This is a genomic window from Variovorax sp. Varisp85 (genome assembly GCF_047304045.1).
In the GTDB taxonomy this organism is placed as follows: domain Bacteria; phylum Pseudomonadota; class Gammaproteobacteria; order Burkholderiales; family Burkholderiaceae_C; genus Variovorax.
Window position 1 is genome coordinate 1 of the sequence record NZ_JBGLYN010000013.1, and the last position, 55,154, is coordinate 55,154.

Below are 55,154 nucleotides of genomic sequence, written 5' to 3' on the forward strand. Positions count from 1 at the left end.
CCCTCGGTCACCCAGGCATCGTCGCAGGGCGCGATGGCGGGAATCTTCGCCCAGCAATCGATGCTGGCTTGAGGGCACCCGATCGACTCGCACGCAATCTCATCAGTCGTCGTGGACGGGGTTTTGCGGACCTTTCCCTAGCCGGCCCTGGCGGCTTGTCCTCCTGCTCAAGTGCTGCGACGTCCTCAAGAGTCAAGAAATCTCTGCGCGTCCAAGGCAGCCATGCAACCGCTTCCCGCACTGGTGACCGCTTGCCGATAGATGTGGTCCTGAACGTCCCCTGCGGCGAACACCCCGGGAACATTGGTCATGGTGGCATACCCATCCAGGCCCGACCGCGTCTTGATGTAGCCATCCGCCATCGTCAGTTGGCCTTCGAAGAGGATCGTATTAGGTTGATGCCCGATCGCAATGAAGCAGCCCTTCACTTCCACCAGCTCGCTGAAGGCCCCAGCCCGATCTTGAAGCCGTACGCCCGTGACGCCTTCGTCGTCACCCAGCACCTGTTCGACCAAGCAGTTCAACTTCAGTTCGATCTTGCCCTCTTCGATTTTCTTGTGCAGCCGGTCCAGGAGGATCGGCTCGGCCCGGAACTTCTCGCGCCTGTGAATCAGGGTGACCTTCCTGGCGATGTTCGACAGGTAGAGGGCTTCTTCCACCGCGCTGTTTCCACCGCCCACAACGCAGACATCCTGATCCACGTAGAAGAATCCGTCGCAGGTCGCGCATCCTGAAACGCCGCGGCCACGAAACGTTTCTTCCGAGGGAAGTCCCAAGTACTTGGCTGACGCGCCGGTGGCAATGATCAGGGCGTCGCAAGAGTAGGAGCCGCTATCCCCCGTGAGGACAAACGGCCGACTTTGCAGATTCACCTCACGGATGTGGTCGACTATCACGCGCGTATCGAAGCGCTCTGCGTGCTGCAAAAATCGCTCCATCAGTTGAGGCCCCATCACGCCCTGGACATCGGCCGGCCAGTTTTCCACGTCCGTGGTCGTCGTCAGTTGGCCACCCTGCACGTTGCCGGTGATGAGCACGGGGGCAAGATTCGCTCGCGCCGCGTAAATGGCGGCGGTGTAACCGGCAGGGCCTGAACCCAGGATGATCAGTTTGGAGTGATTGAGCATGAGGAAGTCACGAATGGAAGTTGCGCGAAGGTCATCGGCCCGGGCCTATTCCCAAAGTCCCTTGGGCATGGGCAGTCCCTGCAGGATTTCGCTGGTCAGCTGCTGCTCGACGGGGATGCCCTTTTCGTTGCACCACCAGAGGAGCTGACGCGTGTGCTGGCCGCTGTGCCAGACCGAGCGCTCGAGAAAGGAATGCATGGAATGCACGCCATAGAACATCTTCAGAGGTTGTGTGCAGCTTCGGTCTTCGAGGGCGTCCCACCACTGGGCCACCCGCTTCTTCTTGTCGTCCGCATAGGCGAGGATGCCGGGGAGGTCGATGTCTGGCGGTGCATCCACGTTGGCGACGATCGTCCAGTCTTCCAGGCCATTGATCACGACCTGTAAATAGGCGTCGGGCACCTGGAAGATGTGATACGCCACATCGCGAACCGTGCGCTCACGCGGGGGCGCCGGCCGTTCCTCCAGCATCGCGGCAGGAATCTTCGAGATCGCATGCGTGGCGATCTCCATGATCTTCTTCCAGCGCTCCACGAGCACTTCGGGAGGCAGGACGTCCACGACGTTTTCGACACCCACGAACTTGGCAACGTCGTCCAGCGACTGCGCGAAGGTGTACTCCCGGTCACGCACCACCACCGGAATGGACCGGATCCCCAATGACGCCAGAAACTTCATGGCGCCAGGGTCGGTGGCGATGTTGACAGATTCGAAGGGAACGCCCTTGCTGGTCAGAAACTCCTTGACCCTGACGCAACTAGAGCATCCGGTGGTCCAGTAGACGGTGATCGATTCCATGGCAGGCCTGCTTGAGTGATGAAGACTTCACTCTATGGATCGCACGGCCGCGGCGCTATTCAATGTGCAGACAGGGCCTTCGTTCAAGTCGATGGCGCGTCCGGAACGGGACGGATGCCGACCCACCTCCGGTCCTCCAAAGCCTCGCGGATCAAGTTGTCCAATACGTCGTAGACGGCGGTCGCCGCTGCTCCGAGCGGAAGGTGCTCGGAGGTGCACAGCACCACGTTCCTGGAAATGTCCAGTGCGTTGATGACCAGCGGACGGTCGGTCAGGCTCTTGAGCTGCTTCTGCAGGGCGGATGCGGGCAGGATCGTGTGCGCGTTGCCGGTTTCCACTGCGTCGACCAAAGTCCGAAGAGAGTCGACTTCCGCAAGCGGCTCGATAGCGAGGCCATGCGCGGTCAGCCCGGCTTGCACGATCCGTCTCATTCCCGTCTGGCGGCTCGAAAGAAACAGCGGCAACCTCGCCACCTCGGCGATCGACATGCCTCGCTCGCGTGGCTCGACACCCGAATCGGCGGGGGACACGAGATAAATCATCTCGTTGAACAAGGGCTGCTCCACGATGCCAGGCGAAGGCTCGAACTGGTAGGTGACGGTCATGTCAAGCCTTCCCTGCAGGACCATCTCTTTCAGCAGGTAGCTCATGCCCTCGGCCAAGTGGAGCCTGACCTGCGGCAGCCGTGTCCGCGCAGCCACCAGGAGGTCGATGGCAAGGAGGTCCTGCACGACCACCGGCAAGCCCAGCGAAGCGGGCCCGCTCACTTCGGACGCGGACCGTTCGACGTCCTGCGTGGCACGTTCCACCTGCCGCAGGATGGCGACCGCGTGCTTGTAGAGCGTCTTACCGGCCTCTGTGGGAGTCACCCCCGTCGAACGGCGGATCAACAGCTTCTGATGAAGGCGCGTTTCCAGGCCAGAGATCTGCAGGCTCAGGGCCGACTGGGCCACATTGAGTTCCACCGACGCCCGCGACATGCTGCGCTGCTCGACGATCTTGACGAAATACTTCAGCTGGCGAAGGTCCATATAACGCTCATTGGCTCGGCAAAGCCGGCATGCCATCTTCGGTTGCGATGCCCGGATACTCCGATTGAATAGCGGACCTCCTGGCGATCGGGATACTTCTCTCGATACCCACCACTACAAGGCTCCTGCCATGAGACAAACTCCCGTGATTCGCCGACGCACGCTCCTGGGTGCTGCAACTGCAGCCGTCGGATTGTGCGTGCTGCCCGCCTTCTCGCAAAGCGCGAAGCCTTTGCGCCTCGTGGTCCCGTATCCGCCGGGTGGCGCCGTCGACGCCACTGCCAGGCTACTGTCCGAGAAGTTGCCCGCGACGCTGCAGGGCCGGGCGGTGATTGTGGACAACCGTCCGGGTGCCGGCGGCAACATTGCTGCCGCGCTGGTTGCGCGCTCGGATGCAGACGGCAGCAGCGTGCTGGTCACCTCGAACAACCACACCATCAACCTTGCCCTGTACCAGAAGCCGGGATATGCCCTCGAGGAGTTCGTGCCGATCGCGCAGCTCGGCGTGACGGGATTCGTGATCGTTGCGCATCCTTCGACAAATTTCAAAACATTGCGCGATCTACTGGACGCGGCGCGCGCCAAGCCGAACTCGATCTCGTTCGGCACGGGCGGCAGTGGCCATCCCGCGCATCTCGCGACCGAGATGCTGAAGGAACGCGCCAAGGTTTCCATGCAGCACGTTCCATACAAAGGCTCCGGGCCACTCACGGCCGATCTGCTGGGTGGTCAACTGCCGGTGGGGGTAATTTCTGTGGTGGCGGCCCAACCTTTCGTCGCCTCGGGGCAACTCATCGGCCTGGGGGTGACAACCAAGGAACGCTGGCCCGATCTACCGAAGGTCCCGACCGTCGAAGAATCTGGATTTCCGGGCTACGAGTACAGCGGCTGGATTGGGTTGCTCGGTAGAGTGGGAATGCCGGAAGCCGACGTCGCGGCTCTCGAAAAGCAGCTGCTCGCGATCGTTGCGACCGAAGAAGCGCGCTCAAGGCTGCACAAGCAGGGCATCGTCGTTGCACCGAAGGGCCGCACGGAGTTCAAGGCGGCGATTGCCCATGACGCCACCGTGAACCGCGAACTCGTCAAAGCTGCCGGCGTGCGCGTGGATTGACCGGGCTGGATGTAGCTCCTCCACCTACGAAGCAGGCGCGGTGAACAGTGCCTCGATCTCCCGCGCCGCCGCGGCCACGGCCACCTGCAAGCTCTTCAAGTGACCGGGAGATGAGTACCGTGTGCACGTGCCCGACAACGAGAGTGCTCCCAGCAATCTGTCGCGCGTGTCGAAGACGGGCGATGCAACCGCCGCGAGTTCCGGATCTCGCTCTCCCAGGCTCGTCTGCACCAGGTCGGGAGAACCGACGGGCCTGCCGGTTTCGAACTGGCGCATGACGCGACCACTTGCGCCTCGTTCCGTCGACAGGGTGTCGCCGACCCTCAGAAGGTGGCTGACAGCCTGATTCCCAAAGGCGACTGCAACGCACAAGCGCAGATCGCCATGGGGCACGAAGAAACTAGCGGTCTCTCCGGTGTCCTCTGCGAGGCGGTTCAAGGTTGACTGGACCACGGCCGCGATGCCTTGCGTCGCGTTACCCGTGCGCTCGAGCACTGCTATCGCCGGCCCCAGTCGATAGCGCTCGGTTCCGTCCTTCAACACGAAAGAGTACTGCGCCAGCGAGCGCAACAGGCGGGACGCGGTGGCTTTGTCCAGACCTGTCGCACGGGCCACCTCGCTGAGCTTCTGGCCCTCGTCATAGCGCAACGCCATCAGCAGCCGAAGCCCTCGCTCCAGCGCGTTGACGCGCAGCGCGGATGTCCCTGCCGCGGAGTCTTCTTTTGACATAAAGCCCTTTCAACGCTAAAGTTGTTTCATACAACGATCATAGAGGATCATCAGATGAAACACAATAGTGAAGACATCGATTCCAGACTGCCGCTGGCTGGGCTGAAAGTCCTGGACTTCGGCCACACGGTCATGGCGCCCACATGCGGCCTGATCCTGGCGGATCTCGGAGCGGAGGTCGTACGCATCGAGCGTGTGGAAGGCGATCCGACGCGCAGCCTCACGGGCTTCGGGTCGGGGTTCTTCGGCTATCTCAACCGCAACAAGCAAAGCGTTGCGATCGATCTGAAGAATCCTCTGTCCCGTCCGGTGCTCGCGCGCGCCTTCGAATGGGCCGACGTGGTGATCGAGAACTTCGGTCCCGATGTGATGGATCGGCTGGGGTATGGCTATGCCGAGGCGAACCGCATCAATTCCCGGATCATCTATTGCTCGCTTAAGGGCTTTCTGCCGGGCCCCTATCAGGCGCGCCCTGCTCTCGATGAAGTCGTACAGATGATGGGTGGGCTGGCCTACATGACGGGTCCGGTCGGCCAACCGATCCGGGCGGGTGCGTCCATTGTCGACATGACAGGCGGCATGTTCGGCGTGATTGGAATCATGGCCGCTCTTCGTGCTCGCGAAGCCACGGGCCAAGGTTCCCGTGTGACCAGTGCCTTGTACGAGACGACTGCCTTCCTGGTGGGTCAGCACATGGCCATGGCGCAGTTCGGCGACACACCAGTCGTGCCGATGCCGGCGAGGACGCAGGCCTGGTGCCTCTACGACCTCTGCCCATGCGCCGACGGCCAGATGTTCATCGGCATCACCAGCGACGCTCAATGGAACCGGTTCTGTGTCGCCTTCGGCCTGCAAGAGCTCCTGGACGACCCGCGCTTGGCGACCAATTCGAGCAGGACCAAGGAGCGGCCTTGGCTCATCCCGCGTCTCAACGAGAAGTTCGCGACGCTCTCAATGGCCGCTGTCGAGGCACTCTGCAAGAAGGCTGAGATTCCCTTCGGGCCCGTGCGCACTCCGCTGGATCTTCTCGAGGACGAGCATTTGCGTGCCAACGGCTCACTGCTGGAGGTGAAGGTTGGCGACCGGCGCGCCAGTTTGCCGGCGATGCCATTCCGAATCGACGACCACTTGCCCAGTGTTCGCCTCCAGCCTCAGGGCGTCGGTGCGCAGACCGCTGAGTATCTGAACACCTGGGGATTGTCGGACGCGGAGTCGCAGCACTTGTTCGATTGCGGTGCCGTTGCCGGACCCCAATAGCAATCCCCGAACTGATCATCCCCCACAAAAACCGTAGGAGACAACCACATGACCGGATTCAATCGTCGTCAACTTCTTGCCGCTTCTTCACTCTTGTGGATCCCGCACCTCGCGTTCGCGAGTGAAGCCTATCCCAGCAAATCCATTCGGCTCACGACGCCAAACTCGGCGGGCTCGGGCGCTGATGGCATGGCACGCCGCCTCGCGGACCAGATGACCAGGGCAGTGAAGCAACCCGTGTTCGTCGAGAACCTTCCCGGGGCAGGCGGGGTACTGGGCACCGAGAACCTGCTGCGCGCACAGCCGGACGGCTACACGATCGGCCTGATCAGCTCGAACTACGTGGTGTTCCCTCACCTGTACAAGAAGTTCGCGTACGACGCGCTGAAAGACATGACGCCGATCGCGGGGGTCGCATCAACGCCGATGGTTCTGATCGCGCGGGCAGATCTGCCAGCGAACAATGTCGGCGAACTGAAGGCGCTGGCGCTGAAGAGCCCCGGAAAGCTGACTTTGGGCTCCTCGGGGAACGGCACCATCCTGCACCTCATGGGGATGTACATGCAGGAGCAGGGGCAGTTCACGCTCACCCATGTGCCGTACAAGGGGGCGGGGCCCGTCATTCCGGACTTGGTCAGTGGAACCGTCGATGTGGCCTTTTTCTCGTACGCCAGTGTCGAGGGGCTCGTCAAACAAGGCAGGCTCAAGGTGCTGGGGGTATCCAGTGCCAAACGCATGCCGAACCTGCCCGAAGCACCCGCGATCGCGGAAAGCTTTCCTGGCTGCGTCCTGGAGGCGTGGTACGCAGTGATCGGACCGAAGGGCATGCCGAAGGAAATCGTGCAGAAGCTCAACGAGACCATCACGGCAATCGTGCAATCGGATTCCTTCAAGGGCCAGATTGCGGCCGAAGGCGCAGTGCCTGCTGCGATGGCACCCGAGGCGCTCATGGCGTTCATGCGGACCGAATTCACCAAGCACGGCTCGCTGGTGTCTCGGTCCGGCGCAGTCATCCAGTAGAGGCCGCAGTCATGACCGCCTGCACTCTTTTCGAAAAACTCTGGGATCAGCATCGCATCGCTGACCTCGAGGCTGGCGAGACATTGGTCCACATCGACCGCCACCTGCTGTACGAGATCACGAGCCCTCAGGCCTTCGATGGCCTCCAGCAGGCCGGCCGGCGGGTGCGCAATCCGGAGCTGACCTTCGGAACGACCGACCATCTGGTATCGACACGGCGCAATCGGGATGACGAAACCGTCGAGGGCGGGGCCGCGCTGATACGAGCGTTCCGCAGCAGTACCCGTGCTCATGGCATACGGCATTTCGATGTGCAGGATGCACAGCAGGGCATCGTCCATGTCATCGCTCCCGAACTGGGCATTGCGTTGCCGGGCATGACCTTGGTTTGCGGTGACAGTCATACCGGTACGGTCGGTGCGCTGGGCTCATGGGCCTGGGGAATCGGCACCTCGTCGGTGGAGCAAGTGCTCGCGACCCAGACCCTTGCCGTGCGCAAGCCGAAAACGATGCGGATTCTGGTCGACGGTCAACTGAGTGCCGGCGTGACGCCCAAAGACCTCATCCTGTACCTGATCGGACAGATCGGAACAGCAGGCGCCACAGGCTATGCGCTCGAGCTCGCGGGGCAAGCGATCACCGATATGCCCATGGAGGGACGATTTACCCTGTGCAACATGGGCGTGGAAGCCGGCGCACGCACCACCATGATCGCTCCGGACGACACGACGTTCAGCTATCTTCACGGACGCGAGTTCGCACCGAAGGGTTCAAGCTTCGATGCAGCGGTACGGGAGTGGCGGCAGCTGGCCTCTGACCCCGGGGCAGTGTTCGACAGGGAACTGCGCTTCCACGCGAGCGCTGCGGCGCCGCAGATCACCTGGGGCACGAGCCCCGAGCAAGTGATGCCGATCGACTCGACAGTGCCGATTCCAGCCCACTTCGATACCGAGGAGCAGCGCGGAGCCGCGCAGCGTGCGATCGAGTACATGGGGCTGCAGCCCGGCGCTTCCTTGCTTGGCCTCAAAGTCGACGCAGTTTTCATCGGCTCTTGCACGAACAGCCGACTGTCAGATCTTTCGGCCGCTGCCGAGATCGTCCGCAGTCACAAGGTAGCGAGCCACGTCAGAGCTTTGGTGGTCCCGGGTTCGATGACGGTCAAGCGCGAGGCCGAAGCGTTGGGCTTGCATCGTGTCTTCCTGGACGCCGGTTTCGAGTGGCGCGAGCCGGGATGTTCGATGTGCGCTGCGGTGAACGACGACGTTGTTCCACCGGGCGCGCGGTGCGTCTCCACCTCGAATCGCAATTTCGAAGGCCGGCAAGGCCCTCGTGCCCGTACCCACCTTGCCAGCCCCGCCGTCGCGGCGGCCGCGGCCATCACCGGCGTCATCACCGACGCTCGACGTCTCTGAGACTGATCATGCAGCCCTTCACTCAATGGCGAGGCATCGCCGCACCGATGCCCAAAGCAAACGTGGACACCGACGCTATCATCGCGGTTCAGCATGTTTACACCCTGAAGAAATCGGGGCTGGGCAACTACTTGTTCCATCGATGGCGGTACGCGCCGGGCGGAGACGAGGTCGGCGACTTCGTGTTGAACCGAGCACCCTTTCGACAGGCGACCGTTCTGGTTGCGCAGTCGAACTTCGGATGTGGGAGCTCACGCGAACATGCGGTCTGGGCACTTGCGGATTTCGGCATTCGATGTGTCATCGCTCCAAGCTTCGCTTCCATCCTCCACGAGAACTGCATCAAGAACGGCATCCTCCCCTTGTCCTTGAAGGAGCAGGAAGTCGAAGACCTCCTGGCCATGCTCGAGAGAGAGGAATGCAAGCTGGTCGACATCGATCTGAAGGCGTGCCAGGTCACCTTTCCGGACGGATCGGTGCATTCATTCACGCTTGACACAGCCCAACGCGATGCCTTGCTCCAAGGGCTTGATCCCATCACCCTCGCTGAGCGCTACGAGGATGACATTTCCGCGTTTCAGCAAAGGGACCGTCAGGTGCGTCCCTGGATCTGGCAAACGGGCAGCTGATTTTTTGGTTGAGAACCTATGCAAATCAAAATCACCGAGGTCGGGCCGCGAGACGGCCTGCAGATCGAGAGGAGCTTCATTCCCACCGCTCGAAAAGTCCAGCTTATCGATGCGCTCTTCCACACAGGCATACGCTCCGTGGAGGCCACCTCCTTCGTATCGCCCACGGCCGTCCCGCAGATGGCGGATGCCGCCGACGTCGTACAGCGGATCAGCAGACCGGAAGGCTCTGTCGTGAGCGTGCTTGCGCCCAATGTTCGAGGTGCACATGATGCGATCCGGGCCGGGGCTGACGAGTTGGTGGCGTTCGTGTCAGCCAGCGCGACGCACAACAGGAAGAACCTGAACCGCAGCATCGCCGATTCGCTGATCAACATCGAAGCGGTCGCCGACGTGGCATTCCAGCATCGCATTCCGGTGCGGGGCGCGATTTCCACTGTCTTCGGTTGCCCCTTCGAAGGCGATGTGGATGCCAGTTCAGTGGTCGGTATCGTCCACGCGCTCAGCCGCATCGGAATCCGCCATGTCACCCTGGCGGACACAACGGGCATGGCGACGCCCGCCGTGGTTCGGGCCGTGTGCGCAAGCGTCCGGAACGCCGTCCCCGAGGCAAGGCTTTCGCTCCATTTCCACAACACCCGGGGTCTCGGTCTCGTGAACGTGGCAGCTGGCCTGGAGCTTGAGATCGAGGAGTACGAATCCTCGGTCGGAGGGGTTGGAGGCTGTCCCTTCGCCCCTGGCGCCACGGGCAATGTGTGCACCGAGGATCTGGTGCACTACCTCCATGAGGAAGGTCACGATACGGGGATCGACCTCGATTCGCTCGTACGGGCGGCATGGCTGCTGGAAGAGACGCTGGGGCGCCCTTTGCCGGGTCAAGTCATGCGCGCGGGAAAGCGCCTGCGGCTCTATGACGCCGAGGCGGCACCTGCCGCCACGGCACGGTGAACTTTGCCCGTTGATCGTCGGCTCAAATCAAACAGTTTGAAGGGGCCTCGGTGCTCCACAAGGAGATACGCAATGGGCGCAGCGGACACGGCCTTGGCTGGAGGACAAGCTGGGCCAGCACAGCAGCGACACCGCGCAGATCAACTTCGACGGCTGCCGCATTCCGCGCGAGAACCTGATCGGCGCGGAGGGCGAGGGCTACAAGATCGCGCTCGGCGCGCTGAAAGGCGGGCGCATCGGCATCGCCGCTCAGAGCGTGGGCATGGCGCGCAGCGCCTTCGACGCCGCACTGGCCTACGCCAAGGAGCGCCAGGCCTTCGGCGGCTCCATCTTCGACCAGCAGGCCGTGGGCTTCCGTTTTGCCGAATGCGCGACGCAGATCGAAGCCGCGCGCCAACTGATCTGGCATGCAGCCAGCCTGCGCGACGCCGGCCTGCCCTGCCTGAAGGAAGCCGCCATGGCCAAGCTGTTCGCGAGCGAGATGGCCGAGCGCGTGTGCAGCGCCGCCATCCAGACGCTGGGCGGCTACGGCTACGTGAACGACTTTCCGCTGGAGCGCATCTACCGCGACGTGCGCGTGTGCCAGATCTACGAAGGCACTTCGGACATCCAGAAGCTGCTGATCCAGCGCGCGCTGGCGTAGGGGCGGTTGACTGCCGAGATCGCTTTGAAATCAGACGTGGCTGCTCGGGGCACTCGGTCGTACCTGCGATTGCTTGGGCGAATCTTCCATGCGTGAGTTTGGAGAAAGCACGATGTTAGAAATTCCGAGGACCATGAAACCCAGTGACGATGCTACGAACCTGGCGAAACTCCTGAGAGCCCCACTAGTTGAAGCGCTCTCCGCAGCCAACGTTGGCGAAGGGTTCCCAATAAAGGTATCACCAAGGTCGCCTCATCAGCTCGAATCCGTCGTACGTATTTGCTGCTTCAACAGGGTTGCATGGACGCTTGAGAGCGCCTTGAAGATCATCGATGATGGAAGGGCGCTTGACTATGACGTCGTTGTCTCTCTAGTCTTCTTGGTCGAAAGCCAGAAGCTGGCGGGGAGCCTGCCAGTGCCAACGGCTGGCATCGAGTCGCAGAATCACTGGGGCAAGGCGCAATGAGGCGGTGAGAATGCACACATGGTCATCTTGCATCATTGCGTCAGTGCGCGGTCGTTCCGGCCGCTTTGGGCACTCGAGGAAATTGGAGTTCCCTACGAACTGGCGATGCTTCCATTTCCACCGCGAGCGCTGGCCCGCTCGTACCTGGACATCAATCCGCTAGGAACCGTACCCGCCTTTTCCGAGGATGGCGTCCGTATGACGGAGTCGGTGGCCATCTGCCAATATCTCGCGGCACGGTTCTCCGCCGGCAGGCTCGACGTCGGTGTGGACGAGCCGGACTACGGCGCTTATCTGAACTTCCTTCATTTCGGAGAAGCGACTCTGACCTTTCCGCAAACGCTCGTGTTGCGGTACGCACATTTCGAGGTGGGTGAACGCCGGCAGCCCCAGGTCGCCGAAGACTACGCCAGATGGTTTGCAGCACGCCTGCGAACCCTGGAGCCTCTGCTTGCGAAACAGGAATACCTTTGCGCCGACCGGTTCACTGCCGCCGATATTTCAGTCGGATATGCGCTCTTGCTCGCCCAGCACCTGGGGTTGAACGAACGATTCACGCCGGCCGTGTCGACCTACTGGAAACGCTTGCAGGCGCGCCCCGCATACCAGGCCGCCATGGCGGCGCAGGCGGCCGCGGCCAGCGCCCAGGGCGTCGCGACAATTCCGTCGCCGGACATCCGGCCCTGAGAACGAACCCTCGCAGCTTCGAAGGCCGTGCCTGTCGACATGGGGCTATGACGGAGCTACCCCGCGCATCAATGACAGCAGGGCTAGTTCGAGATCCTGTTCGAAGTCGTATCGCAGACTCTCCAGACCGGGCTGCTCGATCACTTGTGCCGCAACTTCGGCCGGGTTGCTGAGCGATCATGGCCCGATGATCAGCGGCAAGGCGTGCTTGACGACCGTTTCAAAGGCCTGCGCCGACATGCCGGGCACGCGCGCATGGAAGTCCTGTGCGGTTTGCCCTAGGCCGCCGTGGCGATGGCGTGGGCGACGCCGCGATGGCTGCACCAGGCCATCTTTGCCCGCATCATGAACGGCTGAGCGTCTTGGGGCGGCGGCGTCAGCCTCCAGGCCGAGCGTCATGACGGATTCCGCGCAACCCAACTCTTGCGCCATGGGCCCGGCTAATGTATGATGACCATCATGCGAAAAACACACGTCAACGCCCGAGCCGCCGCCAAGGAGGCATCGCACGAGCGCATTGTGCAGGCTGCTGCACGCGCCATCCGGCGCAGCGGCTACGACGGCACTGGCGTGGCCGACATCATGAAGGAGGCGGGCTTGACGCATGGCGCCTTCTACGCCCACTTCGAGTCCCGCGAGGCCATGTTGGCCGAGGCGGCGGACCGCGCCGGCGCCGAGTCCAACGCCTTCGGGGCCCAAGTCATTGCCGCAGTACCCCCAGAGCAAGCTTTCCAGGCCTTGATACAGGCCTATCTCTCCAAGGAGCACCTCGCCGGCGTCGAGACGGGCTGCCCCGTGTCTGCCCTGGGTTCCGAGATGCCTCGCCAAGCGCCTGAAGTGCGTCGGGCGGCCACACGCCGCATCAAGGAGATGATCGATCTGGTTGCGCGTCAGTCGCCAGACTGGGGGCAGCCAGGTGCCCATGAACACGCGCTGGTGACCGTTGCCACCATGGTGGGCACCTTGATGCTGGCCCGTGCCGTCGACGACACTGCGCTGTCGGACTCCCTGTGCAGTGCCGCATTGAAGCGGCTGGCACCCTCTGAGGCGTGACTGCACCGTCCCTGCTTTTTTTTGACATTACATATGACGAATATCATGCGAAATTCCCCATCAACCGGTGTCGTAGGACGTGTCCGTGAATCTGGCTGCAACAAGGAAATGCAATGAAAGCCTTCATCGTTGATCGCTACGGTAAGAACAAGCCACTGCGGGCCGGCGACGTGCCTGAGCCGGAACTGCGTGCCGACGAGGTGTTGATTCAGGTCCATGCGGCAGCGGTCAACCTCATCGACGCCAAAGTGCGCAACGGCGAGTTCAAGCTCATCCTGCCTTACCGCACACCTTTCATCCTCGGGCACGACGTAGCCGGCGTAGTGATTCGTGTCGGCCCTCGCGTCAGCCAATTCAAGGTGGGCGACGAGGTCTACGCCAGGCCCCGTGACCTTCGCATCGGGACCTTTGCAGAGCTCGTTGCGGCCAATGAAGACACGGTGGCGCTCAAGCCCAGGAACCTCACCATGGAGGAGGCCGCCTCGATCCCCCTGGTCGGTTTGACGGCATGGCAGGCGCTGGTCGAAAAGGCCAAGCTCCGCAAGGGTCAGAAGGTCTTCATCCAGGCGGGCTCCGGCGGCGTCGGAACATTTGCGATCCAGTTGGCCAAGTACCTAGGCGCCACGGTGGCCACCACCACCAGCGCGGGGAACGTCGCGCTGGTAAAGAGCCTGGGTGCCGATGTCATCGTCGACTACAGAAAAGATGCGTTCGAAGAGCAGCTGCGCGACTACGACGTAGTGCTGAACAGTCAGGATGAAAAGACATTGAAAAAGTCCCTAGGCGTGCTCAAGCCTGGTGGCCACGTTGTGTCCATCACCTCGCCGCCCGACCTGCAGTTTGGCAAGGACATCAAGGCCTCGTGGCTGGTGCGACTGGTCTTCAGAGTGCTAAGCGCCAGCGTTCGCAGGCAAGCGCAGCGCCTCAAGCTCAACTACACCTTCGTGTTCATGAGGGGCAGCGGAAGCCAGTTGAAGCAGATCGCGGCGCTCATCGAGTCCGGCACGATCCGCCCGGTGGTCGACAAGGTCTTTCCGTTCGACGCCACCAACGAAGCCCTGGCCTATGTCGAGAGCGGCCGAGCCAAGGGCAAGGTTGTCATCAAGGTTCGTTGAACCGTTCCGTCTGGCCGCCATCGCACGCTTTCACATATGACGATCGTCATATTCCCCACCACCCAACCCTTTGGAGATCCCCATGAAAATCGAAAACGCCGTCGTCCTCGTCACGGGTGCCAACCGCGGCATCGGCCTCGCCTTTGCCCGCGAACTGCTCGCACGCGGCGCCCGCAAGGTCTACGCCACCGCACGTGATCCGGCCACCGTCACGCTGCCTGGCGTCCAGGCCCTGCGGCTCGATGTCACCAAGCCAGACGAGATCGCAGCCGCGGCACAGATTGCCACCGACGTGAACCTGGTGATCAACAACGCCGGCATTGCCGAGCTCGGCGGCTTTCTCGCCGAAGACAGCGAAACGGTGGCCCGCCGCATCTTCGAAACCAATTTCTTCGGTGTACTGAATGTGAGCGGGGCCTTTGCATCCGTGCTCGGGGCCAATGGCGGTGGCGCACTGATCAACGTTTTGTCGGTGGCGTCCTGGGTCAATGGTGGCGAGCTGGCCGCCTACTCGGCGAGCAAGTCGGCGGCATGGTCCTTGACCAATGCGTTGCGCCACGAACTGGCCGGCCAGAAGACCCAGGTGCTGGGCCTGCATATGGCCTATGTCGATACCGATCTCACGCGGGGTTTCGAGTTCCCAAAGAGCAGCGCCGAAGAGATCGTGCAGCGTGCGCTCGACGGGTTGGCCGCGGGCGCCGACGAGGTGTTGGCCGACGCGCTCACCCAGCAGGTCAGGCAGGGCCTGACGGCGCCGCGCCCGGTCTACCTTCCCCAGGCCCAGTGAACCAACGCCCCTTAACCCAACGCCGACAGAAAGTCCGACATGCTCTTCACACCACTCGCCAAGCGCTCTCTGCAATTGCGCAATCGAATCGTGATGGCGCCCATGACGCGTCACCGCGCCGCGAAGCACAACACGCCGAATGCCCTGATGGCCGAGTACTACGGCCAACGTGCCACGGCCGGCCTGATCGTCACCGAAGGCACCTCGCCGTCTCCCAATGGGCTGGGCTACCCCCGCATTCCGGGCCTGTTCGACCAAGCCCATGTGCAGGGCTGGCAGCAGGTGACGCAAGCCGTGCACGCCCAGGGCGGCAAGATCTTCGTGCAGCTCATGCACACCGGCCGGGTGACTCACGTTGACAACCTGCCGGCCGACGCTGAAGTTCTCGGGCCGATGGCAGAAATCTGCCCCGGCGAGATGTTCACCGACACCCAGGGCCTTCAGCCCCATAGTGCGCCTCGCCCCATGAGCACCGAGGACATCGCCCACGCCGTGGCGGAGTACGCCCAGTCGGCCCGGCTGGCCATCGAGGCGGGATTCGACGGTGTCGAACTACACGCAGCCAACGGCTATCTGATCGAGCAGTTTCTGAACGCCAATGTGAACCGGCGCACCGATGCGTATGGAGATGGCATCCACGGACGCAACCGCTTCGCGCTGGAGGTGGTTCGTGCCACCGTGGCCGCCATTGGCGCAGAACGCGTGGGCATTCGTCTATCGCCCTGCGGCGTTTTGAACAGCACCGGCGCCCACCCGGATGTCGAAGCGCAGTACCTGGCCCTTGCCGAGGAACTGTCGCGGCTGGGCATTTTGTACGTCCACCTGTTGGACCATTCCGCCTTGGGCGCACCGCCCGTGCCCGCTGAGTTGAAGCTGCGCCTGCGCGCGGCGTCCACGGGGGTGTTCATCCTGGCCGGCGGCTTCGACCGAGCCAGCGCCGAGCATGCGCTCGAGGCCGGCCACGCGGATCTGATCGCCTTTGCCCGCCCCTTCATCTCGAACCCCGATCTGGTGGCACGCATACAGGCCGATGCACCGCTCAACCCCTTGGACGTGGCGACGTTCTACACGCCCGGCGCCAAGGGCTACACCGACTACCCCATGCTCAACGCATGACCCGAAGACCCACCATGAAACGCCTGTTCAGCGCCTTCACCTTGGGCCTCGCCCTGTCAACGACCCTGCACCCGCTCACGGCGGGAGCGGCAGAGCCCACCGCAGCCGACGCGGCCCAAAGCCAGCCCTCGGTGGATCAGAGGTCCGAGCTGTCCTGGAAGACGGTGCCGACCCAGACCATCACTGCAGGCGGCGTGGACTACACCTACCGCGAGATGGGCCAGCAGCACGGCGGAACACCGGTCGTGTTCCTGGTGCATCTGGCCGCCGTTCTGGACAATTGGGATCCGCGCGTCATAGATGGCATTGCGGCCAAGCACCACGTGATTGCATTCAACAACCGCGGCGTTGGCTCCAGCAGCGGTTCACCGGCAGATTCGATCGAGCAGATGGCCGACGACGCCATCACCTTCATCAAAGCCAAGGGCTTCCAGCAGGTGGACCTGCTGGGCTTCTCGATGGGCGGCATGGTTGCCCAGGAGATCGTGCTCAGGGAGCCGCAACTCGTCCGCAAGATGGTTCTGGCCGGCACCGGCCCGGCGGGCGGCGAAGGCATCAGCTCCGTGGCGGGGGTGACCTTCTACGACATGCTGCGCGGCTTCTTCACGGGCCAGGACGCGAAGCAGTTCCTGTTCTTCACGCGCACGCCCAACGGCATCGAGGCCGGCAAGACCTTCCTGGCACGCCTGCAGGAGCGCACCGAGAACCGTGACAAGGAAATCTCGAACAGCGCCTTCTTCGCTCAACTCGAGGCGCTGCGCGCGTGGGGGAAAAAAGACCCTGCCGATCTTTCGGTGGTCAAGCAGCCGGTGCTGGTGGTCAACGGTGACAACGACCGCATGGTGCCAACGGTCAACACCTACGACCTGGCGCGGCGGCTGCCGAACAGCCAGCTGATCATCTACCCCGATGCCGGGCATGGCGGCGCATTCCAGCTCCATGCCGACTTCGTGCGCAGCACGCTTGAGTTTCTGGCCCGCTAGCAATTGCCGGGACTGGTCCGCCGTGCCAAGGACACCTCCATGAGCCACACCCATCTCACCGTTCCCACCCGCTTTGTCGAGGTGAACTGCGACTGTTTCGCCTACCACCGCTGGGGGAATACCGCGACGAACGAGCCGCCGCTGTTCTTCCTCCAGCATTGCCGCGGAGGCACGGACCACTGCCCCCCCTCGTGACCGATGGCCTGGCCGCAGGGCGCGAGGTGATCCTGTTCAACGGTCGTGGTCCCGGCGCTTCGGCAATTTCGGCAAATCCATTCCGCGCCTGCACGCCAAGACGGGGATCGTCGATCGCGAACGCCTGCTGATCGGGTCGGCCAACATGGACGGCCGGTCCGCTCACCCACCTCGCCACGCCGAAGACCGCCGCGCTGGCGCGTACCGAGCAGTTCTACAAGACCCTGAAGTTCTCGGACCACACGCCGATCACGGTGGACTACGACTTCAATCTGTAAGCCAGCCCCGCCCGCTCAGCGCGACAGCGCGGGCAGCGCCTTCGCCGGCGTGCCCACGCAGGCCTGCATCGCATTGCTCTCGTGCGAGCCGCGCTTGGTAGTGCGGAAGAAGTCCAGCCCACCTTCAGCTTGGTCAGCACGTCGGTCCGCACGCGGTGCCGGCGGTAGGCGGCCAGCGCGAAGATCGGCATAGCCAGCGGCTCTTCGGCAGCACCATCGCACGGCGCCAAGCATCTGTCGTGTTTCGCGTTACGGGCAAAGATGCGATTGAAAACTGCGGGAGACTGGAAGCTACCCCAAACACCGCCGCCCGCACCTCTGCTCCACAAGTTCAGCACGCGACCGCCTCAGTCCTGTGGGTTCCAAGCCACCGTGGACGCCAACGTCCAGCAGACTGCATGGCCACTCTCCTGTTAAGAAGAGCGACCATCCCACCTTACACCGCGCCGGTGAGTTCCGGCACGGCCGTGAACAGGTCGGCCACGAGGCCGTAGTCGGCCACCGAGAAGATCGGGGCTTCTTCGTCCTTGTTGATCGCGACGATGACCTTCGAGTCCTTCATGCCGGCCAAGTGCTGGATGGCACCCGAGATGCCCGCGGCGATGTACAGCTGCGGCGCGACGATCTTGCCCGTCTGGCCCACTTGCCAGTCGTTCGGGGCGTAGCCCGCGTCCACTGCGGCGCGGCTGGCGCCCAGGCCGGCGTTGAGCTTGTCGGCCAGCGGCGTCATCACTTCGTTGAACTTCTCGGCGCTGCCCAGAGCCCGGCCACCGGAGACGATGATCTTGGCTGCCGTGAGTTCGGGACGGTCGCTCTTGGTGACTTCGCGGCCGACGAAGGCGCTCTTGCCGCTGTCGGCCACGCCTTCAGCGGTTTCAACGGTGGCGCTGCCACCGGTGGCGGCTGCGGCGTCGAAGCCGGTCGTGCGCACGGTGATCACCTTGGTGGCGTCGGTGCTCTGCACGGTGGCGATGGCGTTGCCGGCGTAGATCGGGCGCTCGAAGGTGTCCGGGCTGTCGACCTTCGTGATGTCGGAGATCTGCGCCACGTCCAGCTTGGCAGCCACGCGCGGTGCGACGTTCTTGCCGTTGGCGGTCGAGGGGAACAGGATGTGGCTGTAGTTGCCGGCGATCGCCAGCACTTGCGCGGCGACGTTCTCGGCGAGGTTTTCGGCCAGCGATGCGCTATCAGCGGCGATCACCTTGGAAACGCCGACGATCTGCGCGGCGGCCTTGGCGGCTTCGGCGGCGTTGGCACCGGCCACGAGGATGTGGACGTCGCCACCGCAAGCCAGCGCGGCAGTCACGGTGTTGAGGGTGGCCGGCTTGATGCTGGCGTGGTCGTGTTCGGCAATGACGAGTGCGGTCATGTTCGTTTCTTCCTCAGATCACTTTGGCTTCGTTCTTGAGCTTGTCCACCAGGGTGGCGACGTCGGGCACCTTGATGCCGGCACCGCGCTTCGGGGGCTCGCTGACCTTGAGGGTCTTCAGGCGGGGCTTCACGTCCACGCCCAGGTCTTCAGGCTTGAAGGTGTCCAGCTGCTTCTTCTTGGCCTTCATGATGTTGGGCAGCGTCACGTAGCGCGGCTCGTTCAGGCGCAGGTCGGTCGTGATGACCGCGGGCAGCGTGAGCGTCAGGGTTTCCATGCCGCCGTCGACTTCGCGTGCGACGGTGACCTTGTCGGCTGCCAGGTCGACCTTCGAGGCGAAGGTGGCTTGCGGCAGGTCAGCCAAGGCAGCCAGCATCTGGCCGGTTTGATTGGCGTCGTCATCGATGGCTTGCTTGCCCAGGATGATCAGCTGGGGCGGCTCCTTGTCGACCAGTGCCTTGAGCAGCTTGGCCACGGCCAGCGGCTGCAGCTCTTCGCTCGTCTCGACCAGGATGCCGCGATCGGCACCGATGGCCATCGCGGTGCGCAGGGTTTCCTGGCACTTGGCATCACCGCACGACACCGCGATCACTTCCGTGACCAGGCCCTTTTCCTTCAGCCGCACCGCTTCTTCGACAGCGATCTCGTCGAAGGGGTTCATGCTCATCTTGACGTTGGCGAGTTCGATGCCGGAACCGTCCGACTTCACCTGCGCCTTGATGTTCGAGTCGATGACGCGCTTGACCGATACAAGTATTTTCATGATTCCATAGATGAATGGTTGGACCATTTAAAGTATATCCGCAACCATCTGGCATGCAGGCACATTCAATCGACAATGGTTGATCCAATACAATTTCAAGGCTACACTGAGATATCGACTTCCGCGCCTCGGCGCCCCTCACCCATGGACCTCCAGTTCACCGCCAGCCAGATCGAATTTCGCGACGAAGTACGCCGCTTCGTGAAAGAGCGTCTGCCCGTCGACATCCGCGACCGACTCCGCCTCGGCCATCCGCCGCGCAAGCAGGACACCGTCACCTGGCAACGCATCCTCAATGAAAAGGGCTGGGCCGCCCCTCACTGGCCGCGCGCCTACGGCGGGGCCGAGTTGGGCCAGGCCGAGCGCCTGATCCTTCTTGACGAGCTCTTCCGCGCCCCGGCGCCTTTGCCCCAGGTCTTCAATGTCGGCATGCTCGGGCCGGTGCTGATGAAGTTCGGCACCGAAGTGCAAAAACGCCACTTTCTGCCGAAACTGGCCAACCTCGACATCTGGTTTTGCCAGGGCTTCTCCGAACCCGGCTCGGGCTCGGACCTTGCCTCGCTGCGTACCGCCGCGCGACGCGATGGCGATCACTACGTGGTGAACGGCCAGAAGATCTGGACCACCACAGCGCATCTCGCGGACTGGGTTTTCGCGCTGGTGCGCACTGACGCCGCGGGCAAGAAGCAGAACGGCATCTCCTTCCTGCTGATCGACCTGCGCACACCGGGCATCACGATCCGTCCGATCACCTCCATCGACGGCCAGCACCACCTCAACGAGGTCTTCTTCGACGAAGTGCGCGTGCCGCTCGAGAACCTGGTCGGCGAAGAGGGCCGCGGCTGGGACTGCGCCAAGTATCTTCTGATGAACGAACGCACTGGCATTGCCAACGTGGGCCTGTGCCGCGAACGCCTGGACTACGCGCGCGAACTCGCCGGCCGACGCACGCAGGCGGGCAAGGCACTGCTCGACAGTCCCAAGCTGCGCAGCGAAATCGCGATGCTCGACGCCGAGGTGCGCGCACTCGAGGTCACCAACTGGCGCTTCTTGCTATCGCCCGACGCGGCGCAGAAGAGCCCGGGCTTCGCCTCGGTGCTGAAACTCAAGGGCACCGAACTGCAGCAGGAGATTGCTCAATTGCTGCAGCGCATCGCCGGGCCCGCCGCCATGGAGCGGCGCCCGCACGACGGCGAAGGTGCCGAGCACTGGGCCGGGCCGCTCGCCATGCGCTACTTCTACAGCCGCGCGGCAAGCATCTACGGCGGCACGAGTGAAGTCCAGAAGGACATCCTTTCCAAGACCATCCTGGGTTAGTCACGCATGAACTTCGAACTCAATGAAGAGCAGCAGGCGCTACAGAGCAGCCTGTCCCGTTTGTTGGCCGACGTCTACAGCTTCGAGCAGCGGCGCGCGGTGGCCGCCTCCAACAACGGCTGGAGCCAACCCGTCTGGCAACAGCTGGCCGAACTGGGCCTCACCGCCCTGCCCCTGCCTGAGGCCCATGGCGGCTTCGGCGCCGGCGCGGTCGACCTGCTGCCCGTGATGCAGGCACTGGGCCAGGCGCTTTCGATGGAACCGATGCTTGCCTCGGTGGTACTCGGTGCCACCGCGTTGCGGCTGGCCGGCGACGACGCCGTGCAGGCGCGGCTGCTGCCCGATGTCGCCAGTGGAGAGGTCCGCCTCGCCTGGGCGCACGATGAGCCGGCCGCGCACCACGCGCCGCTGTGGGTCGAAACCTCCGCGCGGCCCGAAGGCGCGCACTGGCGCCTCGACGGCGGCAAGTGCAATGTGCTGCACGCTCCCTCGGCGCACCACCTGGTGGTCAGCGCTCGAATCGCTGGCGCACCGGACAACGCCGACGGCGTCGCCTTGTTCTTGGTCGAGGCCAACGCCCGCGGCCTGCATTGCCGCGCGCACCGCCTGGTGGACGACACGGTCGCAGGAGAGCTCACTTTCGACGCAGTAAAGGCATTGCCCCTAGGCGACCCGCACGACAGCGCACGCGCGCGCCGAGCGATCGACGGCACGCTGGCCTTCGGCATCGCCGCAGTGTGCGCCGACGCGGTGGGTGCGATGGAATCGGCCTACCGACTCGCCATCGACTACCTGCACACCCGCAAGCAGTTCGACCGGTTGATCGGAGAAAACCAGGCGCTGCGCCACCGGGCCGCCGAGATGCTCGTCAGCCTCGAGATGTGCCGCAGCATGGCGCTGGTGGCCGCCATCTCCGCGGACGATCTCGACGCCCCCGAGGCCCGCGCCGACCTGGCCCGCGCCAAGCTCATGATCGGACGCCATGGCAGAACGGTCTGCCACGCCGCCATCCAGCTGCACGGCGGCATCGGCATGACCGAGGAATACGCCGTGGGCCACTGCCTGCGACGCATCACGTTGATCGATCAGCTCTTCGGCGACGTGGATGCCCAAGCCACGAAATTGGCCGCACTGACACTGGAGTGAGCACTCCAAGCTTCGAGACCTTGCGCTGGGATTTGTCGGGCCCAGTACTCACGCTCACGCTGCACAGGCCCGACAAGTTGAACGCCATGACGCGCGTCATGCGGCGCGAATTGTGTACGGCGCTTGACTACGCGGATGCGGACGACCGGGTGCGCGCCATCGTCGTGACTGGCGCAGGTCGAGCCTTCTGCGCCGGATTCGATCTGTCCGATGGCGTTGATGCCTTCGACACCCGCTCGGTCTCGCGCACGCCCGAGCCTGGCGAGACGCCTGGGCGCGATGGCGGCGGGGTGCTCGCGCTGCGTCTGTTCGCCTGCACCAAGCCGCTGATCGGTGCGATCAACGGCGCCGCCGTGGGCATCGGTGCCTCGATGCTGCTGCCGATGGACGTGCGCATCGCCTCCACCGAGGCGCACTTCGGCTTCGTCTTTGCACGACGCGGCATCGTGCCCGATGCGTGTGCCAGTTGGTTTCTGCCCCGCGTGGCGGGCATCTCGAAGGCGCTCGAATGGAGCCTGGGCGGCAAGGTTTTCGACGCCGCCGAAGCTGCGACGGGCGGACTCGTGAGCCAGGTGTGCGAGCCCGGCGAACTGCTCATGCACGCACAAGCATTGGCACTGGACATCGCAGACAACGCCGCGCCTGTGTCGGTGGCACTCACGCGGCAACTGATGTGGCGCATGCTCGGCGCCGGCCACCCGATGGAGGCGCACCGCCTGGAAAGTGCAGCGCTGCAGGCGCGTGGGGCCTCGACCGACGCCACGGAAGGCGTTACTTCGTTCAAGCAGAAGCGGCCCGCCCGCTTCCCGGACAAGGTCAGCACGGGCATGCCGGACTTCTACCCGTGGTGGACCGAGCCGCCTTTCTCCGCCTGACGGTCCGGCTTCAGCCCAACCCTTCCGAGCGTCGCGCCGGCGGCGACTCGTTCGCCCACTGTTCGAGGTTCGCGCTGCAGATGGCGGCCATTCGCTCCCACATCGGCAGCGTGGCGCCGCGCATCACAAAGTCGAACGCGCTGCTGTCTCGAAACTCCAGCACCTCCACCCCATTCGGGCCGGCCTGGTAGGCATAGTTGGCGTTGGCCGGGACAAAGAAACCGTCGCCCGCTCCCAGCCTTTGCGTGCCGAGCAACAGCTCGCCTGCGACCACGTAGTAGAGGCACGGCGTGTTGTGCGAATGGGTGGGTAGCGGGTAGTTGCTCTTGAACCAGGCATACACCAGGCTGAATCCCGAAGCGCCCGGAGCACTGAAGAGAACGCGTGACGAGGTGCCGGCACCGACAGCCTGCGCGAACAGCGCATTCAGCGGCTCACGCTCCGCGGGCGGCGGCTCGGCGTGCATCATCCCCGCCTCCTGGAGCGTGCGCGATTGGGCAGCCCGAAAGATCTCGATGCGGCCCGTACTCCGGCGCAATGCCTGCCCATCGGGGGTCGGGGCGATATGGGTGTCTGTCACGCGTTGCTCCTTATTGAAAGTTGAATCGACGGTCGGCGGTCTAGCGCTGCGTGCGAGGCAAGCGCACGACCAGACCGTCCAGCGACTCGGTCACGAGAATCTGACAAGACAGTCGCGACGTCTGCGGCTCAACGCCGACCGCGAACTCCAGCATCGAAGACTCCACATCGCCCGGCGATGCAAGCCGCTCTCGCCAGGGTGCATCTACGTGCACGTGGCAGGTGGCGCATACACACGCGCCGCCGCAGTCCGCATCGATGCCAGGTACGCTGTGTTCGACAGCCGCTTGCATGACAGATTGGCCCAGTTGGGCAGTGATGGTGTGCAAGGCGCCACCGTGCTCGACGAAGGTGATCCGGGTCATGCGCGGTCAGCCTCGAACGCAATCAGCGTCTTGCCGTGCGACACGGGGCCTGTGCCCCGCAGCAGAGCCTCAAAGGCGGCCTCCGATTCGTCGATCGGCACGCTGCGCACCCAGTCAGTGGAAATGTTTTGCACAAGTTGGGCCGCTTCCTCGAATTCGGCGCGTGTGTATGCAAAACAGCCGCAGACGGTCTTGTCGCCCACCACCAACGCGCCGGCAGAGAGTTGCAGTACATCGTCGTGCAGGCCAATCAGCGCCACGCTCCCGCCGGGCATGGCGGCTGTCACGGCAGCAGCGCGGGTCGCACGTGTGCCGGCAGCATCGAACACTGCCTCATAGCGGCTTTCGGGCGTCAATGCAGCCGCCACGTGGCGTGCCCCCAGAGTCTTGGCGTGTGCAAGTCGTTGGGGCGCTATATCAACCACCGTGATATCGCCCAAACCTTTCTCGCGCAGCACATGCAACAAGGACAGGCCCACCGATCCGGCCCCGATGATCGCAACCGGGCCGCCTGGACTGCCGGTGCGTCGCCACGCATGCAGCCCGTTGGCCGCCGGTTCGACCAGCGCCGCGCGCACCGCACCGAGGCCGGGTGCCGGCACGAGGTTGACTGCGGGCACTGCTACCCGTTCGGCATAGCCGCCGGGCCGGCGAAAACCGAGCACCTTGCGGTCGGCGCACAACTGCGTGCGACCGGCCTGACACATCGCACAATGGCCACAAAACAGCATCGGGTGGACCACCACGAATTCGCCGCTGTCTTCGCGCCAGCCGCCGAATTCGTGGCCGAGCACCAGCGGCGGTGTGATAGCCGGCACCCCGTCGCGCACCAGACCCAGGTCCGAACCGCACACGCCGACGGCCGCCACCCTCACCACCACCTCGCCGGGCCCCGTTTCGGGTTGCGCCATCTCGCGCAGGCGCAGTCGCTGCGCGCCTTCATAGACCAGGGCTTTCATCGAGCAGCACGCTCCCGCTCTAGGGTTTTCAGAAAATCCGCTCCCTCATAGCCCGTGAGCCTGCGTTCAGCGAGCGTGGGGTAGTTGCGCGTGAGCAGCCCACCGTCGACGTAGAAAGTATCGGCGGTGATGTAGGCGGCCTCGGGCGAAGCGAGGTAGGCGACCATGCTCGCGATCTCCTCCGCCCGTGCAGGCCGGCCGGCCGGAATGTTGGCCAGATAGGCCTCGCTCGCAGCAGGAGACTCCAGAAAGCGACGCGTGGCCGGGGTCTGCGTGAGGCCCGGCCCCACCCCCACCACCCGCACGCCGTGCTGCGCCAACTCCAGCGCCGCCACGCGGGTGAACATGGCGACGCCAGCCTTCGCTGCGCAATAGGCGCCAAGACCCTCGGCGGGCTGAAGCGCATTGGTCGAGGCTATGTTGATCACCACCCCGCCACCGCCCTGCCGCACCATCTGTCGTGCCTGCGTCTTGCAGGAGACGAACACACCGCCGAGCGTCACGCGCATCACATCGTTCCAGTGTTCGAGGTCCATATCGAGCACTTCGGCCGATATGCCGAAACCGGCCGCGTTCACGCCGATGTGCAGCGCACCGAAGCGCTCCACCGCCTGCGCCACGGCGTGCTGCATGTCGGGCTCGGAGCTTGCGTCCGCGGTCACCGCCAGAGCGCGAGCGCCCAGCGAGGCGGCCACGGCGGTAACCGCCTCCTGCGCCACGTCGGCCAGCACCACCGCAGCGCCGTCGGCGACCAGGCGCCGCGCCACCGCCGCACCGATGCCCGATCCGGCGCCGGTAATCAGCGCCACCAATCCTTCAAGACGTCGCTCGGTCATGGGATTCAGAGCTTGCAATCGCCGTCCGGCGCCGGGGTATTCGCCGGGCCGGGGTAGACCGAGCGGATCGCAAAGGCAGGCTTGCCGTCCTCGCCCTTCACCACCTGCGCCATGAGCATCTGGCGCACCAGTTGATGGTCGGCAGCGCGCATCTCGACGTTCCCGAAGATCGTGTCGCTCTTGAGCCCGGCCAGTGCGGAGCGCACCGCAGGCACCTCGGTCGATCCGGCTTTGGTAATGGCCGCCTGCAACAGCTCGAAAGTCACAAAAACGTCGGCTTCAATGAAATTCGGGCGGCGCTTGTAGCGGCTCTCGAAGGCCTTCACGAAAGCCGCGTTCCGCTCGCCCGGCAGACTGGCGAGATAGCTGATGCCCGCGACCACGCCCAGGGTGCTGTCGCCTTGCGCGCCGAGCACGATGTCGTTGGTGAAGGTGTTGGAGAGCACCGTGCGGTACTTGGCCAGCAAGCCGAACTGCTGCTGTTGCTTGGCGAAGGTGATGGCGTCATTGCCGACCACCATCACCGCAAGTCCGTCAGCAGGCTTGCCGCCGAGTTGCGAGATATAGCTGCCGAAATCGGCAGTGCCCAGCGGGTTGAACAGCGTCAGGCCCACACTGCCGCCGCGCTCCTTCACCATGGCGGAAAATTTGCGAGCGAAATCGTGGCCGCCGGCGAAGTCGATGGCCATGATGTTCCAAGTCTTCGCATCGCTCTTCGCCAGGAACGAACGAAAAGAATTGATCACCGCGCCGTCGTTGGCGGCCGTGCGGAAGTAGTTGGCCCTGCAGCTCTTGCCGATCAGTTCGTCCGACTGGGAGTTCGAGTCGATCATTAACGCGTTCAGACCCTGCAGACGTGGCCCGAGCGCCAGCGACATCGACGAGAAGAACATGCCGGTGAAGAACGATGCGCCGTCCTGCTGCACGACCCGCGTGGCCGCCGCGATGGCGCCCGCTGGCGTGCCGGGGTGCGTCTGCACCGCGAGCTCGAACTTGCGCCCCACTGCACCGCCTTGCGCATTGAGCATGTCCACAGCGAGCCTGGCGGCATCGCCCATGCCGTAGTTGGAGGCGAAGGGGCCGCTGTCGATCAGCACCAGGCCAACCTTGATCGGTTCCGCGGCCCCCGTCGCGCCGGCCAGCGCGAGGGCCAGCGCAACTCCCTTGAACAGTTGTCGAATCATGTCTGTCTCCTGCGTGTTGTAAACGGGTCGCTAGAACGCGAGCGCCTGGCGGTGCTGCTCGGTGTCGATGTCGGCGGTGCGGCCCCGGTCGATGATTTCGCCTTTGGCCATGACCACGAAGCGCTGCGTGACGCGGCGCACCAGGCTCAGGTGTTGCTCCACCACCAAAAGGCCGGTGCCGGCCCGAGTGATCTGGCCAAGCACGGCGGCCAGCTCATCGACCAGAAGAGGCGACAGTCCTTCGGAGGGTTCGTCGAGCATCAGCACGCGCGGGTTGGCGAGCAGCGCACGGCCCACCGCCAGCATCTGTTGCTGGCCGCCGCTGAGCGCGGTGCCTGGGCTGGCCTGTCGCTCCTCGAGGATCGGGAACAGGCCGTAGATCTTCGCCAGCGTCCAGTGGCCGCGGCGGCCTGCGGCCTCACCAAGCCTGAGGTTCTCGCGCACGCTGAGATTCGGCAGGATCATCCGGCCTTGCGGCGACAGCGAGATGCCGTGCTTGCAGGCCAGGTAATGCGGCCGCCCAGACAACTCGACGCCGCCGACGCGCAGACTGCCCGCGCGCACCGTGGAGCCGCCGAAGAAGGACTGAAGCAAGGTCGATTTGCCCGCGCCGTTCTTTCCCACGATGGCCATCGACTCGCCCTCGTCCACTTCGAGATCGACGTTGCGCAGCACCACGGCGTTGCCGTAGCCCGCATGAACGCCCCGCATCTGCACAAAGCTCATGCTGCGCTCCCCAGGTAGGCCGCGATCACCCGCGCATCAGCGCGCACCTCAGCGGGCGTGCCGGTGACCAGTACCCGCCCCAGGTCGAGCGCGGTGATTTGCGCGCAGAAGCGGAACACCGCATCCACGTCGTGCTCGACCACGATCGCGCTCACGCCGCGCTGCGCGGTGAGCGTCGACAGGTGGTCGAATAGCGACACCGTTTCGGCCGTCGACAGGCCCGCCGCCGGTTCGTCGAGCAGGATCAGTTGCGGGTGGCCGATCAGGGCCAGCGCGATGTCAACGCGACGCTGGTCGCCGTAGGCGATGCTGTCGGCCTGGCGTTCGTAGACCGCCCCGAGGTCCAGCGCCAGAACGATGCCGCGCAGGTCGCGCTCGCCGAGTTGCGAAGCCACCAGCTCCAACTGCTCGCGCACCGTGAGCCCCGGGAAAATGCTGGTTCGCTGAAACGAGCGTGACATGCCGTGGCGACGGCGCCAGGCCACCGGCCGACGCGTCAGATCCACGCCATTCATCCGCACGGTGCCGCGCGTGGGCCGTGCACAGCCCGTGATGGCGTCCATCAACGTCGACTTTCCCGCGCCGTTGGGCCCGATGATTCCGTGCAGCAGTCCGCCTGCGGCCATGCGAAGGTTCACCTCGTCGAGCGCGCGAACGCTGCCATAGCTCACGCAGAGGTTCTTGATCTCAAGCATCGTGCGACACCTCGGTCTGGGTAGAAGGATGACCTTTTGGGCCGGCGCGCAAGTTGAGAGCACGCGCCTTCAAGCCCTGCAGGAATCCAGCCAGTCCGCTCGGGAATGCGGCGATCACGCACACCACGGCAATGCCGGTAAAAAGCTCCAGGTGGCCACTAGCGCCAAAGCGGTCCTGACCGAAGGCGAACAGCAGGCTCCCGAGCACTGGGCCGAACACCGTGCCGGCGCCGCCGATGATGGTGGCCACCAGCGTATTGCCACCCGTGCCGAAGTCCAGTAACTCGGGCGATGCGAAGGCGGTGTGCAGCGCCGTCAGAAGCCCCGCCGAGGCGATGATGAACCCGGCCAGCACGAACGCCGCCAGCCGCGGCAGATAGGTGTCGAAGCCCGAAAAGCGCATGCGTTCGTCGTTGGCGCGGATCGCTCGCAGCACCATGCCCAGGCGCGAGCGCCCCGCCGCCCAGACCAGCAGCATTGAGCCACACAACGTGAGCCAGGCCACCGGCCAGAACAATGCGGGCTGCGACAACTCGGCCTGCGTCATGCCCAGCACGCTGCCGTGCAAGGCGATGCTGATCCCGTCGTCCCCACCCGTCACATGTCTCAAGCCGGTGATCGACACCAGTTGCCTCAACATCTGCGCCAGCGCGAGCGTCAGCATCGCGAACGGCAGCGGCTTGGCCCGCACGATCAGCGCGCCGACCAGCGCAGCGGCCGCCGTGGCGCCCAGCAGCCCGAATAGCGCGGAGGCCGAGGCCCCCCAACCCCATTGCACCGAGGACAGCGCCACCAGGTAGGTGGCCCCGCCGGACAGACCAGCAACGCCAAACATCACCAACCCACACTGGTGCATGAGAAAGCCCACGCCGACGGCGGCCACGGCGAGGATCGCAGCCTGCGTGAGCAGGCCCATGTAGAAGCTGCCCCCCATCAGCTTCGGCAGCAACAGCCCCGCTGCCACCACCGCACACACCAGCACGGCACGCAATGTGAGCGCATCGCGCGTTCGCGTCAGTCGCGCGACAGGTTGCCGAGTCACAGCGGCGGAGGCAACCATCGGCGCAATGTTCATGGGGGCGCTCATCCGACCCTCCCCTTCCCAAAACCCTGAGGCCGCACCAGAAGCACGACGAACAGCAACAGGTACGGGGCCAATACCGCAACACCGGGCAGCACGATGGAGCCCGCCACCTGGATGAACCCGTACACCACGGCCGCTGCAATGGCGCCGCCGATGCTGCCGAGGCCTCCCACCACCACCACGATCAGGCAACTGATGAGCACCGAAGCCCCCATCCCCGGGTCTACCGACAGGTAAGGCCCCGCGAGCACACCGGCCAGGCCCGCGAAACCAGTGCCGAGGCAGACCACAACGAACCCGAGCCTGTCCGTGTTCACGCCCATCATCCGCGCCACGTCGGGCCGCACACTCACTGCGCGCACATGCATGCCGGAACGCGAGAAGCGCAACCACAGCGCCAGCGCCGCGCAGGTGCCAAAGCCCACCGCAATCAGGAACAGCCGATAGACCGGGTACAACTCGCCGAAGATATCGACCGATCCGGCCAGCACCGCAGGGGCAGCGACCGGCAGCGGCTGCGTGCCCCAGGCCAACGTCACGCCCTTGCCGATGATGAGCGCCAGCCCGAAAGTGATCAGCGCCAGGTCCATGTGCGAACGGTTGCGCAGAGGCCGCAGCACCGCGAGTTCAAAAACCACACCCACCACTGCCAACATCAGCGGGACCATCAGCAGTGCGACCCAGAAGTTGAGCACCGTGGTGAGGGTGAAGCCCAGATAGGCCCCCGCCATGTACAGCGCCCCGTGAGCGAAATTCATGACGTCGCGCAAACCGAAGATCAGCGCGAGCCCGCTGGACAGGATGGTCAGGAGCGACGCCAACGCCAGGGCGTTCGCGAGCACCGACAAATTGAAGAGTTGAGAAGGTTCCATGGCGGCGCCAAATTTAGGTTTTCGCGCCGAACCGGTCTTGAACAAAGAACGTGTTTGGCCATGAACATTCCGTACCTGCGCGTATTCACCGCCCGGGTTTATACCAATCGAACAATGGTTCTACCATCAACATACTCACTTTTGTATCCGCATGAATGACCCACCCCGAAAGCGCATGAAATCTCCCGTCCATCCCTCGGAACTGTTGCGGCACCTCCCCTGCGAGGTGTGGCTTGACGGCGTCGGGCGCGGCTGGGACGACATAGCCCTGCGCGGCGTGCGATGCGAACCGACCAGCGTCTACATGCACCTGCGCAGCCACACCGTGATCGCCTATGTCGACGGCGCACCCCGCGTGGCGCGCCGCTTCGCAGGTCGCGAAATAGCAGCTCGCGTGGCACCGGGTGAACTCGCGTTGAAGGACTGCAACACCGGCAGCGAATGGAGCTGGGACGAGCCTTCCAGCGCCATTCAGATCTATCTGTCGTCGCACTTGCTGGACCGTGTGATCGCCGATATCCACGGCCCGAAGGCCGGCGGATGGCGGCTGCGCGACTGCGTTCAGGCGCGCGACGACGACATGCTGGGCCTGGTCCATGCAATCGCGCGCGAAGCTGCCTCGGAAGAACCCGGCGCCGACCTCATGGTGAAGTCGCTCGCACAGCAGCTCGCGGTGCGGCTCGTGCGCCGCCACGCAGAGCCGGCACCACAGCCGGCGGCACCGGCCTGTTTCGACATGGTGCGGCGACGCAACATCACCAGCTTCATCGCGTCGAACCTGGCGACGGCGCTGCCGGTGGCCACGTTGGCACGTCAGGAGAACCTGAGTGTCGACCGTTTCAGCCGGCTCTTTCGCAACACCTTCGACTGTTCACCACACCAGCATGTGCTGAAGCTGCGTCTGCAGCGCGCGTGCGAACTTCTCGAACAGCCCACGCGCTCGGTCGCCGAGATCGCCTGGGAGACCGGCTTCGCCGACCAGAGCCACCTCACGCGCAGTTTCAAGCGCCATTTCGGCGCGCCGCCCAGCGTGTGGCGCAACCAGCGAACCTCCCACGCCGCTGGTGCATGAAGCCCAACGCATCCAGCGACGGCGTGGCACTTCGCTATTTGCGGCTGCTGCTCGCGCCCGCCCAGGCCAGGGGCTGCGACACCGAAGAGTTGCTGCGCCGCTGTCACCTCACGTCTACTCAACTTGCCGACCCACTGCATGTGGTGACGCTGGTTCAGTTCGCGCGCGCGCTGCGCGGCCTGCAGCGTTCCTTGCGCGACGAGATGATGGCGCTTGGCAAGCATCCGGTGCGCCCCGGCACCTTCCTTCTCGTGGCCCAGCAGATGTTGCGTTGCGCGAACCTCGGCGAAGCGATGCGGTTGGGCTGCAGCCTCTATCGGCTGCTGATCGACGACTTCGCGCCACGACTGCGCGTTGACGACAACACCGCCACGCTGGAGATCGTGGACCTCACGCCCCCCGATACCTACCGCGCGACCGGTCATCTAGTGCTGCTCTACGGCGCGATCGGGCTGATGTCGTGGATGGTGCAGCGGCCGATCGCCTTGCGCGAGGTGTCGCTGCCGGCCTCGCACCCCGACTTCGCGCCAGCCGACAGCCTGTTCGAGGCGCCCGTTCACCACACCGGGAAAAGCCGGATCGTGTTCGACGCACGCTGGCTCGATGCACGGTTGATCGCCGACATGCGGGGCCTGAAGATCTTCTTCCTCCATTGGCCCTTGCGTCGCCTCGCGCCCTATCAAGAAGATGTGCCGCTGGCCCTTCAGGTGCGCCGCTGCCTTCGGCGCTGGGACATCGCCCAACTGCCGAGCCTGACCGCTCTGGCAGCCACCATGGGTCAGACGGCCAAGGTGCTGCGCAGCCGGCTGCACGAGGAAGGCCAGAGCTACCGCGCCATCGTGGACGCGCTGCGGCGCGACACCGCCATGCGGCTTTTGAACCACCCGCAGCTGAGCGTGGCTCAGGTGGGCTACAGGCTGGGCTTCTCGGAGCCCAGTGCCTTCCACCGGGCGTTCAAGCGCGCGACCGGCCTGACGCCACTCGACTACCGGCGTCAGCGCGCCGACGTCTCGTTCAATTGATGCTGTAGCCGCCGTCCACCGTCAGCTCGGTGCCTGTGACGTAGGCCGACTCGTCCGCGCAGAGGAAGGCGATCACGTTCGCTACGTCCAGCGGCTGAGCCATGCGACCCAGCGGCGTGCGCTGCGCCACCATGCCCACCGCAGCCTCGATGGACGGCAACGGCACGCCGTGGCTGATCAAGTCCTGCATCGAGCCGATGCCCAGCGGCGTTTCCACCAGGCCCGGATGCACCGAGTTCACTCGGATCTGTGACCGGCCCAGCTCGACCGCCAGGGCCTTGCTCATCAGCCGCACCGCGCCTTTGGACGTGCAGTAAGCCGAGTGCATGCTGCCGCCCTTCTGCCCCAGGATGGAGGAGAGGTTTACGATCGACGCCCCTTTTCCAAGCGCGGCGGTTTTTGCCATTAGTGCCTGTGCGGCCTGGCAACCCAGCCACACGCTGTCGACATTCACCGCTTGTTGCTGGCGATAGAGCGCGAAGTCCGTGTCTTTGAACGGGCGCACGATCATCAGGCCCGCGCTGTTGACCAGGCCGTCGAGCCGTCCGGCCTGGCGTTCGATCTCGGCGATCACGCGCTGCCAGGCGTCGGCGTCGGTCACGTCGTGCGCAAAGCTCGCGGCGCGGCCGCCTTCGGCCTCGATACGCGCGGCCGTCTCGGCGGCACCCGCACCGTTCAGGTCGCTCGTGAAGATGCGTGCGCCGGCAGCGGCCAAGGTCAGGCAGGTCTGGCGGCCGATGCCGCTCGCGGCGCCGGTGACCAGGATGACTTTGTCTTTCAGTTGCATGGTGAGTTCTCGTGTGTAAATTGCAGGATTTCAACCGGCGCGCTTGAGCGAAATCGTCTGCGGCTGCGTGTAGCTCATCAGCCCTTCCAGGCCGTTCTCGACACCCAGGCCCGATTGCTTGTGCCCAGCCATGGGCTTGTGCGGCGAGGCGGTCTGTATCTCGTTGATCCAAACCGTGCCGGTCTCCAGCCGCCGCGCGATGCCCAGCGCCAGCGCTTCGTCGCGGCACCAGACCGAACCGGCCAGGCCGAACTCGGAGTCGTTGGCGCGCGCGATCACCTCGTCAACGTCGCGGAACTTCAGCAGCGGAAGGATCGGCCCGAAGGGCTCCTCCCGCACGATGCGGGCATCGTCCGGTGGGTTGTCGACCAGCGTGACAGGAAAGAACAAGCCCGGGCCCGGCACGGGCTCGCCGCCGCACAGCAGCCGCAATCCGCGCTGCTGGCAATCGGCCAGCAGCTCGCGCAGCCGGTCGAACTGGCGACGGTTCTGCACCGGCCCGAGCTCCACGCCTTCCGCGTCGCCGGGCCCCATGCGGGTGGAAGCGGCCAGCGCAACGAAGGCCTGCGCCATTCGCCAGTAGATGGCTTCGTGGATGTAGATGCGCTTGGCGGCAATGCAGATCTGCCCGCTGTTGACGAAAGCGCCCCAGAACAACGCCTTCGCTACCGCGTCGACATCGACGTCGGGCATAACGATGGCGGCGTCGTTTCCGCCCAACTCCAGCGTGAGGCGCTTGAGCGTGCCCGACGCGCTGCGCATCACGGCGCGCCCGGTGGCGGAAGAGCCGGTGAACGACAGCTTGTCGAATCCGGCATGCGCCGACATGCGCGGCCCCAAAGCCTCGCCGCCACTCACAATGTTGAGCACGCCGGGCGGCAGCACTGCCTGCAGCAGTTCGCCCAGCCGCAGCGTGGTCAGCGGCGTGAACGGCGAGGGCTTGAGCACCATGGTGTTGCCCGTCAACAGGCCCGGCGCGATCTTCCAGGCCGCGAGCACGACCGGGAAGTTCCACGGCACCATCGCGCCAACCACACCCACCGGCACGCGGCGCACCGCCACATACGCCTGCGGCGTGTCTTGCAGCACCAGTTCGGGCAGCTCCATCTTCGCGAACTCGGCATACCAGTGTGCGGCCACCGCCACCTCCGAGCGGGCGCGCGCGAGCGGCTTTCCCTGCTCCTTGGTCAGCAGGCGCGCCAGTTCCTCCTGGTTCGCCATGTAGACCCCAGCCACCTCGGCCAGCAGCCCCTGGCGCTCGCGCCGTGGCCGCGCGGCCCAGGCTGGCAGGGCTTCACGCGCGGCCCGTACCGCGGCATCGAGCTGTTCGCCGCTCGCATCGGGCGCCTGCGCGATCACCCGGCCAGTCGCGGGGTCGATCACCTCGAACCGTCCGGCACCCTGCACCGATCGGCCACCGATGGTCATGGCCGGCACAGCCATCTCCTTCGTCATCGGGTTCGTTGTTGGGCTCGTTGTCATGCGGGCGCTCCTGCATCCGCCGCGGCCTTCGCCGTCGCCGTTGCAGGCGTCACACGCACATGCAGCGCCTTCAGTCCGCCGACCTGGTTGCTCGCGATGAAAGAAGGCTCACCCACCAGTTCGATGTCTGCCGTGCGTGCCAGCAGTTCATTGAAGAAGGCGCGCATGCTGCTGCGCGCCAGGTTCTGGCCCAGGCACGCATGCACGCCGAAGCCGAAGGCGATCTGCCGGTTGGGCGCACGGTCGATGCGAAAGGCCCGCGCATCCGCGAACATCTCCTCGTCGAAATTCGCGCAGTGGTACATCAGGGCCACTTCATCGCCGGCGCGGATGGTCTTGCCGCGCATTTCGTAGTCGCGCACGGCCGTGCGCACGAAGTGCTTCACCGGGCTGCCGTGACGAAACATCTCTTCCACCGCCGACGCCATCATTTCCGGCCGTGCGCGCAGGCGCTCCAGCTCGCCCTCCTGGCGCAGCAGGTTGTAGAGGCCGCTGCCCATCGACGAGCTTGTGGTGTCATGCCCCGCCGTTGCAATGATCACGTAGTACGACACTGCCTCCATCATTCCCAGCGGCTCGCCGTCGACCTGCGCGTGCGCGATGAGCGAACCCAGATCGTCGGCGGGCGGCGCAGCGCGGCGCTCGGCGAGCATCTTGCCGAAGTAGGCGAAATACTCGCGCGCCACCGCACCCTTGCCCTGGGCTTCAGGCCCGTCGCGCCTGAGCGTCGGGTCCTTGGGGGCGAGGAACTGCTGCGTGAGCTTGAGCAGATAGGCGTGGTCGCTTTCAGGCACCGCGAGCAAGGTCATGATGATCTGCAGCGGAAACCACACTGCAATCTCGTTGCAGAACTCGCACGCATCCCTGCGTTCGAGCATCTTGCCGACCAGCGCCTGCGCGCGGTCCTGGATGATGGCCTCCAGCCGCTTGATGTTGGCCGGCATGAAGAACGGCTGAGTCAGCCCTCGGTACTTCTTGTGATCCGGCTCGTCCATGTGAATCATCGTGCGCACCATCTTGCCGCCGGTGGTCGCCGTCTCGGCGACGCGGATGCGCAGGTCTTCCTCGTTCATCAGGAAAGTCTTGGGCGCGGCAATGAACACGTCGGGATGCTTGCCGATCTCGACCACATCCGCATGCCTGCTCACGGCCCAGAACGGCGGATGGCCGGGCGCCTCAGTCCAGTGCAGGGGATCTTCGCTGCGCAGCCGGTCGAAAACCGTATGCATCCGCGTGGGATCGGCGTAGAGCTGGTGGCTGGCGATCTCGCCATCGAGTTCTGAAAGGCTCATCGGGGGTGTCTCCTTGGTGGTGTGGTCGGTGGGAAAAATGCAGAGGTCGGTCCGCAACTGCGCGCCGAGCGCGCGCGAGCAGCACGGCATGAAGCAGTCGTTGCGCTGCCGGTCGGCCTCGGTGAAGTAGTGGTCGCAGTGGCCGGGCGTCCCGGCGAGCACCGGGGCCCTGCAAGTGCCGCAGATGCGCCGCTCGCAAGACATCGCCAGCGACACGCCGGCATCCTGCAAAGCCTGCGCGGCGCTCTGTCCGGCGCGCACTTTGAGGCGGCAGCCGCTGGCCGGAGCCGGACACAGGAATCGTTGTCGGCGATCCATTGCGCCAGCGGGCGACCGACATAGTTGTTGGCGCCGAACACCAACACCGACGCGATCGAGGCTTTGCCGTGAGCGGAACGCATGAATTTCTCCGTTTGAACGCGGTGCAGGTTAGATCGCGCATGCCACGCGATCCATGACCGCAAGCGTCCGTCGCGCTGGCCGAATTGCCTTTTTTCGAGGCGTCTACCGGCTGCGCATTCCTGCCAACGAGTTTGCGTTCATTTGTCATTGAGCGCGCTGCATCGGGGGCCCACACTGACCGTCGGCGGATCAGTCGTTCCGCGCGCCCGAGGCATGCAGGGCATCAGACCCGCAGCTCTTCAAAAAAATGGAGACACCATGACAATCAATCGCCGCCAGCTTCTTGCATTGGCAGCGTCCTTGCCGACGCTTAGTACTGCTATCGCACAGGACGCCCCTTGGCCCTCGAAGGCGATCACGATCGTCCTGCCTTTTCCTGCAGGCGGACAGACCGACTCCGTGGCGCGCTCCCTGGCTCGCCGCATGGAAGCCGAACTCGGACAGCCGGTCATCATCGACAACCGTCCTGGCGCCAATTCGCTGATCGGCACCAACCTGGTCGCCCGCGCGCCTGCCGACGGCTACACGCTGTTACTGAACATGACCGCGCTCGTCAGCAACCCGGTCGTATTGCCCAACGTCACGTACGACGCGCTGAAAGACTTTGCACCGGTAGCCCGCCTCTACGAGATCGCGGCAATATGGGCGGTGCCGTCTGAAGGCCCGAAGACCTTGGCAAGTTTCATCCAGCAGGCAAAGGCCTCCAAGGCCCCCCTCAGCTTCGGGACCACAGGCCATGCGTCGAGCTCGCACTTCTTCGGCGAGATGCTGGGGCGCAGCGCTGGCTTCACGATGAACCACATCCCGTACAAGGGCGAGGCGCCGCTGATCCCCGACCTGATGAGCGGGCGCCTGAATGCCGCAGTCGTCTCCAGCACGACTGCGGCCCAGTACGGACGCGACGGCCGGCTTCGCGCGCTGGCCGCTTCCGGGCGTACCCGCTGGAAGGGGCTGCCCGACGTACCGACCTTCGAGGAACTCGGCGTTCCGGGCATGACAACGGAAACCTTCTGCGGCATCTTCGCGCCGGCGCGCACGCCGCAGGCTGTCGTTGATCGACTCAGCGCGGTCATCAACAAGATCATGAACACGCCGGAGTTTCGCAAGGACATGGCCAACAACGCGCTGGAAGTGGCCGCGCCACTCAGTCCTGCAGCTTTCCTGGAGGTGATGAAGAAAGCCAGGCTGGAGTGGGTCGCCATCAAGAAAGACAGCTCGATCCGCATCGAGTGAGCAGAAGGAACACCGCGCAATGACAGTTTTTCACGGCATCAAGGTGCTAGATGTCGCCAGCTATATCGCGGCGCCCGCCGCCGCGACGATCCTGTCGGATTTCGGCGCCGAGGTCATCAAGATCGAACCACCGGGCGCGGGGGACGGGCAGCGCCTGCTCTCCTCGCTGCCGAACGTTCCCCAGTCCGTGCACAACTACGGCTGGTCCTTTCCTTCCCGCAACAAGAAGGGGCTCGCGCTCGATCTGAAGACCGAGGAAGGCCAGGCCGTTTTGCATCGGCTGGCGGCTTCCGCCGATGTGTTGATCACGAACTATCCCCTGGCGGTGCGCTCTCGCATCGGCCTGGACCCTGGTGTGCTGCGAAGCGCAAACCCGCGCCTCGTCTACGCATCGGTCACGGGGTACGGCGAAACGGGGCCTGAAGCACATCGGCTGGGTTTCGATGCAACCGCCTACTTTGCGCGCTCGGGTCTGACCGATATCACGCGCGCCGACGCAGACGCCGCACCCGTGGCCCCGGCTCTGGCAGCGGGCGACCATCCGACCGCGAGCACCCTGTTCGGCGCCATCGTGACCGCCCTGTTTCGTCGCGAGCGCACCGGTGAAGGCGCTTACGTCAGCACGTCGCTCCTCGCCAACGGGATCTGGGCCAATGGCACCGTGGTGCAGGCTGCGCTGTGCGGCGCGGAGATCCGTTATCGACAACCCCGCGAGCAACCTCGCAGTGCACTGAGCAATTTCTACCTTTGCGCAGACGAGCGCTGGTTTTCGATCGCCATGGTCGCCGAAGAACGTCTGTGGCCTGCGTTTGTCTCGATCATGGGCATCCATGATCTGGCATTGGACGCCCGGTTCGCAGCGCTGGCCCAGCGGCGCACGAATGCTGCGGCCCTGACGCTCGAACTGGACTCGGTGTTCCTACAGCGCACCGCGCAGGATTGGCAGCAGCGCTTCGAGTCGGCGGGCTTCACCGTGTCTGTCGTCTCCCGCCCTATCGACGTCGCCAACGACGTGCAGGCGCGCCATGCCTGTGCGATCGTTCCGGCCGCAGGGGTCGACGGCGCCGATTTCACGATCGACAGCCCGTTTCAGATCGACGGGGTGACGAAGTGCAAGCCCCAACGCGCGCCGGAGGTGGGCGAGCACAGCGATGCCGTGCTGGCAGCGAACGGGTTCAGCACCGACGAGATCGTGCGCTTGCGACGCGATGGTGTGGTGGCCGGCATGCAGGCGCAGCCTTGATACGTATCACGGGCGTCGCCCAGTCGAGTTGCAACAAGAGATCCCCGAATGAAAACCTTGCTTGTCCGTGGATACGGAGCCGACGACAAAATCCGGCTGGAAGACACATCGATCCCTGAAGTCGCGGCCGGCCAGGTGCGAATCAAGGTCCGCGCCTGCGGAGTCTCCTTTGTCGATCTGCTGCTTGCACGGGGCGGCTATCAGATCAAACCACCCACCCCCTTTGTGCCCGGTTCAGAATTCAGCGGTGTCGTGGACGCATTGGGCGACGGTGCCGATGGTCGACTGGCCCCGGGTGACCGCGTCTGCGGGACGCGCATGGGCGCGTGGTCGGAATACATCTGCCTTCCCCAGGAACTGGTCTACCCGCTTCCACCGCAAGCAGACTTCGTCGAAGCCTCGGTTCTTCTCGCGCCGTATCTCACGTCACTCTATGCGCTGCGTTCGCGAGGCAACCTGTTGCGTGGTGAGACCTTGCTGGTACTGGGCGCGACAGGCAGCGTGGGCCATGCTGCGGTACAGATCGGAAAGATTCTCGGCGCCCGAGTGATCGCCGCGGCATCGACCGAAGCCAAGCGTGCCGCGGCAATGTCTGCCGGCGCGGATGCCGTGGTGGACACCACCGGCGACTGGAAGGCGGCCGTCAAGGCGCTGGCCGGTCCGGGCGGCATTGACGTCGTGTACGACCCCATCGGGGGCGATGCGACAGACACGGCGTTCCGCACGCTCGCCTGGGGCGGACGCCACTTGATGGTGGGCTTCGCAGGCGGCGAGATCGGTGCGCTGAAGTCGAACCTGAGCATCGTCAAGGGCGCCTCGCTGGTCGGCGTGGACGCGCGGCAGGCGGGCGAACGCACACCGGCCCTGATGAACGAACTGCGCACCGAAGTGTTGGCGCTGTATCAACAAGGTCGCATTCGCCCGTTGGTCAGCCATGTGCTGCCGGTCGAACGTTTCGACGAAGCAGCCGCGAAGATGAACGACCGCACCGGCTTCGGCCGCGTCGTCTTCACTTTCCCGGATGGCCCGCAGTGAAGGACCGGTCATGAAATCGGACTTGGTGGCGACGCAGCGCAGCGGCCGCGTGCTGGTAATCACGTTGCAGCGCGAGCACAAGCGCAATGCAATCGACCGCGCCACGGCGGACGCTCTGGATGCTGCGTTGAACCTCCTTGACGACGACACGCAACTGCTGGCGGGTGTGCTCGGCGGCGGCGACAAGTTCTTCTCCGCCGGCAGCGATCTCACGGCGAAAGGCGACTACGTGACGCCACGCGGCGGCGAGTACGGGATCATTCGTCGCTCACGACGAAAGCCGCTGATCGCTGCAGTCGAAGGCCCAGCACTGGGCGGGGGCATGGAGATCGCACTGGCATGCGACATGGTGGTCGCCGCAACCGATGCGCGCTTCGGCCTGCCCGAAGTCATGCGTGGTGTGGTGCCCACCTGCGGCGCGCTGTTTCGGACGCTGCAGGCGCTCACGCCGAACGTCGCTCGGGAGTTGGTGCTGACCGGCGAGCCAATCGAAGCCGCGCGCGCCCACACGCTCGGCTTCGTGAATCGCCTGGTCGCGCCGGGACACGCCCTCGCAGAAGCCTTGGCGATGGCGCAACGCATCGCCGGCAACGCCCCGCTTTCGGTCCAGTCATGCCTCGCGGCAATGAGCGGCTTGCTCGCCAGTGCCGATGCCCACGGTTGGGAGGCCACGGCACGCGCCATCGCGGGCATCACCGGGAGCCACGATGTGAAGGAAGGTGTGCTCGCCTTCCTCGAAAAACGCCAGCCGACCTGGCAAGGCTGCTAGCTGCCTGCCGATGCTCATTCCAGCCAACGACATTGCGCGCATCGGTCATTGAGCTCGCCGCGTCGGCAACACACACTGGGTGCAGCGCAGGCGAGACCGCTTGCGGCACCCGACATGTCTACTGAACAAAGGAAGAATCCATGCAGGAAGCAATGATCTTCGATGCACTGCGCACGCCGCGCGGCAAGGGCAAGGCCGATGGCAGCCTCTACGAAGTCAACCCCGTGGGACTGCTCGGCGGCCTGATGCAGCAACTGCAGCGCCGCAACGATCTCGACACCGCACAGATCGAGGACACGCTGATCGGCTGCGTCCAGCCCTACGGCGAACAAAGCATGTGCATCGGCAAGACCGCTGCACTCTATGCGGGGTGGGACTGGCGCGTGCCTGGCGTGCAGCTCGACCGCTACTGCGGCTCGGGCCTGGAAGCCGTCAACATCGCCGCGCAGAAGGTGCGCTCGGGTTGGGAAGACCTGGTGGTCGCCGGCGGCGTGGAGTCGATGTCGCGCATCGCGATGGGCAGCGCGCCGAATGCGCGCGACACCTACCCACCGCTGAACTTCCGGCTGCAACCAGTGCCGCAGGGCATCGGCGCCGACCTGATCGCGACGCTGGACGGCCACAGCCGCGACGACGTAGACGCCTTCGCCGCCGACTCGCAGCGCAAGGCCGCGAACGCGCGAAGCCAGGGCTGGTTCGATCGCTCGGTGGTGCCCGTGAAAGACGCAAACGGCCTCACCGTTCTCGCGCAGGACGAATACATCCGCCCCGACACCACCGCCGAATCGCTTGGCCGCCTCAAGCCCGCGTTCGCGCAGCAGGGCGAGTTCGGCTTCGACGCCATAGCGCAGTTCAAGTACCCGCAGGTGGACCGCATCCGCCACGTGCACACGGCCGGCAATTCGTCGGGCATCGTGGACGGCGCCTCGCTGATGCTGATCGGCTCGGAAGCCAAAGGTCGCGCACTGGGCCTCATGCCGCGCGCGCGCGTGGTGTCGGTGGGCGTGGTCGGCGCCGAGCCGACCATCATGCTGGCCGGCCCCGCGCCCGCCAGTCGCATCGCGCTGCGCAAGGCCGGACTCACGGTGGACGACATCGACCTGTTCGAAGTCAATGAGGCCTTCGCCTCTGTAGTGCTGCGCTTCATAAGCGACATGCAGGTGCCGCCCGAAAAGGTCAACGTGAATGGCGGCGCCATCGCCCTGGGCCATCCGCTTGGCGCCACCGGTTGCATGCTGTTGGGCACCCTGCTCGACGAGCTGGAGCGCCGGCAACTCAAACGCGGCCTGGTCACGCTATGCGTGGCCGGCGGCATGGGCATCGCCACCATCATCGAACGACTCTGAGCACCCATTCATGACAGCGATCACCTTCGACAAGGACGCGCAAGGCGTCGTCACCCTGACCATCGACATGCCCGGCCAGGCCACCAACACCATGAACGGCGTGTTCCGCGAGGCGCTGGCCCGGGCGGTCGATCGCCTGGAAGCTGAGCGCGAGAGCATCGCCGGCGTCATCCTCACCTCGGGCAAGAAGACCTTCTTCGCCGGCGGCGACCTGAACGATCTGCTCGCCGTCGGCCCCGGCGACGGCCAGGCCGTATTCGACCGCGCGATGGCAATGAAGGCCATGATGCGGCGACTCGAGAAGCTGGGCCGCCCCGTCGTCGCTGCCCTCAACGGCACGGCGCTGGGCGGCGGTTTCGAACTTGCCCTGGCCTGCCACGCCCGCTTTGCGCTGAATGACCCGAAGCTCGACCTCGGCCTGCCCGAAGCGGGCCTGGGCCTGTTGCCGGGCGGCGGCGGCATCGTGCGCATGGTGCGCCACCTCGGGCTCGAGAAGGCCATGCCCTTCCTGCTCGACGGCACGCTGTTCTCGCCGGCCAAGGCGCAGGCGCTCGGCCTGGTCGATGGTGTGGCCAGCGACATGCCCGCGCTGCTGGCACTGGCGCGCGAATGGATCGGCACCCACGCCGACGCCAGCCAGCCATGGGATCGCAAAGGCTATCGGCTGCCCGGCGCTACCGCGAGCGCGCCGGCGCCGCTCGCCTGGCTCAAGACGGCACCCGTCACGCTGCTGCGCAAACACAAGGGCTGCTATCCGGCGACCGAAGCGATTTTTTCGGCGGCCGTCGAAGGCACGAGCGTGGACTTCGACACCGCGCTGCGCATCGAGACGCGCTATTTCATCCAGCTCGTGACCGGGCAGGTTGCGAAGAACCTGATCACGACCTTCTTCTTCCAGATGAACGAGGTCAAGTCCGGCAAGGGGCGCCCCGAAGGCGTGCCGCGTGCGAGCTTCTCGAAGGTGGGCATCCTGGGCGCCGGCATGATGGGCGCGGGCATCGCGCATGCCTGCGCCACGCGCGGCGTGGCCTGCGTGTTGAAAGACACGACCGTCGAGAAGGCCCAGGCCGGCAAGGCCTACAGCGAAAAGGTCTTCGCCAAGCGCGTGGCCAAGGGCGCGATGAGCGAGGAGCGCATGCAGGCCGCGCTGCAACGCATCACTCCTACCGCCGACGCCGCCGACCTAGCCGGCTGCGACCTGGTGATCGAGGCTGTGTTCGAGAATCGCGAACTCAAGGCGCAGGTGGTGCGCGAGGCCGCGCCGCACCTCGTGCCCGGCGGCATCATGGCGTCGAACACCTCGACGCTGCCAATCACCGGACTGGCGACGGCGTACGAACAGCAAGAGAACTTCATTGGCCTGCACTTTTTCTCGCCGGTCGACCGCATGCCGCTGGTGGAGATCATCAAGGGCCGGCGGACGTCCGACGACACGCTGGCGCGCGCCTACGATTTCGTCAAGCAGATCGGCAAGACCCCGATCGTCGTGAACGACAGCCGCGGCTTCTACACCAGCCGCGTGTTCGGCACCTTCACCCGCGAAGGTGCCGCCATGCTGGCCGAAGGCGTGGACGCGGCAACCATCGAGAACGCGGCGCTGCAGGCCGGCATGCCGGTCGGCCCGCTCGCGGTGATGGACGAGGTCGCCATGAGTCTCACGCTCTCCGTGCGCAAGCAGACAGCCTCCGACCTTGCAGCCGAAGGCAAGCCGCTGCCACAACATCCGGCCTGGCCTGTGCTCGAGAAAATGGTCAACGACCTGGGCCGCCCCGGCCGCGCGGGCGGCGGCGGCTTCTACGACTACCCGGCCGGCGAACCGAAGGCACTGTGGGCGGATCTGACGAAGCACTTTCCTCACTCCGGCAAGCCGGTGCCCTTCGACGACCTGAAAGAGCGCTTCCTTTTCGCGCAGGCCATCGAGACAGTGCGCTGCATCGAGGAAGGCGTGCTCGCGTCCGCGCGTGACGCCAACATCGGCTCGATCCTCGGCGTCGGCTACCCGCGCTGGACTGGCGGCACGGTGCAGTACATCAACGCCTACGGCCTGTCGCGCTTCGTTGATCGCGCCACCGTGCTGGCCGAACGCTACGGCAGCCGCTTCGCACCGCCCCCGCTGCTGCAGAAGAAGGCCGCCGCGAACGAACGTTTCGAGTAGCGCAATGCCCTGGGAAAGCTTCGACCTGCAGGTGAGCGACCGTGTGGCCCACCTGGTGCTGAACCGGCCCGAGAAGCGCAACGCCCTCTCGCTCGCTTTCTGGCGCGAGCTCCCGCAAGCGGTGCGTGAACTCGACGACGGAGCACAAGCGCGGGTGCTGGTGATTTCGTCCACCGGCAGCTACTTCAGCAGCGGCATCGACACATCGATGTTCGGGAGCTTCCGCGCCGACGCCGAAGGCCCCGACGGCGAGCGTCGCGCCCGCCTCACCAGCCCGATGGCGCGCTACGAGGGCATTCTGGCTTTCCAGCGCTGCTTCACCGCGCTGGAACAGTGCCGCATGCCGGTGATCGCCGCGGTCCAGGGCGGCTGCATCGGCGGCGCACTCGACCTGACGAGTGCCTGCTGTATGCGCTATGCGAGCGCCGACGCCTTCTTCTCCATCCACGAGATCCATGTCGGCATGCCGGCCGACATGGGCACATTTCCCCGCCTTGCGCGCTTCGTGCCCGAGGGCGTGGTGCGCGAACTGGCCTACACTGGCCGGCGCATGCCCGCCGCCGAAGCCAGAGAGCGGGGCCTGGTGAACCAGGTCTTCGCAACGCAGCAGGACATGATGGACGGCGTGCTCGCGGTGGCCCGAGACATCGCCGCGAAGGCGCCGCTCGCGGTGACCGGCTCCAAGCGCCTCATCACCTACGGCCGCGACCACAGCACCGCCGACACGCTGGAGCACGTGGCGCTCTGGATCGCCGGCCTCGTGCCCAGCGAACAGGTGATGGATGCAGCACGCGCCAACGCCGAGCGGCGCACGGCGGAATTCGTCGACCTGCCGCCGCGCCGCTCCATGGACTGATGCAGCCCATGCGGCGCGCCGTGCCCCGGTCAATCCAGCTTGATGTCGGCCGACTTGATGGCCTCGCTCCAGCGCACGGCATCCTTGCGCATCAACTCGCCGAATGCAGCGCGATGGACAGCGGAGACCTGGAAGCCCCACTGCTCGTTCCAGCGCGCCACGACTTCGGGCTTCTGGATGTACTGCTGGATGTGCGTGGCCAGCTTGTCCGCGATGGGCGCGGGCGTGCCGGCCGGCACCAGGATGCCCGCGAACCCGGCCACGCTCGGCCCCGGCACGCCCGACTCCAGCAGCGTGGGAAGTTCGGGGAAAGCGGCCAGCCGCTTCGGCCCATTGACCGCCAGCGCGCGCAGCTTGCCGGTCTTCGACTGGGCTTTGTACATGCCGACAGTCATCATCGCGCTGTCGACCTGGCCGCCGAGCAGGTCATTGGCGAGCGGCGCCTCGCCCTTGTAAGGCACGCGCAGCAGGTCTGTCTTGATCGCGTCAGAAATCATCGCGCCGTAGATGTCGGTGTTGGAGCCGATGCCCCAAGTGGCGTAGGACACTGAACGCCCCTTGGCGTAGTTGGCGAACTGCGCCATGTTCGTCACCGGAAGCGTCGAGCGCACCACGAACACCACCGGAGACTTGATGAGCTCCGTCACCGGCACGAAGCTGTCGAACGGGTCGTAGCCCGGCTTGAGCTGCAGCTGCGCATTGATGAGGTGGCTGGTGGTCATGAGCAGCAGCGTGTAGCCATCTGGCACGGCACGCGCGACGTACTGTGTGCCGGTGAGCGAGCTGGCGCCAGGGCGGTTTTCCACCACGACCGGCTGGCCGAGCGTCGTGCGCAAGTCGGCGCCGATCTCTCGCGCCATCGCATCGGTAGGCGATCCAGCAGGAAACGGCACGACCAGTGCGATCGCACGTGTGGGGTAGTCCTGTGCGTGGGACGCCAGCGCTGCGGCCAGCGCCGCGGCGCCGAATACAAGGCGCAGCAGGCGCGCGGAATGGAATCGAAGATGCATGGGTTGTCTCCAAAGGTGGTGCTCAGGCGGATCGGTGTCTGCCTGCATCCAGTATGGAAACGGCCCGCTGTGCACGGCAATGGCGCAGTCGTGCAGACGCGTTGGCGGAATCGCCAACGCCCTCCCCATCCACCGCACGGCTGTCACAGAAAGAACTTCATGAATCCTGAAGATGTCGTCCGGCCCAGGAGGCTTGCGTCGTCGCCGCACGCGACCCTCGCCGCGGCGAGATGGTCAAGGCGGTGGTGGTTCGCCGCCATGGAGGGCAGCACCTGGTCCGCGAAGCAGAGCTGATCGAATGGGCCCACGGCCAGATCGCCGCCTACAAATGCCCCCGCAGCGTAGCGTTCGTCGAGCGGCTGCCGCGCACCGGCACCGGCAAGATCGACTGGCGACACCCTGCAGGAGGAGAAACAGGCGCGGCTGATCAGGCGCGCAGCGTGAGCCCGCCGTCCACCGTCAACCCGTGACCGGTGATGAAGTCCGCCTCGTCGCTCGCCAGCATCAAAGCGGCGCGTGCGATGTCGATCGGCTGGCCCAGCCTGCGCAGCGCGGACTTCTTTTCCCACACCGCGCTGATGTGCGGCTGCTCGAAGCTGCGCCGCGTCAGGCCGGTAACGATCGCTCCAGGCAGGATGTGGTTGGCCGTGATGCCGAACTTGCCAAGCTCCAGCGCCAGCGTCTTCGTCAGTCCCGCCACGCCGTGCTTGGAGGCCGTGTAGGCCGAGAGCCCAATGTCGGTGTCGCGCGCCATCACCGACGAGGTGTTGAGGATTCGCGCACGACCCGTTTTCGCGGCCTGCTTTTTCAGCGCCGGAATGGCTTCACGCGTGAGCCTAAACATCGAACGCAGGTTGACGTCGAACACGAAGTCCCATTGCGCGTCGGTCATGGCCTCGGCCAGGCTGTTGGCGCTGGAGCCGGCGTTGTTGAACAGAATGTCGATGGCACCGAATACGGCAAGTGCCTCGACGACGACGGCACGCGGCGCGTCCTCGCCGGTCAGGTCCAGCGCCAGCGCGCGAATTTTTTCCTCGCCAGCATGCGCTTCTGCCAGCAGGTCGTCATGGCGATCGACCGCCAACACCCGAGCCCCCTCTTGCGCGAACAGTTGTGCCGTGGCCGCGCCAATGCCCGAAGCCGCACCGGTCACGACGGCTACCCGGCCCGCCAGGCGCTTCATGCTGCGGCCTGCGCAGATACAGCGGCGGCGCGCCCCGTGCCGATGCGCGCGAACTCGATCCCTCCGATTCCTGCAAGCGGTACTGGCATGTGTGCGTCTTTCGTGTTGGGAGTGATCGGAGGGGACTGCTTTCAGGATGCGACGCGTACCAGTCGCTTGCCTCGGTTCTCTCCGGCGAGCAAGCCGACCAACGCGGCCGGTGCGTTCTCCAGGCCCTCGACGATGTCTTCGGGCACTCGCAGGCGCCCACTCGCGACCCAGGCCTCGAGCCGGGCGAGCGCGCCGTCGCGGTCGTGCTCGTGGTCGGGCAGGAAGAAACCCTGCACCCGCAGGCGCTTGAGCACGATCAGTCCAGGCACGCCGCGCGGCCCGTGTGGTGGCGTGGGCCCGTCGTACTGCGACACCGCACCGCAGCAGACGATGCGGCCAAAGTCGTTCATCGCGAACAAGCAAGCGCCGAACACCTCGCCGCCCACGTTGTCGAAGTACACGTCGATGCCCTCGGGTGCGGCTTCGCGCAGACGCGGGGCGAGCGGGCCGGCGCGATGGTCGATGGCCGCGTCGAAGCCCAGTTCGTCGACCAGCCAGTCGCACTTCGCACGGCCGCCTGCGATACCCACCACGCGCGCGCCCATCAGCTTCGCGATCTGCCCGACCAGGGTGCCGACCGAGCCGGCCGCCGCAGACACCACGACAGTTTCGCCGGGCTGCGGCTGACCGATCTTCTCCAATCCCAGGCAGGCCGTGAGCCCGGAGGTGCCGTACACGCTCAGCAAATGGCCAACCGGCTCCCGGCGCGGCAGCAACCGTGCGTTGGTGGCTGGCAGCACGGCGTGGTCCTGCCAGCCGACGCTGCCCGAGATCCAGTCGCCGGGTGCAAAACCCTCGACCCGCGAAGCGACGACTTCCGCCACGCCAGTGCCGGCCATGACCGTGCCAGCCTGCAGTTCGTCGCGGTAGGTCGCGGCCTGCATCCATGCCCTGTTGGCCGCGTCAATCGACAGCATGCGAACCCGCACCAGCAGTTCGCCCGGTGCAGGCTCGGGCATCGGCGCCTCTTCGAGCCGGAAATGCGCGGCGTCCAGCCGCCCCTGCGGCTTCGCCGCGAGCACGACGCGCCGGTTCATGGTTGTTCGATCCATTCCACCGCACGCTGAAACAGGCCAAGCGCGGCGCCGTGCAGTCGCTCGCCGGTGTCGCACGGCGCTTGCCCCGCGCAAGCGCGTGCATGGCTGCCCTCGAGGATGATTCCGAGCTTGTAGCAGGCGAGCACCGCATACCAGCGAATGGACGAAAGGTCGCGGCCGCTGCGTTGCGCGTAGCGCTCCACCAGTTCCTGGGCAAGCGGGAAGCCACTCCACGGCTGCACCCGGTTCGGCGTGTGGTGAGAGCCGTCGGGGCGCGGCCAGGTCGCCAGCAGCCAGCCAAGGTCGAGCAGCGGATCGCCCACGGTCGCAAGCTCCCAGTCGACCACGGCCGCGAGCTCGGGGCCGTCGTGGCGAAACATCACGTTGGCGATGTGAAAATCGCCGTGCAGCAGGCCGGGCATAAAGGTGGCCGGCCGGTTGGCCTCGAGCCAGTCGCCCACCTGCCGCACCTCGGGCAGGGACTGCGGGCCGGGCCAGCCTTCACAGGCCGCATAACCCTCGAGCTGCTTGCGCCAACGCGGCACCTGCCGCTCCAGAAAGCCCTCGGCGCGGCCGAAGTCGGACAAGCCGACGGCCGCCACGTCGACCTCCGAGAGCGCGGCGATGGCATCGACCATCGCGAAGCCCATGCGCTTGCGCACCGACGGGTCCGACGCATGCAGCGCCGGCAGGCCGGTGTCGGCCGCGTTGAAGCCGTCCACAGGCTCCATCAGGTAGAAGGCCGCGCCGATCACCGCCGTGTCGGCACAGGCTACGATCAGCGCCGGATGTGGCACCGCGCTGCCCGCGAGCGCCGCCAGTACGCGGGCCTCGCGCCCCATGGTCTCGTTGCTGTTGGCCCGCAGGTGGCGCGACGGGCGGCGCAGCACGAAACTGCGCGCGCCGCGATCGAACTTCAGCAAGATGTTCTGGGTGCCGCCTGCCAGCAAGGTGGCCTCTTCAATGCCGCTTCCGCCCAGCCCCTGCGTGTCCATCCACGCGGCGAGGGCCGCCGGATCGACCAGGTCCTGCCACGCCTGCTGGCTCGCTTCGGTGCTCACCGGCATCGCGGTCAAAGCCCGTCGGCGCCTTCGAGCGCCGCGCCGTACATAGCCATTGCGCGCTCGCGCGCACGCGGCAGGTGGTAGCTCGGGAACAGCTCGGCCGAGGGCGTCACCTGCTTGAGAAGCTCGCGTGCGAGCGTGATCTTGTGCACCTCCGTCGGCCCGTCGGCCAGGCCCATGATGAGGGAGGACACCATCTGCTCGACAAGCGGCATCTCGTCGGTGAGACCGAGCGAACCATGGACCTGGATCGCCCGCGCCACGATGTCGTGCAGCACCTTCGGCATGGCCGCCTTCACGGCAGAGATGTCCTTGCGCACCAGTTGATAGTCGTTGTGCGTGTCGATCAGCCAGGCCGTGCGCAGCACCAGCAGGCGGAACTGCTCCAGTTCGATCCACGAGTCGGCCACCATCGCCTGCACCAGTTGCTTGTCGGCCAGCCTGCCGCCCTGGGTGCGGCGCGACACGGCACGCTCGCACAGCATGTCGAAGGCCTTGCGCGCCTCACCGATGGTACGCATCGCATGATGGATGCGTCCGCCGCCCAGGCGCGTCTGCGCCACCGCGAACGCCTGCCCCGGGCCGCCCAGCATGTGGTCGGCCGGCACGCGGAGGCGGTCGAAGTTCAGGTAGCCATGACCGTGGCCGTGCGCCTTGCGTCCGGCCAGATGCACATCGCGCACGATCGTGAGGCCGGGCGTGTCGGCCGGCACGATGAACATCGACATGCCCTTGTACGCCGACACGTCCGGGTCGGTCACCGCCATCGTGATGAAGAACGAGGCGTAGTTGGCGTTCGACGCAAACCACTTCTGTCCGCTGATAAGCCAGTCGTCGCCGTCACGCTCGGCGCGTGTGGTGAATATCTGGGGATCCGAGCCGCCCTGCGGCTCGGTCATGGCGAAGCAAGAGACGATCTCGTTGGCCAGCAGCGGAAGCAGGTAGCGCTGCTTCTGCGCCTCGGTGCCGTAGTGCGCGAGGATTTCGGCATTGCCCGAGTCCGGCGCCTGACAGCCGAACACAGTGGGTGCGAAACCCGAGCGTCCCAGGATCTCGTTCATCAACGCCAGCTTCACCTGCCCGTAGCCCTGCCCGCCCAGTTCAGGGCCAAGGTGGCAGGCCCACAGCTTGCGATCGCGCACTTTCTGCTGCAGCGGCCTCACGAGGCGGTTGCGGGCCGGGTCGGCCACGTTGTAGGGGCTGTCCAGCAGCAGGTCCAGCGGCTCCACCTCGGTGCGCACGAAGTCGTCTATCCAGTCGAGTTCCTTCTGGAACGCTTCATCGGTTTCGAATCCCCAGCTCATGTACTTGCTCCTGAAGTTGTGCAGCACCCTCAGGCGCTGAGCCCGCCGTCGACGGGAATGGTGTGGCCGATCACGTACTGCGCAAGCGGCGATGCAAGAAATAGCGCCACGCCCGCCATGTCGCCGGGCGTGCCGATGCGTCCGGCCGGAATGCGCGCGATCGTGGCCTCCAGGCGCTGCGGGTTGTCGGTCGTGACCCGGGTCATCTTGGTGGCGACGAGTCCCGGCGCGATGCCGTTCACGCGGATGCCGTCGGTGGCCCAGGCCGCGCCGAGCGAGCGTGTGAGCGACAAGGCTGCGGCTTTCGACGCCGCATATGCGGGCGTGCCGAGCGCGGCGCGGTAGGCCGAGATGGAGCTGACGACGATCACCACCCCGCCGGCCGCCTTCAGCAGTGGGTGGAACAGGCTCGCGCAAGACATCACGCTGTTGAGGTTGACATCGACCACGCGGCGAAAGGTTGTGTCCTCGAATTCGGCGCGCCGGTACTCGACCGCGCCCTGCGCGAGCACCAGCACATCGAGCCGGTCGAACGGCGGCACGAAGGCCTGGATGGCGGCCGCGTCCGAGACGTCGACGCGCGAGAAATGCAGACCCTTCAGATCGCTGCCCTCGTCTGCGCTGTAGTCACCGGGCGTGGCGCGCGTACCCCATACGTGCACCGCCGCACCCGCGGCGCGAAAGGCCTGGGCAATGCCGTTGCCGATGCCGCTGGTGCCGCCGACGACGAGCGCGGTTTTTCCGGCGAAGTCAAACGCCATGTCGTGAGTCATGGAAGTCTCCGGGTGAGTGGAAGTCTCAGATCACGCGGCCTGCGTGTCCGGCCCAGTAGCGGTCGCGCAGCAGGCGCTTGTAGAGCTTTCCGTTGTCCTGGCGCGGCAGTTGCGCCTCGAAGTCGATGCTGCGCGGGCACTTGATCGATGTGAGCCGCTCGCGGCAGTAGGCGATCAGTGCGGCCTCCAGCGCCGGCCCGGCACGGGCAAAGTCGACCGGTTGCACCACCGCCTTGACCTCTTCGCCAAACTCCGCGTTCGGCACGCCGAACACCGCCACGTCAATCACGTCGGGATGCAACGCGAGCGCGTTCTCGGCTTCCTGCGGATAGATGTTGACCCCGCCAGAGATGATCATGTAGGCCTTCCGGTCGGTCAGGTAGAGGTAGCCCTCGGGGTCGAGGTAGCCCACGTCACCCAGCGTCGACCAGCCCTGATCATTGAAGGCGTCTGCCGTCTTTCCGGGGTCGTTGTGATAGACGAAGCGGCGGCTGTTGGCGAAATAGATCGCGCCCGCCTCGCCGGCCGGCCGAACGCTGCCGTCTTCGCCGACGATGCGCACCTCGCCCATCAATGCGCGGCCCACCGAGCCCTTGTGCGCCAGCCATTCGTGCGCGGAGATCATGGTGCAGCCGATGCCTTCCGAGCCGCTGTACTGCTCGTAGATGCAAGGGCCCCACCAGTCGATCATCTGCTCCTTCACTTCCACCGGGCAAGGTGCCGCTGCGTGCAGCGCACACACGAGCGACGACACGTCGTACCGCGCGCGCACCTCCTGCGGCAACTTCAGCAGCCGCACGAACATGGTCGGCACCACCTGCGTGTGCGTGATGCGGTGCTGCGGAATCTGTGCAAGAAAGGCCTCGGGCTCGAACTTCTCCATCACGACCACCGTGCCACCGAGTCGCTGCACCGTTGCGCAAAATCCTAGCGGCGCCGAGTGATAGAGCGGCGCCGGCGAGAGGTAAACCGTGTCCGCGTCGTAGCCGAAACTGCGCGAGAACACCTGCATGATCGGCACCATCGCGTCGATCGGGTTGTTCGCGAACGGCACCTTGATGCCCTTCGGCTGGCCGGTGGTTCCCGACGAATACATCATGTTGTGGCCGCCGACCTCATCAGCAATGGGCGTTCCGGGGTACGGCGCCGCGCCCTCCTCCCACGAAGCGTAGCCCTCCACGGCACCGTGCACGCTGAGGAAGTGCTCGACCCCAGCACACAGCGCCGGCAGGTCGCGCGCCTTGTCGGCCACTGCCTGAGAAGACACCACCAGGCGCGCACCGCAATCGTTGACGATGTAGGCCGCCTCCGCAGCCGTCAGGTGCGTGCTCACCGGCGTGAAGTAGAGCCCCGCGCGCTGGGCAGCCCAGTACACCTCGAAGAAGCGCACGTGGTTCTCCAGCATCACCGCCACATGGTCGCCGGCCTTCAGGCCCAGGGTCCGCAGCAGGTGCGCCCCCTGGTTCGAGCGGACCTCGAGCTCGGCGTAGCTGAGCCGTTCGCCCGAGCCCGCCATGAGGACAGCCGTTTTGTCGGGGTGGGTTCGGGCAATGATCGACGGATGGGTCATGGCTGGCCGATCGACGTCCGAGCGCGCGCGCAGTTTCGGGTGATATTCATGCAATGTCTCCTTGCCGGCGCGGGAGCCGGTTCTCTATGGACGGATCGAAAACGATGGAACTCATTCGGACTCGCACGCGGGCTGCCCCGTGCCGTGCGTGCGCCGGTACTCGCCCGGCGCCACGCCGGTCCACAGCTTGAAGCTGCGGTGGAAAGTGCTGGGCTCCGAGAACGCCAACTGCTGCGCGATGTCGCCAAGCGGGAGGCTGGAACGCGTGAGCAGATCGATGGCCGCATCGCGGCGCAGCGCATTCTTGATGCCCTGAAAACTGGTGCCGTGCTCGGCCAATCGGCGGCGCAGCGAGTGCGGCGTCATCTTCAGGTGCCAGGCAGTCTGCTCCAGCGAGGGCAAGCCCGCCGCAAGTTGATGCTGCAGGCGCAGCCGCACCCGCTCGGTCAGGCTCGACTGGTCGCGAAAACGCACCAGCAACGCGCCCGGCAACTGCTGCTCCAGTGCCTGCAGGTGCCGCGGGCCGGCCACCACCGGCTCTCCCAGCCAGCGCGCATCGAAGGCGATGCTGCTGGTGGGCGCGCCGAAGCGCATCGGCACGTTGAACAGATGCCCGCTCTCGCGGTAGGACTGCGAAGGCAGGTCGCGACTGAGCGCAGCGTCGCGCAGCGCAATGCGTTGCTGCACCAGCCAAGAGGCGACACCCAGCACCCAATAGAGAAACGCCGACTGAATGAATCCTGGCCGCCGACCCGCGGTGCTTTCCGCAATGACCACGCGCGCCAGCCCACCCTCCATGCGAAGGTGCGCGCTGAACTCGTCGATGACCAGGCGGTAGATGCCCAAGCCCACGCGCAGGGCATCGCCGAGCGTGGCGCAGCGCGACATCTGGCGGGCCGCGAGCACGAAGGTGCCGAGCTTCACCGGCCGGCCACCGAAGCCAAGCAGTTCGTCGCGCATGCGCCAGCGCAGGTGCTTGAGCAGCGCGGCGAACTGGGCCACCGAGACGCGCGAAAGCGGTGAATCGATCATCGCGGGCGAGATGCCGTGCCGCGCCAGCAGTCCGGGCACGTCCATGCCGCGATCCTGCGCACCGCCCAGAAAGGACAGCACGTAGCACATCGGGATCGTGTGGTGCAAGCCACGCACGGCCGCCTCGTCGTGCGAGGCCTGTTCGAACAGAGGCCGCAGGGATGCGGAAGTTGCGGCTGACGGCATGGAGTCTCCTGGAGTGCGCACCAGGTGCAGCACTCTTTTTAATGGTTGATCCAATGCTACTAATGCTGCCACAACAGTGTCAATCCGGACTTGCCTGCGCTCGGCGCTCGGACGGCGCCAGCGCGTCGGCCGAAGCGTCGCCGAGCGCACTTCCGCCGTCGCATTCAACCACCGTGCCGGTGATGTAGCGGGCGTTGTCGCTGCACAGAAACAGCGCCACATCGGCGATGTCGCGCTTGGTTCCGTAGTCGCGCAACGCGAGCCGGCCCTTGAGCAGCGCCTCTCGCTCGGGCGTGGCTGCCAGGCGTGCCATGCCCTCCGTGCCTGCAATTGGCCCCGGCGAGATCGCATTCACCCGCACGCCGGCCGGGCCCCACTCCATGGCCAGGCATTTGGTGAGCATGTTGATACCGGCCTTGGCCGAATTGGCATGGGCTTGGAACATCGAGGGATGGGTGCCGCCGGGCGCCGTGATCGACATCAGCGAGGCACCCGGCCGCCGAAGGTGATCGAAGCTTGCGCGCAGCACGTTGAAGGTGCCGATCAGGTCGATCTCGATCACCGTGCGAAAACCGTTGGACGAGAGCTGCGCTGCCGGCGCATGAAAGTTACCCGCCGCCCCCGAGACCACGATGTCGATGGCGCCGAAACGCGAGGCGACCTCGGCGAAAAACGCCGCCACCGCGTCGTAGTCACGCACGTCGGCCGCGAAGCCGGCGGCACGCGCCGGGTCATGCGACACCGAGCGTGCGGCTGCTTCGATGCGCTCTGGACTGCGGCTCAATATGGCAACTTTGGCGCCGGCCCGGCACAGATGCTGCGCAATGCCCAGGTTGATTCCGCTGGAGGCACCAGCCACCACCGCCACCTTGCCGGCGAGCACCTGCTCCCGGAATGCGTCGTTCATGTTGTGTGGACGCATGCGGCTCTCAGTCCGAGGCGCGCTTCATGTCACGCGCCACGAGTTCCTTCATCACCTCGTTGCTGCCCGCCAGGATGCGGCCAATGCGCACGTTCTGGTAGATCCGCGCGATCGGGTATTCGGTCATGTAGCCA

The 55,154-nt window shown here is 65.3% G+C and carries 55 protein-coding genes and 4 pseudogenes (1 of these 59 running past the window's edge); 30 read left to right on the plus strand and 29 right to left on the minus strand.

Annotated features, from left to right (window positions below; translation table 11 throughout):
• Positions 1-185: 185 nt before the first annotated feature.
• The 3 genes from trxB to ACCC97_RS07495 form a co-directional block, all read right to left on the minus strand.
• On the minus strand, positions 186-1,127 hold the full coding sequence (gene trxB, locus ACCC97_RS07485) for a thioredoxin-disulfide reductase (protein WP_413332028.1): 942 nt from the start codon (positions 1,125-1,127) through the stop codon (positions 186-188).
• A gap of 45 nt (positions 1,128-1,172) precedes the next feature.
• Entirely contained in the window at positions 1,173-1,925 is a 753-nt protein-coding gene (locus ACCC97_RS07490) for a glutaredoxin domain-containing protein (protein ID WP_413332030.1), read from the minus strand.
• An 83-nt stretch (positions 1,926-2,008) separates the two neighbouring features.
• Positions 2,009-2,956 carry a LysR substrate-binding domain-containing protein gene (locus tag ACCC97_RS07495; protein WP_413332032.1) on the minus strand — a complete coding sequence of 316 codons (948 nt, stop codon included), beginning with the start codon at positions 2,954-2,956 and terminating at the stop codon, positions 2,009-2,011.
• Positions 2,957-3,086: 130 nt separating this feature from the next.
• Between ACCC97_RS07495 and ACCC97_RS07500 the strand changes: the two genes are divergently transcribed.
• The gene (locus ACCC97_RS07500) at positions 3,087-4,067 is read left to right on the plus strand and encodes a Bug family tripartite tricarboxylate transporter substrate binding protein (RefSeq protein WP_413332034.1); all 981 of its coding nucleotides are present in this window, start codon (positions 3,087-3,089) and stop codon (positions 4,065-4,067) included.
• Positions 4,068-4,091: 24 nt separating this feature from the next.
• Here ACCC97_RS07500 and ACCC97_RS07505 read toward each other — a convergent pair whose 3' ends face one another.
• Entirely contained in the window at positions 4,092-4,796 is a 705-nt protein-coding gene (locus ACCC97_RS07505; RefSeq protein WP_413332036.1) for an IclR family transcriptional regulator, read from the minus strand.
• 54 nt (positions 4,797-4,850) lie between these two features.
• On the opposite strand from ACCC97_RS07505, the gene ACCC97_RS07510 reads away from it, so the two are divergent.
• The 8 genes and pseudogenes from ACCC97_RS07510 (at position 4,851) to ACCC97_RS07545 (ending at position 11,858) form a co-directional block, all read left to right on the plus strand.
• Complete coding sequence (locus tag ACCC97_RS07510) at positions 4,851-6,053, plus strand: CaiB/BaiF CoA transferase family protein (protein ID WP_413332038.1); 1,203 nt, start codon at positions 4,851-4,853, stop codon at positions 6,051-6,053.
• A gap of 48 nt (positions 6,054-6,101) precedes the next feature.
• Entirely contained in the window at positions 6,102-7,073 is a 972-nt protein-coding gene (locus tag ACCC97_RS07515; protein ID WP_413332040.1) for a Bug family tripartite tricarboxylate transporter substrate binding protein, read from the plus strand.
• A gap of 11 nt (positions 7,074-7,084) precedes the next feature.
• Positions 7,085-8,485, plus strand: coding sequence for a 3-isopropylmalate dehydratase large subunit (gene leuC, locus ACCC97_RS07520; RefSeq protein ID WP_413332042.1), 1,401 nt, complete (start codon positions 7,085-7,087; stop codon positions 8,483-8,485).
• A gap of 8 nt (positions 8,486-8,493) precedes the next feature.
• Positions 8,494-9,114, plus strand: coding sequence for a 3-isopropylmalate dehydratase small subunit (gene leuD, locus ACCC97_RS07525; RefSeq protein WP_413332044.1), 621 nt, complete (start codon positions 8,494-8,496; stop codon positions 9,112-9,114).
• 18 nt (positions 9,115-9,132) lie between these two features.
• On the plus strand, positions 9,133-10,062 hold the full coding sequence (locus ACCC97_RS07530) for a hydroxymethylglutaryl-CoA lyase (protein ID WP_413332046.1): 930 nt from the start codon (positions 9,133-9,135) through the stop codon (positions 10,060-10,062).
• A gap of 97 nt (positions 10,063-10,159) precedes the next feature.
• Positions 10,160-10,705, plus strand: a pseudogene (locus tag ACCC97_RS07535) (acyl-CoA dehydrogenase family protein); the annotation flags it as partial.
• 319 nt (positions 10,706-11,024) lie between these two features.
• The gene (locus ACCC97_RS07540) at positions 11,025-11,171 is read left to right on the plus strand and encodes a hypothetical protein (protein WP_413332048.1); all 147 of its coding nucleotides are present in this window, start codon (positions 11,025-11,027) and stop codon (positions 11,169-11,171) included.
• A gap of 18 nt (positions 11,172-11,189) precedes the next feature.
• Positions 11,190-11,858 (plus strand): glutathione S-transferase family protein, encoded by a 669-nt coding sequence (locus ACCC97_RS07545; protein ID WP_413332050.1) that lies wholly within the window; start codon positions 11,190-11,192, stop codon positions 11,856-11,858.
• A 177-nt stretch (positions 11,859-12,035) separates the two neighbouring features.
• On the opposite strand, the gene ACCC97_RS07550 is transcribed toward ACCC97_RS07545, so the two are convergent.
• Positions 12,036-12,257 (minus strand): hypothetical protein, encoded by a 222-nt coding sequence (locus ACCC97_RS07550; RefSeq protein ID WP_413332052.1) that lies wholly within the window; start codon positions 12,255-12,257, stop codon positions 12,036-12,038.
• Positions 12,258-12,305: 48 nt separating this feature from the next.
• Between ACCC97_RS07550 and ACCC97_RS07555 the strand changes: the two genes are divergently transcribed.
• The 8 genes and pseudogenes from ACCC97_RS07555 to ACCC97_RS07590 form a co-directional block, all read left to right on the plus strand.
• On the plus strand, positions 12,306-12,911 hold the full coding sequence (locus tag ACCC97_RS07555; RefSeq protein ID WP_413332055.1) for a TetR/AcrR family transcriptional regulator: 606 nt from the start codon (positions 12,306-12,308) through the stop codon (positions 12,909-12,911).
• A gap of 113 nt (positions 12,912-13,024) precedes the next feature.
• Positions 13,025-14,026 carry an NADP-dependent oxidoreductase gene (locus tag ACCC97_RS07560; protein WP_413332057.1) on the plus strand — a complete coding sequence of 334 codons (1,002 nt, stop codon included), beginning with the start codon at positions 13,025-13,027 and terminating at the stop codon, positions 14,024-14,026.
• Between the two features lie 82 nt (positions 14,027-14,108).
• Complete coding sequence (locus tag ACCC97_RS07565; RefSeq protein WP_413332059.1) at positions 14,109-14,813, plus strand: SDR family oxidoreductase; 705 nt, start codon at positions 14,109-14,111, stop codon at positions 14,811-14,813.
• Between the two features lie 39 nt (positions 14,814-14,852).
• Positions 14,853-15,929 (plus strand): alkene reductase, encoded by a 1,077-nt coding sequence (locus ACCC97_RS07570; protein WP_413332061.1) that lies wholly within the window; start codon positions 14,853-14,855, stop codon positions 15,927-15,929.
• A gap of 14 nt (positions 15,930-15,943) precedes the next feature.
• A complete protein-coding gene (locus tag ACCC97_RS07575) occupies positions 15,944-16,912 on the plus strand; it encodes an alpha/beta fold hydrolase (RefSeq protein WP_413332063.1) in 969 nt (322 codons plus the stop codon).
• 39 nt (positions 16,913-16,951) lie between these two features.
• A complete protein-coding gene (locus tag ACCC97_RS07580) occupies positions 16,952-17,107 on the plus strand; it encodes a hypothetical protein (RefSeq protein WP_413332065.1) in 156 nt (51 codons plus the stop codon).
• Positions 17,108-17,195: 88 nt separating this feature from the next.
• Positions 17,196-17,258, plus strand: a pseudogene (locus ACCC97_RS07585) (hypothetical protein); the annotation flags it as partial.
• 16 nt (positions 17,259-17,274) lie between these two features.
• A pseudogene (locus ACCC97_RS07590) lies at positions 17,275-17,385 on the plus strand (exodeoxyribonuclease III); the annotation flags it as partial.
• 436 nt (positions 17,386-17,821) lie between these two features.
• Here the strand turns inward: ACCC97_RS07590 and ACCC97_RS07595 are convergent.
• Positions 17,822-18,754 carry an electron transfer flavoprotein subunit alpha/FixB family protein gene (locus ACCC97_RS07595; protein ID WP_413332066.1) on the minus strand — a complete coding sequence of 311 codons (933 nt, stop codon included), beginning with the start codon at positions 18,752-18,754 and terminating at the stop codon, positions 17,822-17,824.
• A gap of 13 nt (positions 18,755-18,767) precedes the next feature.
• The gene (locus ACCC97_RS07600) at positions 18,768-19,517 is read right to left on the minus strand and encodes an electron transfer flavoprotein subunit beta/FixA family protein (RefSeq protein ID WP_413332068.1); all 750 of its coding nucleotides are present in this window, start codon (positions 19,515-19,517) and stop codon (positions 18,768-18,770) included.
• Between the two features lie 144 nt (positions 19,518-19,661).
• Between ACCC97_RS07600 and ACCC97_RS07605 the strand changes: the two genes are divergently transcribed.
• Genes ACCC97_RS07605 through ACCC97_RS07615 form a run of 3 tightly spaced genes read left to right on the plus strand, consistent with a single transcriptional unit; the run spans position 19,662 to position 22,855 of the window.
• Positions 19,662-20,834 (plus strand): acyl-CoA dehydrogenase family protein, encoded by a 1,173-nt coding sequence (locus ACCC97_RS07605; protein ID WP_413332070.1) that lies wholly within the window; start codon positions 19,662-19,664, stop codon positions 20,832-20,834.
• A 6-nt stretch (positions 20,835-20,840) separates the two neighbouring features.
• Positions 20,841-21,980, plus strand: coding sequence for an acyl-CoA dehydrogenase family protein (locus ACCC97_RS07610; RefSeq protein WP_413332072.1), 1,140 nt, complete (start codon positions 20,841-20,843; stop codon positions 21,978-21,980).
• Positions 21,977-22,855: a crotonase/enoyl-CoA hydratase family protein gene (locus ACCC97_RS07615; RefSeq protein ID WP_413332074.1), complete on the plus strand. Its 879-nt coding sequence runs from the start codon at positions 21,977-21,979 to the stop codon at positions 22,853-22,855. Before ACCC97_RS07610 ends, ACCC97_RS07615 begins: the two co-directional genes overlap by 4 nt.
• 10 nt (positions 22,856-22,865) lie before the next feature.
• Here ACCC97_RS07615 and ACCC97_RS07620 read toward each other — a convergent pair whose 3' ends face one another.
• From ACCC97_RS07620 to ACCC97_RS07660, 9 genes are read right to left on the minus strand one after another with little or no spacing between them, the layout of a single operon-like run.
• Positions 22,866-23,435 (minus strand): cupin domain-containing protein, encoded by a 570-nt coding sequence (locus ACCC97_RS07620; RefSeq protein ID WP_413332076.1) that lies wholly within the window; start codon positions 23,433-23,435, stop codon positions 22,866-22,868.
• Between the two features lie 40 nt (positions 23,436-23,475).
• Positions 23,476-23,799: a 2Fe-2S iron-sulfur cluster-binding protein gene (locus ACCC97_RS07625; RefSeq protein WP_413332078.1), complete on the minus strand. Its 324-nt coding sequence runs from the start codon at positions 23,797-23,799 to the stop codon at positions 23,476-23,478.
• A complete protein-coding gene (locus tag ACCC97_RS07630; protein ID WP_413332080.1) occupies positions 23,796-24,758 on the minus strand; it encodes a zinc-dependent alcohol dehydrogenase in 963 nt (320 codons plus the stop codon). The genes ACCC97_RS07625 and ACCC97_RS07630 overlap by 4 nt, the downstream gene beginning before the upstream one ends.
• Positions 24,755-25,594, minus strand: a complete 840-nt coding sequence (locus tag ACCC97_RS07635; RefSeq protein WP_413332082.1) for an SDR family NAD(P)-dependent oxidoreductase — start codon at positions 25,592-25,594, stop codon at positions 24,755-24,757. The genes ACCC97_RS07630 and ACCC97_RS07635 overlap by 4 nt, the downstream gene beginning before the upstream one ends.
• Before the next feature lie 5 nt (positions 25,595-25,599).
• Positions 25,600-26,778: an ABC transporter substrate-binding protein gene (locus ACCC97_RS07640; protein ID WP_413332084.1), complete on the minus strand. Its 1,179-nt coding sequence runs from the start codon at positions 26,776-26,778 to the stop codon at positions 25,600-25,602.
• A 30-nt stretch (positions 26,779-26,808) separates the two neighbouring features.
• Positions 26,809-27,504, minus strand: a complete 696-nt coding sequence (locus ACCC97_RS07645) for an ABC transporter ATP-binding protein (protein WP_413332086.1) — start codon at positions 27,502-27,504, stop codon at positions 26,809-26,811.
• Positions 27,501-28,199, minus strand: coding sequence for an ABC transporter ATP-binding protein (locus ACCC97_RS07650; protein WP_413332088.1), 699 nt, complete (start codon positions 28,197-28,199; stop codon positions 27,501-27,503). The genes ACCC97_RS07645 and ACCC97_RS07650 overlap by 4 nt, the downstream gene beginning before the upstream one ends.
• The gene (locus ACCC97_RS07655) at positions 28,192-29,274 is read right to left on the minus strand and encodes a branched-chain amino acid ABC transporter permease (protein WP_413332090.1); all 1,083 of its coding nucleotides are present in this window, start codon (positions 29,272-29,274) and stop codon (positions 28,192-28,194) included. The genes ACCC97_RS07650 and ACCC97_RS07655 overlap by 8 nt, the downstream gene beginning before the upstream one ends.
• An 8-nt stretch (positions 29,275-29,282) precedes the next feature.
• A complete protein-coding gene (locus ACCC97_RS07660) occupies positions 29,283-30,200 on the minus strand; it encodes a branched-chain amino acid ABC transporter permease (protein ID WP_413332092.1) in 918 nt (305 codons plus the stop codon).
• 130 nt (positions 30,201-30,330) lie between these two features.
• Here ACCC97_RS07660 and ACCC97_RS07665 point away from each other — a divergent pair, with 130 nt between their 5' ends.
• Positions 30,331-31,227: a helix-turn-helix domain-containing protein gene (locus tag ACCC97_RS07665; RefSeq protein ID WP_413332094.1), complete on the plus strand. Its 897-nt coding sequence runs from the start codon at positions 30,331-30,333 to the stop codon at positions 31,225-31,227.
• The gene (locus tag ACCC97_RS07670) at positions 31,224-32,249 is read left to right on the plus strand and encodes an AraC family transcriptional regulator ligand-binding domain-containing protein (RefSeq protein ID WP_413332095.1); all 1,026 of its coding nucleotides are present in this window, start codon (positions 31,224-31,226) and stop codon (positions 32,247-32,249) included. The genes ACCC97_RS07665 and ACCC97_RS07670 overlap by 4 nt, the downstream gene beginning before the upstream one ends.
• On the opposite strand, the gene ACCC97_RS07675 is transcribed toward ACCC97_RS07670, so the two are convergent.
• From ACCC97_RS07675 to ACCC97_RS07685, 3 genes are read right to left on the minus strand one after another with little or no spacing between them, the layout of a single operon-like run.
• Positions 32,242-33,036 (minus strand): SDR family NAD(P)-dependent oxidoreductase, encoded by a 795-nt coding sequence (locus ACCC97_RS07675; RefSeq protein ID WP_413332097.1) that lies wholly within the window; start codon positions 33,034-33,036, stop codon positions 32,242-32,244. The genes ACCC97_RS07670 and ACCC97_RS07675 overlap by 8 nt on opposite strands.
• A gap of 30 nt (positions 33,037-33,066) precedes the next feature.
• Positions 33,067-34,518, minus strand: a complete 1,452-nt coding sequence (locus tag ACCC97_RS07680; protein WP_413332099.1) for an aldehyde dehydrogenase family protein — start codon at positions 34,516-34,518, stop codon at positions 33,067-33,069.
• Positions 34,515-36,128 (minus strand): cytochrome P450, encoded by a 1,614-nt coding sequence (locus ACCC97_RS07685; RefSeq protein WP_413332101.1) that lies wholly within the window; start codon positions 36,126-36,128, stop codon positions 34,515-34,517. The genes ACCC97_RS07680 and ACCC97_RS07685 overlap by 4 nt, the downstream gene beginning before the upstream one ends.
• Positions 36,129-36,425: 297 nt before the next feature.
• On the opposite strand from ACCC97_RS07685, the gene ACCC97_RS07690 reads away from it, so the two are divergent.
• The 7 genes from ACCC97_RS07690 to ACCC97_RS07720 all read left to right on the plus strand — a co-directional run bounded on the left by ACCC97_RS07690 (position 36,426) and on the right by ACCC97_RS07720 (position 44,849).
• The gene (locus ACCC97_RS07690; RefSeq protein ID WP_413332103.1) at positions 36,426-37,445 is read left to right on the plus strand and encodes a Bug family tripartite tricarboxylate transporter substrate binding protein; all 1,020 of its coding nucleotides are present in this window, start codon (positions 36,426-36,428) and stop codon (positions 37,443-37,445) included.
• Between the two features lie 19 nt (positions 37,446-37,464).
• Positions 37,465-38,688, plus strand: coding sequence for a CaiB/BaiF CoA transferase family protein (locus ACCC97_RS07695; protein ID WP_413332105.1), 1,224 nt, complete (start codon positions 37,465-37,467; stop codon positions 38,686-38,688).
• Between the two features lie 48 nt (positions 38,689-38,736).
• Complete coding sequence (locus ACCC97_RS07700) at positions 38,737-39,723, plus strand: NADPH:quinone oxidoreductase family protein (RefSeq protein WP_413332107.1); 987 nt, start codon at positions 38,737-38,739, stop codon at positions 39,721-39,723.
• A 10-nt stretch (positions 39,724-39,733) separates the two neighbouring features.
• Complete coding sequence (locus ACCC97_RS07705) at positions 39,734-40,492, plus strand: enoyl-CoA hydratase-related protein (protein WP_413332109.1); 759 nt, start codon at positions 39,734-39,736, stop codon at positions 40,490-40,492.
• Positions 40,493-40,632: 140 nt separating this feature from the next.
• Entirely contained in the window at positions 40,633-41,838 is a 1,206-nt protein-coding gene (locus tag ACCC97_RS07710) for an acetyl-CoA C-acetyltransferase (RefSeq protein ID WP_413332111.1), read from the plus strand.
• A gap of 10 nt (positions 41,839-41,848) precedes the next feature.
• Entirely contained in the window at positions 41,849-43,993 is a 2,145-nt protein-coding gene (locus tag ACCC97_RS07715; RefSeq protein ID WP_413332113.1) for a 3-hydroxyacyl-CoA dehydrogenase NAD-binding domain-containing protein, read from the plus strand.
• Positions 43,994-43,997: 4 nt separating this feature from the next.
• A complete protein-coding gene (locus ACCC97_RS07720; RefSeq protein ID WP_413332115.1) occupies positions 43,998-44,849 on the plus strand; it encodes an enoyl-CoA hydratase-related protein in 852 nt (283 codons plus the stop codon).
• A 29-nt stretch (positions 44,850-44,878) separates the two neighbouring features.
• On the opposite strand, the gene ACCC97_RS07725 is transcribed toward ACCC97_RS07720, so the two are convergent.
• Positions 44,879-45,859: a Bug family tripartite tricarboxylate transporter substrate binding protein gene (locus ACCC97_RS07725; RefSeq protein WP_413332117.1), complete on the minus strand. Its 981-nt coding sequence runs from the start codon at positions 45,857-45,859 to the stop codon at positions 44,879-44,881.
• A gap of 194 nt (positions 45,860-46,053) precedes the next feature.
• Between ACCC97_RS07725 and ACCC97_RS07730 the strand changes: the two are divergent.
• Positions 46,054-46,329, plus strand: a pseudogene (locus ACCC97_RS07730) (AMP-binding enzyme); the annotation flags it as partial.
• On the opposite strand, the gene ACCC97_RS07735 reads toward ACCC97_RS07730, so the two are convergent.
• The 9 genes from ACCC97_RS07735 to ACCC97_RS07775 all read right to left on the minus strand — a co-directional run.
• Positions 46,287-47,042 (minus strand): SDR family NAD(P)-dependent oxidoreductase, encoded by a 756-nt coding sequence (locus ACCC97_RS07735; protein WP_413332119.1) that lies wholly within the window; start codon positions 47,040-47,042, stop codon positions 46,287-46,289. The pseudogene ACCC97_RS07730 and the gene ACCC97_RS07735 overlap by 43 nt on opposite strands.
• Positions 47,043-47,173: 131 nt before the next feature.
• The gene (locus tag ACCC97_RS07740; RefSeq protein ID WP_413332123.1) at positions 47,174-48,169 is read right to left on the minus strand and encodes an NADP-dependent oxidoreductase; all 996 of its coding nucleotides are present in this window, start codon (positions 48,167-48,169) and stop codon (positions 47,174-47,176) included.
• Positions 48,166-49,236 carry a phosphotransferase family protein gene (locus ACCC97_RS07745; protein ID WP_413332125.1) on the minus strand — a complete coding sequence of 357 codons (1,071 nt, stop codon included), beginning with the start codon at positions 49,234-49,236 and terminating at the stop codon, positions 48,166-48,168. Before ACCC97_RS07745 ends, ACCC97_RS07740 begins: the two co-directional genes overlap by 4 nt.
• 5 nt (positions 49,237-49,241) lie before the next feature.
• The gene (locus ACCC97_RS07750; protein ID WP_413332127.1) at positions 49,242-50,537 is read right to left on the minus strand and encodes an acyl-CoA dehydrogenase family protein; all 1,296 of its coding nucleotides are present in this window, start codon (positions 50,535-50,537) and stop codon (positions 49,242-49,244) included.
• Positions 50,538-50,566: 29 nt separating this feature from the next.
• On the minus strand, positions 50,567-51,310 hold the full coding sequence (locus tag ACCC97_RS07755; RefSeq protein ID WP_413332129.1) for an SDR family NAD(P)-dependent oxidoreductase: 744 nt from the start codon (positions 51,308-51,310) through the stop codon (positions 50,567-50,569).
• Between the two features lie 25 nt (positions 51,311-51,335).
• Positions 51,336-52,880: an acyl-CoA synthetase gene (locus ACCC97_RS07760; protein WP_413332131.1), complete on the minus strand. Its 1,545-nt coding sequence runs from the start codon at positions 52,878-52,880 to the stop codon at positions 51,336-51,338.
• Between the two features lie 111 nt (positions 52,881-52,991).
• Positions 52,992-54,098: an AraC family transcriptional regulator gene (locus ACCC97_RS07765; protein ID WP_413332133.1), complete on the minus strand. Its 1,107-nt coding sequence runs from the start codon at positions 54,096-54,098 to the stop codon at positions 52,992-52,994.
• Positions 54,099-54,177: 79 nt separating this feature from the next.
• A complete protein-coding gene (locus ACCC97_RS07770) occupies positions 54,178-55,005 on the minus strand; it encodes an SDR family oxidoreductase (protein ID WP_413332213.1) in 828 nt (275 codons plus the stop codon).
• A gap of 22 nt (positions 55,006-55,027) precedes the next feature.
• A protein-coding gene (locus tag ACCC97_RS07775) for an acyl-CoA dehydrogenase family protein (RefSeq protein ID WP_413332135.1) crosses the window boundary here: on the minus strand, positions 55,028-55,154 show its final stretch. The gene runs 1,031 nt beyond the window's last position; 127 of the gene's 1,158 nt are visible here — the last part of the coding sequence; its start codon lies off the right edge, out of view; it ends in the stop codon at positions 55,028-55,030.

Excerpts from the sequence above, each read along its gene's own strand:
- ACCC97_RS07645 (WP_413332086.1), bottom strand. The coding sequence starts at position 27,504 with ATGAGCTTTGTGCAGATGCGGGGCGTTCATGCGGGCTACGGCAACGCC.
- ACCC97_RS07655 (WP_413332090.1), bottom strand. The coding sequence starts at position 29,274 with ATGAACATTGCGCCGATGGTTGCCTCCGCCGCTGTGACTCGGCAACCT.
- ACCC97_RS07705 (WP_413332109.1), top strand. The coding sequence starts at position 39,734 with ATGAAATCGGACTTGGTGGCGACGCAGCGCAGCGGCCGCGTGCTGGTA.
- ACCC97_RS07750 (WP_413332127.1), bottom strand. The coding sequence starts at position 50,537 with ATGAGCTGGGGATTCGAAACCGATGAAGCGTTCCAGAAGGAACTCGAC.
- ACCC97_RS07490 (WP_413332030.1), bottom strand. The coding sequence starts at position 1,925 with ATGGAATCGATCACCGTCTACTGGACCACCGGATGCTCTAGTTGCGTC.
- ACCC97_RS07550 (WP_413332052.1), bottom strand. The coding sequence starts at position 12,257 with ATGACGCTCGGCCTGGAGGCTGACGCCGCCGCCCCAAGACGCTCAGCC.
- ACCC97_RS07555 (WP_413332055.1), top strand. The coding sequence starts at position 12,306 with ATGATGACCATCATGCGAAAAACACACGTCAACGCCCGAGCCGCCGCC.
- leuC (WP_413332042.1), top strand. The coding sequence starts at position 7,085 with ATGACCGCCTGCACTCTTTTCGAAAAACTCTGGGATCAGCATCGCATC.
- ACCC97_RS07640 (WP_413332084.1), bottom strand. The coding sequence starts at position 26,778 with ATGATTCGACAACTGTTCAAGGGAGTTGCGCTGGCCCTCGCGCTGGCC.
- ACCC97_RS07595 (WP_413332066.1), bottom strand. The coding sequence starts at position 18,754 with ATGACCGCACTCGTCATTGCCGAACACGACCACGCCAGCATCAAGCCG.
- ACCC97_RS07760 (WP_413332131.1), bottom strand. The coding sequence starts at position 52,880 with ATGACCCATCCGTCGATCATTGCCCGAACCCACCCCGACAAAACGGCT.
- ACCC97_RS07565 (WP_413332059.1), top strand. The coding sequence starts at position 14,109 with ATGAAAATCGAAAACGCCGTCGTCCTCGTCACGGGTGCCAACCGCGGC.
- ACCC97_RS07670 (WP_413332095.1), top strand. The coding sequence starts at position 31,224 with ATGAAGCCCAACGCATCCAGCGACGGCGTGGCACTTCGCTATTTGCGG.
- ACCC97_RS07600 (WP_413332068.1), bottom strand. The coding sequence starts at position 19,517 with ATGAAAATACTTGTATCGGTCAAGCGCGTCATCGACTCGAACATCAAG.
- ACCC97_RS07735 (WP_413332119.1), bottom strand. The coding sequence starts at position 47,042 with ATGAAGCGCCTGGCGGGCCGGGTAGCCGTCGTGACCGGTGCGGCTTCG.
- ACCC97_RS07580 (WP_413332065.1), top strand. The coding sequence starts at position 16,952 with ATGAGCCACACCCATCTCACCGTTCCCACCCGCTTTGTCGAGGTGAAC.
- ACCC97_RS07510 (WP_413332038.1), top strand. The coding sequence starts at position 4,851 with ATGAAACACAATAGTGAAGACATCGATTCCAGACTGCCGCTGGCTGGG.
- ACCC97_RS07530 (WP_413332046.1), top strand. The coding sequence starts at position 9,133 with ATGCAAATCAAAATCACCGAGGTCGGGCCGCGAGACGGCCTGCAGATC.
- leuD (WP_413332044.1), top strand. The coding sequence starts at position 8,494 with ATGCAGCCCTTCACTCAATGGCGAGGCATCGCCGCACCGATGCCCAAA.
- ACCC97_RS07625 (WP_413332078.1), bottom strand. The coding sequence starts at position 23,799 with ATGACCCGGATCACCTTCGTCGAGCACGGTGGCGCCTTGCACACCATC.
- ACCC97_RS07515 (WP_413332040.1), top strand. The coding sequence starts at position 6,102 with ATGACCGGATTCAATCGTCGTCAACTTCTTGCCGCTTCTTCACTCTTG.
- ACCC97_RS07755 (WP_413332129.1), bottom strand. The coding sequence starts at position 51,310 with ATGACTCACGACATGGCGTTTGACTTCGCCGGAAAAACCGCGCTCGTC.
- ACCC97_RS07635 (WP_413332082.1), bottom strand. The coding sequence starts at position 25,594 with ATGACCGAGCGACGTCTTGAAGGATTGGTGGCGCTGATTACCGGCGCC.
- ACCC97_RS07680 (WP_413332099.1), bottom strand. The coding sequence starts at position 34,518 with ATGACAACGAGCCCAACAACGAACCCGATGACGAAGGAGATGGCTGTG.
- ACCC97_RS07505 (WP_413332036.1), bottom strand. The coding sequence starts at position 4,796 with ATGTCAAAAGAAGACTCCGCGGCAGGGACATCCGCGCTGCGCGTCAAC.
- trxB (WP_413332028.1), bottom strand. The coding sequence starts at position 1,127 with ATGCTCAATCACTCCAAACTGATCATCCTGGGTTCAGGCCCTGCCGGT.
- ACCC97_RS07745 (WP_413332125.1), bottom strand. The coding sequence starts at position 49,236 with ATGCCGGTGAGCACCGAAGCGAGCCAGCAGGCGTGGCAGGACCTGGTC.
- ACCC97_RS07700 (WP_413332107.1), top strand. The coding sequence starts at position 38,737 with ATGAAAACCTTGCTTGTCCGTGGATACGGAGCCGACGACAAAATCCGG.
- ACCC97_RS07695 (WP_413332105.1), top strand. The coding sequence starts at position 37,465 with ATGACAGTTTTTCACGGCATCAAGGTGCTAGATGTCGCCAGCTATATC.
- ACCC97_RS07630 (WP_413332080.1), bottom strand. The coding sequence starts at position 24,758 with ATGAAAGCCCTGGTCTATGAAGGCGCGCAGCGACTGCGCCTGCGCGAG.
- ACCC97_RS07605 (WP_413332070.1), top strand. The coding sequence starts at position 19,662 with ATGGACCTCCAGTTCACCGCCAGCCAGATCGAATTTCGCGACGAAGTA.
- ACCC97_RS07570 (WP_413332061.1), top strand. The coding sequence starts at position 14,853 with ATGCTCTTCACACCACTCGCCAAGCGCTCTCTGCAATTGCGCAATCGA.
- ACCC97_RS07500 (WP_413332034.1), top strand. The coding sequence starts at position 3,087 with ATGAGACAAACTCCCGTGATTCGCCGACGCACGCTCCTGGGTGCTGCA.
- ACCC97_RS07675 (WP_413332097.1), bottom strand. The coding sequence starts at position 33,036 with ATGCAACTGAAAGACAAAGTCATCCTGGTCACCGGCGCCGCGAGCGGC.
- ACCC97_RS07770 (WP_413332213.1), bottom strand. The coding sequence starts at position 55,005 with ATGAACGACGCATTCCGGGAGCAGGTGCTCGCCGGCAAGGTGGCGGTG.
- ACCC97_RS07545 (WP_413332050.1), top strand. The coding sequence starts at position 11,190 with ATGGTCATCTTGCATCATTGCGTCAGTGCGCGGTCGTTCCGGCCGCTT.
- ACCC97_RS07560 (WP_413332057.1), top strand. The coding sequence starts at position 13,025 with ATGAAAGCCTTCATCGTTGATCGCTACGGTAAGAACAAGCCACTGCGG.
- ACCC97_RS07725 (WP_413332117.1), bottom strand. The coding sequence starts at position 45,859 with ATGCATCTTCGATTCCATTCCGCGCGCCTGCTGCGCCTTGTATTCGGC.
- ACCC97_RS07710 (WP_413332111.1), top strand. The coding sequence starts at position 40,633 with ATGCAGGAAGCAATGATCTTCGATGCACTGCGCACGCCGCGCGGCAAG.
- ACCC97_RS07685 (WP_413332101.1), bottom strand. The coding sequence starts at position 36,128 with ATGGATCGCCGACAACGATTCCTGTGTCCGGCTCCGGCCAGCGGCTGC.
- ACCC97_RS07575 (WP_413332063.1), top strand. The coding sequence starts at position 15,944 with ATGAAACGCCTGTTCAGCGCCTTCACCTTGGGCCTCGCCCTGTCAACG.
- ACCC97_RS07765 (WP_413332133.1), bottom strand. The coding sequence starts at position 54,098 with ATGCCGTCAGCCGCAACTTCCGCATCCCTGCGGCCTCTGTTCGAACAG.
- ACCC97_RS07690 (WP_413332103.1), top strand. The coding sequence starts at position 36,426 with ATGCAGGGCATCAGACCCGCAGCTCTTCAAAAAAATGGAGACACCATG.
- ACCC97_RS07610 (WP_413332072.1), top strand. The coding sequence starts at position 20,841 with ATGAACTTCGAACTCAATGAAGAGCAGCAGGCGCTACAGAGCAGCCTG.
- ACCC97_RS07720 (WP_413332115.1), top strand. The coding sequence starts at position 43,998 with ATGCCCTGGGAAAGCTTCGACCTGCAGGTGAGCGACCGTGTGGCCCAC.
- ACCC97_RS07495 (WP_413332032.1), bottom strand. The coding sequence starts at position 2,956 with ATGGACCTTCGCCAGCTGAAGTATTTCGTCAAGATCGTCGAGCAGCGC.
- ACCC97_RS07665 (WP_413332094.1), top strand. The coding sequence starts at position 30,331 with ATGAAATCTCCCGTCCATCCCTCGGAACTGTTGCGGCACCTCCCCTGC.
- ACCC97_RS07650 (WP_413332088.1), bottom strand. The coding sequence starts at position 28,199 with ATGCTTGAGATCAAGAACCTCTGCGTGAGCTATGGCAGCGTTCGCGCG.
- ACCC97_RS07715 (WP_413332113.1), top strand. The coding sequence starts at position 41,849 with ATGACAGCGATCACCTTCGACAAGGACGCGCAAGGCGTCGTCACCCTG.
- ACCC97_RS07740 (WP_413332123.1), bottom strand. The coding sequence starts at position 48,169 with ATGAACCGGCGCGTCGTGCTCGCGGCGAAGCCGCAGGGGCGGCTGGAC.